Raw genomic sequence first — 56,583 nt, forward strand, 5'->3', positions numbered from 1 at the left:
TGTGGACCGGGAAGAAAACGCCACAGCAGGCGCTGGACTCTGCGGTAGAGCGCGGAAATCAGCTGCTGCGCCGCTTTGAGCAGTCGACCAAATCGTAATTCAAACTAATCCCCCTCACCCTAACCCTCTCCCCAAAGGGGAGAGGGGACGATTACACCCTCGCCCCTTTGGGGAGAGGGGACGATTACACCCTCGCCCCTTTGGGGAGAGGGGGCCGGGGTGAGGGGTGAATACCTACAGAGCAAACCTATGTCATCATCCCGTCCGGTGTTCCGTTCCCGCTGGCTGCCGTACCTGTTGGTCGCGCCTCAGCTGGTCATCACCGTTATCTTCTTTATCTGGCCTGCGGGCGAAGCGCTGTGGTACTCGGTACAAAGCGTCGATCCGTTCGGGCTCTCCAGCCAGTTTGTTGGCCTGGATAACTTTACCGCGCTGTTCCATGATAGCTACTACCTGGACGCCTTCTGGACGACGATGAAGTTCAGCGCGCTGGTCACCGTCAGCGGCCTTGTCGCATCGCTGTTTTTCGCCGCGCTGGTGGATTACGTGGTGCGCGGCAGCCGCCTGTATCAGACCCTGATGCTGCTGCCTTACGCCGTGGCACCCGCCGTCGCCGCCGTACTGTGGATCTTCCTGTTTAACCCCGGCCGTGGGTTGATTACCCATTTCCTGGCAGAGTTCGGCTACGACTGGAACCACGCTCAGAACAGCGGTCAGGCGATGTTCCTGGTGGTGTTCGCCTCGGTGTGGAAGCAGATCAGCTATAACTTCCTGTTCTTCTTTGCCGCGCTGCAGTCCATTCCGCGCTCGCTGGTGGAAGCCGCGGCAATTGACGGCGCAGGGCCGGTTCGTCGCTTCTTCAGGCTGTCGCTGCCGCTGATCGCCCCGGTGAGTTTCTTCCTGCTGGTGGTTAACCTCGTGTACGCCTTCTTCGACACCTTCCCGGTGATCGACGCGGCGACCGCAGGCGGTCCGGTGCAGGCGACGACCACGCTTATCTATAAGATCTACCGCGAAGGCTTCGCCGGGCTGGATCTCTCCGCTTCTGCCGCGCAGTCGGTGGTGCTGATGTTCCTCGTCATCATCCTCACGGTGGTGCAGTTCCGCTATGTTGAAAGTAAGGTGCGCTACCAATGATTGAGAACCGTCGCGGGCTGACGATTTTCAGCCATACCATGCTGATTTTAGGGATCATCGTCATCCTGTTTCCGCTGTACGTGGCCTTTGTCGCCGCCACGCTGGACACCAAAGCGGTGTTCGACACGCCGATGACGCTGATCCCAGGCACGCATCTTTTCGAGAATATGTGGACCATCTGGACCCAGGGCGTGGGCGCCAACAGCGCGCCGTTCTGGCTGATGATGCTCAACAGCTTCATCATGGCGTTCGGCATTACGGTCGGCAAAATTACGGTGTCGATGCTCTCGGCCTTCGCCATCGTCTGGTTCCGTTTTCCGCTGCGCAACCTGTTTTTCTGGATGATTTTTATCACCCTGATGCTGCCGGTAGAGGTGCGTATCTTCCCGACGGTGGAGGTGATCGCCAACCTGAAGATGCTCGACAGCTACGCGGGCTTGACCCTGCCGCTGATGGCCTCGGCGACCGCCACCTTCCTGTTCCGCCAGTTCTTTATGACCCTGCCGGACGAGCTGATTGAAGCGGCGCGCATCGACGGCGCGTCGCCGATGCGCTTCTTCCGCGACATCGTGCTGCCGCTGTCGAAAACCAACCTCGCGGCGCTGTTTGTGATCACCTTTATCTACGGCTGGAACCAGTACCTGTGGCCGCTGCTGATTATTCAGGACGTCAACCTCGGCACCGCCGTGGCGGGCATCAAAGGCATGATCGCCACCGGCGAAGGCACCACTCTCTGGAACCAGGTGATGGCGGCAATGCTGCTGACCCTTATCCCACCCGTAGTCATTGTTTTAGCCATGCAGCGCGCGTTTGTCCGCGGCCTGGTCGATAGCGAGAAATAAGATGGCAGGTTTAAAACTTCAGGCAGTAACCAAAAGCTGGGACGGCAAAACCCAGGTGATTCAGCCGCTGACGCTTGACGTGGCGGACGGGGAATTTATCGTGATGGTCGGCCCGTCCGGCTGCGGTAAATCAACGCTGCTGCGCATGGTGGCGGGGCTGGAGCGCGTGACCTCCGGGGATATCTGGATTGACCGTCAGCGCGTCACCGAGATGGAGCCGAAAGACCGCGGCATCGCGATGGTGTTCCAGAACTACGCCCTCTATCCGCACATGAGCGTGGAGGAGAACATGGCCTGGGGGCTGAAAATCCGCGGCATGGGCAAAGGCCATATCGACGAGCGCGTGAAGGAGGCCGCCCGCATTCTGGAACTCGACGGCCTGCTCAAGCGCCGCCCGCGCGAGCTCTCCGGCGGACAGCGCCAGCGCGTGGCGATGGGGCGCGCCATCGTGCGCGACCCGGAGGTATTCCTGTTCGACGAGCCGCTTTCTAACCTCGACGCCAAGCTGCGCGTGCAGATGCGTCTTGAGCTGCAGCAGCTGCACCGTCGTCTGAAAACCACCTCCCTGTACGTGACCCACGATCAGGTCGAAGCCATGACGCTCGCCCAGCGCGTGATGGTGATGAACAAAGGCATCGCCGAGCAGATTGGCACCCCGGTGGAGGTGTACGAGAAACCGGCCACCCGCTTTGTGGCGAGCTTTATCGGCAGCCCGGCGATGAACCTGCTGGAAGGGCGTATCAGCAGCGCGGGCTCGCACTTTGAGCTGGAAAGCGGGATGGCATTGCCGATCAACTGGTACTATCGTGGCTACGCCGGGCGTAAGATGACGCTCGGTATCCGCCCGGAACATATCGGTTTAACCTCTCAGGCGGAAGGCGGCGTGCCGCTGGTCATGGACACGCTGGAGATGTTGGGTGCAGATAACCTGGCGCACGGGCGCTGGGGCGAGCAAAAAATGGTGGTGCGTCTGGCGCATCAGGAGCGCCCTAAAGCCGGCAGCACGCTGTGGCTCCACCTGCCGGAAAATCATCTGCACCTGTTTGACGGTGAAACAGGACAACGAGTATGAGCAACTGGCCTTATCCCCACGTCGTCGCCCACCGGGGCGGCGGTAAGCTGGCGCCGGAAAACACGCTGGCGGCGATTGACGTTGGCGCGCGCTACGGTCACACGATGATCGAGTTCGACGCCAAGCTGTCGAAAGACGGCGAGATTTTCCTGCTGCATGACGATAACCTCGAGCGCACCAGCAACGGCTGGGGCGTCGCGGGCGAGCTGCCGTGGCGCGACCTGCTGAAGGTAGACGCCGGAAGCTGGTACAGCGGTGAATTCAAAGGCGAACCGCTGCCGCTGCTGGCGGAAGTGGCGGATCGCTGTCGCCAGCACGGCATGATGGCCAATATCGAAATTAAACCGACCACCGGTACCGGGCCGCTGACGGGTAAAGTGATTGCTCTGGCCGCGCGCGAGCTGTGGGAAGGGATGACCGCGCCGCTGCTGTCATCATTTGAAATTGACGCACTGGAAGCGGCACAGGCGGCCGTACCGGAGCTGCCTCGCGGGCTGCTGCTGGACGAGTGGCGCGAGGACTGGCGCGAGCTGACGACGCGCCTGGCGTGTGTCTCTATCCATCTTAATCACAGGCTGCTGGATGAGACGCGGGTGAAGATGCTGAAAGACGCGGGTCTACATATTCTGGTCTACACGGTTAACAAACCCCAGCGTGCAGCCGAACTGCTGCGCTGGGGCGTGGACAGCATCTGTACCGATGCAATCGACCTGATCGGCCCGGACTTTAGTTCTGCGGATTAAGCATACTGCCATTCGACTGCGGCGGCAGCATATGCTGCTGTCCGCTGCCTGACGACGTCATTCCCCCTAACATCCCGCCGTTTTTATTCGGCAGCGGCTGCTCGCGCACCTGCCCCTGCTGCACGCGCTGGGTGTTGGCGTTCATCTGATTTTGCAGGCTTTGCTGCTGCATCTGGGTCTGCGTTTTAAGCTGCTGGTTAAGCATCCCTTTCTGCTGCTGTTGCTGGCTCATCATCTCGGTCTGCATACGCTGCTGGCTCGGGATGACATAGCCCTGCTGGTTCGGGTTGTTCATGGTGTTGAGTGGCTGTGCGAGCGCGGCAAACGGGATCAGCGCCGTAAGAATCATCAAGCGTTTCATTGTCATTTCCTCCTCTTGAGGTCTCTCTTAAGTTTACCCTGATTTCACCATGACGATGATTTTTTAGGAGTTGTGAACCAGGCTTAAGCGGGGAATATGGATCCCTTCACCTGGAGAACAACAATCATGAAACCAACGTTTTTGCGCTGGGTCGCCATCGCCGCGCTGATGGCAGGCGGTACATTTAGCGTGGCGGCCAACCCGCCCGCGGCGCCTCCGGTCTCTTACGGCGTGGAGGAAGATGTTTTTCATCCCGTGCGGGCAACCCATGGCATGGTAGCGTCCGTGGATGCGCTGGCAACAAAAGTGGGCGTCGATATTCTCAGGCAGGGCGGTAACGCGGTGGATGCCGCGGTCGCCGTCGGCTATGCGCTGGCGGTAACGCATCCGCAGGCGGGGAACCTGGGTGGCGGCGGCTTTATGATGCTGCGCACCAAAGACGGCAAAACGACGGCCATCGACTTCCGCGAGATGGCGCCTGCTCAGGCGTCTCGCGATATGTTCCTCGACGATCAGGGCAACCCTGACAGCAAAAAATCCCTGACCTCGCATCTCGCGACCGGCACGCCGGGCACCGTCGCGGGCTTCTCGCTGGCGCTGGAAAAATACGGCACCCTGCCGCTGAACAAGGTAGTGCAGCCTGCCATCAAGCTGGCGCGGGACGGCTTTGTGGTAAACGATGCGCTGGCGGACGATCTCAAAACCTACGGCAGCGAAGTCATTCCGAATCATGAAAACAGCAAAGCGATCTTCTGGAAAGACGGCGAGCCGCTGAAGAAGGGCGATAAGCTGGTGCAGAAGAACCTCGCTAAAAGCCTGGAGCTGATTGCAGAGCACGGTCCGGACGCCTTCTACAAAGGGGCGATTGCCGACCAGATTGCACAAGAGATGCAGAAGAACGGCGGGCTCATCACCAAAGCGGATCTGGCGGACTACAAGGCGGTGGAGCGCGAGCCGATTAGCGGCACCTACCGCGGTTACGAGGTCTTCTCCATGCCGCCGCCGTCTTCCGGTGGGATCCACATCGTGCAGATCCTCAATATTCTCGAAAACTTCGATATGCACAAGTTCGGCTTCGGCAGTGCGGATGCCATGCAGGTGATGGCGGAAGCGGAAAAACGCGCCTACGCCGACCGCTCGGAATATCTCGGCGATCCGGACTTCGTGAAGGTGCCGTGGCAGGCGCTGACCAACAAAGCCTATGCCAAATCCATTGCCGATCAGATCGACATCAACAAGGCTAAGCCGTCGAGCGAGATCCGCCCCGGCAAGCTGGCGCCGTATGAAAGCAACCAGACCACTCACTTCTCGGTGGTGGATAAAGACGGTAACGCGGTGGCGGTGACCTATACGCTCAACACCACCTTCGGCACCGGGATTGTGGCGGGCAACAGCGGCATTCTGCTGAACAACGAGATGGATGACTTCTCTGCCAAACCGGGCGTGCCGAACGTCTACGGGCTGGTTGGCGGCGATGCGAATGCGGTAGGGCCGAAGAAACGTCCGCTGTCGTCCATGTCGCCCACCATCGTGGTGAAAGACGGGAAAACCTGGCTGGTAACCGGCAGCCCTGGCGGCAGCCGGATTATCACCACCGTGCTACAAATGGTGGTGAACAGCATCGACTTTGGGATGAACGTCGCCGAAGCGACCAACGCCCCGCGTTTCCACCATCAGTGGCTGCCGGACGAGCTGCGCGTCGAGAAGGGCTTTAGCCCGGACACCATCAAGCTGCTGGAGCAGCGCGGGCAGAAGGTGGCGGTGAAAGAGGCGATGGGCAGTACGCAGAGCATTATGGTGGGACCGGACGGGGCGCTGTTTGGCGCATCGGACCCGCGTTCGGTGGATGATTTGACGGCGGGGTATTAATTTTTCCCCTCACCCTAACCCTCTCCCCATAGGGGAGAGGGGATTGCACGGTGCGGTCTTTTCTCCCTCGCCCCTATGGGGAGAGGAGAAAGTGTCACTTCATTCTCGCCATATAATACGCATCCACATACTCGCCGTTGCGCAGGGCAAATTTCTTGCCGGTGCCTTCGATTTCGAAACCAAACTTCCGGTACAGCGCCTGAGCGGCAGGATTATCGGCAAACACCGTTAATTCAATCCGTTCAATACGCATCCAGTTATCGCAAAGGTTTATCATCTCGCGCATTAACGCACTGCCCACGCCGCGCCCCTGTGCATGCGCCGCAACGCTGATACCGAATGTGGCCACATGGCTGCGTCGCGGGCTGGCTTCCACCTGAAGCATCAGATCGCCAACAAGTTGTTCATCAATGCAGGCGACAAGGCGTTTTTGGCCGGGTTTTGCGATAAGACGTTCTTGCCAGTGTTCAAGGGAAGGATGAGGTAGCTGTAGCGTATCGTGATACACCCCCGGATGCATATAGTTCTGGCGTAAGGCTTCAGCATCTTTCGGTTCCGCGTGGCGTATCACTATCTCACTCATTCCTTGTTCCTCAGTCAGTTAAACGTCCCTTCCAACATCAATGACTTTAAAATTTGAGTCAACCGCTAATTTTTGCAAAAAGTATTGGACAAGTGCGAATGAGAATGATTATTATTGCTTTGCGTTCAGGGAGACCTCTACGGGAACCTGAAAGCACGACATTGCTCACATTGCTTCCAGTATTACTTTAGCCAGCTTTTAGCTGGCTTTTTTTTTGTTATGGTTAGACTCAGTAACCTTCCAAAAGGACTGAGCTATGACACTACATTGCGCATTTATTGGATTTGGTAAAAGTACGACCCGCTATCACCTGCCGTATGTTCTCACCCGTAAAGACAGCTGGCATGTGGCCCATATCTACCGCCGCCGCGCGAAGCCGGAAGAGCAATCCCCGCAGTATTCCCATATTCATTTCACCAGCGATCTCGATGAGGTACTGGGCGACCCGCAGGTTAAACTTGTTATCGTCTGCACCCATGCGGACAGCCATTTTGAGTATGCGAAACGCGCGCTCGAAGCGGGTAAAAACGTGCTGGTGGAAAAGCCGTTCACCCCGACTATCGCCGAAGCGAAAGAGCTGTTCGCGCTGGCGAAAAGCAAAGGTCTGACCGTTACGCCGTATCAGAACCGTCGCTTTGACAGCTGCTTCCTGACGGCGAAAAAAGCGATTGAAAGCGGCAAGCTGGGCGACATCGTGGAAATAGAAAGCCACTTCGATTACTACCGTCCGGTAGCGGAAACGCAACCCGGCCTGCCGCAGGACGGCTCGTTCTATGGTCTGGGCGTGCACACCATGGACCAGATCATCTCCCTGTTTGGCCGACCGGACCACGTGGCGTATGACATCCGCAGCCTGCGTAATAAAGCCAACCCGGACGATACTTTTGAAGCGCAGCTGTTCTACGGCGACCTGAAAGCCATTGTCAAAACCAGCCATCTGGTGAAGATCGACTACCCGAAATTTATTGTTCACGGCACCCGAGGCTCGTTCATTAAGTACGGTATTGACCAGCAGGAGACCAGCCTGAAGGCTAACATCATGCCGGGCGAACCGGGTTTTGCGGCGGATGATTCCGTGGGCGTCCTGGAGTACGTGAACGATGAGGGCGTAACGGTCAGGGAGGAGCTGAAACCGGAAACTGGCGACTATGGCCGCGTCTACGATGCGCTCTATGAAACCCTTACATCCGGCGCGCCGAATTACGTCAAGGAATCTGACGTTCTGACCAACCTCGAAATCCTTGAACGGGCCTTCGAACAGGCTTCTCCTGCCACGGTAACCCTCGCAAAATAAGCAAAAACGGCTCCTCTGAGCTTGTTCATAATTTTTGAACAGAGGAGTCAATTTTCACCCTCTATGATCCCAGGCGGTTTGCGTCCACACTTACTCCATCGAAACGAACTGAGGGTGAAAACAATGATCTACTTACGCAAAGCAAACGAACGTGGTCACGCGAATCATGGCTGGCTGGACTCATGGCATTCATTCTCGTTTGCCGACTACTACGACCCGAACTTCATGGGCTTCTCCGCACTGCGCGTGATTAACGACGACGTGATTGATGCAGGCCAGGGCTTCGGTACCCACCCGCACAAAGACATGGAAATCCTGACCTATGTGCTGGAAGGGGCGGTTGAGCACCAGGACAGCATGGGCAACAAAGAGCAGGTTCCGGCGGGCGAGTTCCAGATTATGAGCGCGGGTACCGGGGTGCGTCACTCCGAGTACAACCCGAGCAAAACGGAAAAACTGCACCTGTATCAAATCTGGATCATTCCAGAAGAGACCGGCATCACGCCGCGCTACGAGCAGCGCCGCTTCGACGCGAAACAGGGCAAACAGCTGGTGCTGTCCCCGGATGCGCGTGAAGGTTCCCTGAAAGTGCATCAGGATATGGAGCTGTACCGCTGGGCGCTGGCGAAAGACGAACAGTCTGTCCATCAGATTGCCGCTAACCGCCGCGTCTGGATCCAGGTGGTGAAAGGTGAAGTGTCCATCAACGGCACTAAAGCAACCACCGCCGATGGTCTGGCCATCTGGGATGAGCAGGCGCTCTCCGTGCATGCCGACAGCGAAAGCGAAATTCTGCTGTTTGACCTGCCGCCGGTGTAATAAAACATAAATAAATACCCATCCTTCCCTTTGACAGGGGAAGGATGGGCTTTGTCCGTGATAAACTGAGCAAATCTCTCACTTCAAGATTTCTCAGGACGATGAAAAAGAAACGCCCCGTACTTCAGGATGTCGCCGATCGCGTCGGTGTGACCAAAATGACGGTCAGCCGTTTTTTACGTAACCCGGAACAGGTTTCCGTGGCGTTACGTGGCAAGATTGCCGCTGCCCTTGATGAACTGGGTTATATCCCCAACCGCGCACCCGATATTCTCTCCAATGCGACCAGCCGTGCGGTGGGCGTCCTGCTTCCATCCCTGACCAACCAGGTTTTCGCCGAAGTACTGCGGGGAATTGAAAGCGTCACCGATGCTTTTGGCTACCAGACCATGCTCGCTCACTATGGGTACAAGCCGGAACTGGAAGAGGAACGTCTTGAGTCGATGCTTTCCTGGAACATTGACGGCCTGATTTTAACCGAACGTACCCACACTGCCCGCACGCTCAAAATGATCGAAGTGGCGGGTATCCCTGTGGTGGAGCTGATGGACAGCCAGTCGCCGTGTCTCGATATTGCCGTTGGGTTCGATAACTTCGAAGCGGCGCGCCAGATGACGGCGGCCATCATCGCCCGTGGGCATCGTCATATCGCCTATCTGGGTGCGCGTCTTGATGAACGTACTATCATCAAACAGAAGGGATACGAGCAGGCGATGCTCGACGCAAACTTAACCCCGTACAGCGTGATGGTGGAGCAGTCCTCTTCCTATACGTCGGGTATTGAGCTGATGCGTCAGGCGCGACGCGAGTATCCGCAACTGGACGGTATTTTCTGTACCAACGATGACCTGGCGGTTGGCGCGGCGTTTGAGTGTCAGCGTCTGGGGCTAAAGATCCCTGATGATATGGCGATCGCCGGTTTCCACGGCCACGACATTGGCCAGGTGATGGAGCCGCGTCTGGCGAGCGTCCTGACCCCGCGTGAACGTATGGGCCGTATTGGCGCAGAACGCCTGCTGGCGCGCATTCGTGGTGAGGCAGTTACCCCGAAAATGTTAGATTTAGGTTTCACCTTGTCACCGGGTGGATCTATTTGAACTGACAAATTTGAAGTAGCTCACACTTATTCACTTCGCGCACGTTTGGATATTGCTTCTCTTTTGCCCCGGCAGGACAATGTTACCGATAACTGTTACCCGTAACAATTGACTGAGGGACACCCTTTGAGCACGACTAATCACGATCACCACGTCTACGTCCTGATGGGCGTTTCCGGTAGCGGGAAATCAGCCGTAGCCAGCGAAGTGGCGCATCAACTCCAGGCTGCGTTCCTTGATGGCGACTTCCTCCATCCGCGCAGCAACATCATGAAAATGGCCTCCGGCGAGCCGCTGAACGACGACGACCGCAAACCGTGGTTGCAGGCGCTGAATGACGCCGCGTTCGCTATGCAGCGTACCAACAAAGTCTCCCTGATCGTCTGCTCTGCGCTGAAAAAAACCTACCGCGACCTGCTGCGCGACGGTAACCCGAACCTCTCTTTCATCTACCTGAAAGGGGATTTCGAGGTGATTGAAAGCCGTCTGAAGGCGCGTAAAGGTCACTTCTTCAAAACCCAGATGCTGGTGACGCAGTTCGAAGCGCTGCAGGAGCCGGGTGAAGACGAGAAAGACGTCTTAGTGGTTGATATCGATCAGCCACTGGAGGGTGTTGTTGCCAGCACCATCGAGGTCATTAATAAAAGGCAGTAAGTTTTGAGTACATTGACGCTAGTTTTGACAGCAGTGGGTTCCGTGTTGCTGCTGCTGTTTTTAGTGATGAAGGCGCGTATGCACGCTTTTGTTGCTTTGATGGTGGTTTCTATAGGTGCAGGTCTCTTTTCCGGTATGCCGCTCGACAAGATCGCCGCGACGATGGAAAAAGGGATGGGCGGTACGCTGGGCTTCCTGGCGATTGTGGTGGCCCTTGGCGCGATGTTTGGCAAGATTTTGCACGAGACGGGCGCGGTCGACCAGATTGCCGTCAAAATGCTGAAATCCTTCGGCCACAGCCGCGCGCACTACGCGATTGGCCTGGCGGGCCTGATTTGCGCGCTGCCGCTGTTCTTTGAAGTGGCCGTTGTGCTGCTGATAAGCGTCGCGTTCTCCATGGCGCGCCATACCGGCACAAACCTTGTGAAGCTGGTTATTCCACTGTTTGCGGGCGTGGCGGCGGCCGCGGCGTTTCTGCTGCCTGGGCCTGCGCCGATGCTGCTGGCGTCCCAGATGCACGCTGACTTTGGCTGGATGATCCTGATTGGCCTGTGCGCGGCAATCCCGGGGATGATTATTGCCGGTCCGCTGTGGGGCAACTTCATCAGCCGTTACGTTGAGCTGCATATCCCGGATGACATCACCGAGCCGCACCTGGGCGAGGGCAAAATGCCGTCCTTCGGCTTCAGCCTGTCGCTGATCCTGCTCCCGCTGGTGCTGGTGGGTCTGAAAACCATCGCCGCGCGCTTTGTGCCGGTGGGCTCCAGCGCCTATGAATGGTTTGAGTTCATCGGTCACCCGTTCACGGCGATCCTGGTGGCCTGTCTGGTGGCGATTTACGGCCTGGCGATGCGTCAGGGGATGCCAAAAGACCGGGTGATGGAGATCTGCGGTGCCGCGCTGCAGCCTGCGGGGATTATCCTGCTGGTGATCGGTGCCGGCGGCGTGTTCAAGCAGGTACTGGTGGATTCCGGCGTGGGCCCGGCTCTGGGCGAAGCGCTGACCGGGATGGGCCTGCCGATTGCGGTAACCTGCTTCGTGCTGGCGGCGGCGGTGCGTATCATCCAGGGTTCCGCAACCGTGGCGTGTTTAACCGCCGTGGGTTTGGTGATGCCAGTGATTGAACAGCTGAACTATTCCGGTGCGCAGATGGCCGCGCTGTCTATCTGTATTGCGGGCGGTTCGATTGTGGTCTCTCACGTTAACGACGCGGGCTTCTGGCTGTTCGGTAAATTTACCGGTGCCACCGAAGCGCAAACCCTGAAAACCTGGACGCTGATGGAGACCATCCTCGGTACGACGGGTGCGATTGTCGGGATGATTGCCTTTACGCTGCTCAGCTGAGGGCAGTGATTTAACAAGTCTAAAAATAAGGCCCGGTAGCGTCAGCGCTTACCGGGCCTTTTTATTATCCAGGGCGTCAGGCCGGGCCATAACCCGGCATTGCGTTACTCGCCCTGCGTGGCGCTCTCAATCGTCAAACGCACGTCCGAGGTAATCAGCTCTGCCAGCATCTGGTATACCTTCAGCGTCTCTTCCGGCTCGGCATCACCCGTATCGCTGATGAAGCCTTCATCGCGCAGCGTCAGGACCAGGGAACTGAAGACCGCTTTGTCGAAGAATTCAGGAGCGTTAATGCCGTGCAGAACGGACAGGCGCTGGGCCAGCGTCCGGCTCTCTTTCTCCAGCGTACCGCGGTTGATAGACGGGTTCGCACTCAGCAGCCAGAACGTAATGGCGTAGCGCTGCAGCGTTTCGCGCGCACCGGCCGCCAGCAGCTGCAGGGTGCGGGAGCGTGACGGGTTGATGTGCAGCTCGTCGTTCGTGACGGTGATCAGCCCCTGACGACGCAGCTCTTCCGTCAGTTTATCCAGCTCGCCCGCCAGCTCATCCTTGCTCCAGCGCAGGAACAGCTCCGCTTTCAGCATCGGATAGAGCGTCTCAACGTGACGCAAGAGTTCCTGACGCGAAATACGGCGATGCTGGGTGATGATAGCCGCCATGAGCGACGGCAGCATCAGCATATGGGTGATGTTGTTGCGGTAGTAGGTCATCAGCACTGCCTGCTCGCGCGGCAGAATGATGATGTCGCCGATCGTGTCCTTTTCGACTTCAAACTTGTTCATCTGCAGCGCGTGATCGATAAGCTCACTAGCGGTCGCAGAAGGCACGGTTGAATCAACGGAATACGGCACGTTGCGCATCATGTCCAGGTAGCAATCCAGCTGCTCCGTGAGCTGTTCACGGGTCAGCGAGCGCTGACGCGAAGCCAGAAGTGCCGTACAGCACAGGTTCATGGCGTTAGCCGCACCGGCGTTGTTAATGCGCACCATCAGCTCGGACGCGATGCCGTTGACCGTTGGCGTCAGCCAGGCCGGACGAATCGCTTCGATAGGATCGATGGATTCGCGCCACTCGGGAACGTGATGGTTCAGGTACGTCATCAACGGCATTGGTTCGCCAAAGTTCACGTAGCCCTGACCGAGATTGCGTAGCTTGCTCAGGCCGCGCAGCATCTGCGGCAGGCTCTCTTTCTCTTTGGTCGCACCGCGCAGCTCTTTGGCGTACGTGCCCACTTCCATCACGTGCTCGTAGCCAATGTAGATTGGCACCAGCGTGATGGGACGGGTTCCTCCGCGCAGCATCGCCTGAATGGTCATCGACAGCGTGCCGGTCTTAGGATCGAGAAGACGTCCGGTACGGGAACGACCGCCCTCCACGAAGTACTCCACGGAATAGCCGCGGCTGAACAGCTCGCCCAGATACTCGCGGAACACGGTGGAGTAGAGCTTGTTGCCCTTGAAGGTACGACGGATAAAGAATGCGCCCAGGCGACGGAAAATCGGACCTGCTGGCCAGAAATTCAGGTTGATACCGGCTGCAATGTGCGGTGGTACCAGCCCCTGATGATAGAGCACGTAGGAAAGAAGCAGGTAGTCCATATGGCTGCGGTGGCAGGGAACATAGACAATCTCATGGCCATCATGCGCCAGCTGACGTACACGCTCGGCGTTATGAACGTTGATGCCCTGGTAGAGACGGTTCCAGGTAAAGCCGAGAATACGATCGGACAGGCGAATCATCTCGTAAGAGAAGTTCGCTGCAATCTCTTCCATCAGCGCAATGGCGTTCTGCTGGGCTTTCTCATGCGATATTTTCTTGCTGCGCGCTTCGTCTTCAACGGCGCGGGCAATCGCTTTGGAGGCCAACAGCTTGTTGAACAGATCCTGACGCGCCGGGAGACGCGGCCCAACGGCAGCAAGGCGCTGACGGGCGAAGTGCATACGCGCCACGCGCGCCAGTTTTTGCGCGATGATCTTGTCGGTGCCGTGCTCGTCCGCCATTCGACGCAGCGAAACGGAAGGGGAGAAACGCACAAAGCTGTCGCGTCCCAGCCAGGAGACCGCGAAGAACTTCTGGATGCCGTTAAGCATGCGCAGCGGCGGGTTCTCTTCACCTTTTTCACGGCCCGGACGACGACCAAACATCACCGATACCGGCACCATCTGCACATCCAGATCGGGGTTGCTGCGGTGCAGGTCGAGATAGTCATGGAACAGCTTGATGGACTCTTCTTTTGGCGTGTAGTAGGTAAACACGCGCGGTCCACCGTGAATGAACACGTAGCGCGGCAGCAGCGTACCGTCAACTTCAAGCGGTTCAAGCGGGTCAGGTAAGTCATGCGCCAGACACTGGGCGCGAAGCGTCAGTAAGTCTGCCTTCGAGTTATAAGGCAAAACGTACATAATAGGACGTGACGTATCGAGCCCCAATTCCAGCGCGGGTTCTGCTGGGATAGACTTGCTTTTTACCAGGATGCTTAATGGTAAATTAAGTAATTTGTAGTAAATTCGTGGCCAGCCGGACATAAACGATGTAAAGCCTCTGGTTAATAATGCTATTGCGGCGCAAGGATAACAGAAAGCGCGCAAAATTTCTGTTGTTACCCGTCATACTTCAGGCTGTAGCGAAACGCGCTACAGTTCCTGTTACTGACGCTTTTTTTCATAAAAGGTTCTTTTAATGGCCAATAATACCACTGGGTTAACGCGTATCATCAAAGCCGCCGGCTATTCATGGAAAGGTTTCCGTGCCGCGTGGATCAACGAAGCCGCCTTTCGCCAGGAGGGCGTCGCCGCTATCATCGCGGTGATCGTCGCCTGTTTCCTTGATGTTGATGCTATTACCCGCGTACTTCTTATCGGTTCCGTGCTTCTGGTGATGATAGTGGAAATTCTTAATAGCGCTATTGAGGCCGTGGTTGATCGCATTGGTTCAGATTTCCATGAACTTTCTGGCCGCGCAAAAGACATGGGCTCTGCTGCCGTGTTGCTGGCGATTATCACTGCCGCTATCACCTGGGTCACGCTGCTTTGGTCACATTTCCGATGAGCCTCGAGGAATAATTAAGTCCCTGGTTTTTTGTGCAGTTTTTGGTTCCAAAATCGCCTTTGACTGTATATACTCACAGCATAACTGTATATACACCCAGGGGGCGGAATGAAAGCGTTAACGACCAGGCAGCAAGAGGTGTTTGATCTCATCCGGGATCATATCGGCCAGACGGGTATGCCACCCACGCGTGCGGAAATCGCGCAGCGTCTGGGCTTCCGTTCTCCGAATGCTGCCGAAGAACACCTGAAAGCGCTGGCGCGTAAGGGCGTGATTGAGATTGTCTCGGGCGCGTCACGTGGTATCCGCCTGCTGGTGGAAGAAGAGACGGGCATTCCGCTGGTGGGGCGTGTTGCTGCCGGTGAGCCTTTACTGGCACAGCAGCATATTGAAGGCCATTACCAGGTCGATCCAGCCATGTTCAAACCGAGCGCTGATTTCCTGCTGCGCGTCAGCGGTATGTCGATGAAAGACATCGGTATTCTTGACGGCGATCTGCTTGCGGTGCACAAAACGCAGGATGTGCGTAACGGCCAGGTGGTGGTCGCGCGCATTGACGACGAAGTGACCGTCAAGCGTCTGAAAAAACAGGGGAACACCGTTCAGCTACTGCCTGAAAACAACGAGTTCTCCCCGATTGTGGTCGATCTGCGCGAACACAACTTCTCTATCGAAGGACTGGCGGTTGGGGTCATTCGCAACGGCGAATGGCTGTAACCTCTTCCTGACAGGCTATGGCGCCGCTGTAGCCTGCTTCATTCTCCACACCCGGTATTTTTCATGTCACTGCTGAAGGCATCCGATAAGGCATTGTGGCGTCTTGCTCTGCCGATGATTTTCTCCAATATTACCGTACCCCTGCTGGGTCTGGTCGATACTGCCGTTATTGGCCATCTTGATTCGCCTGTTTATCTTGGCGGCGTGGCGATTGGTGCGACGGCAACCAGCTTCCTGTTTATGCTGCTGCTCTTTTTGCGCATGAGCACCACCGGCCTTACCGCACAGGCGTATGGCGCGAAAGATCCGCTGCGTCTGGCGCGCGCGCTGGTCCAGCCGCTGATCCTCGCGCTTGGCGCGGGTGCGTTAATCGTTTTATTGCGTGCGCCCCTGATCGACCTTGCGCTCCATGTTGTTGGCGGCAGCGAGGCGGTATTAGAGCAGGCGCGACGTTTCCTTGAAATCCGCTGGCTCAGCGCGCCCGCGTCACTGGCTAACCTGGTTCTGCTGGGGTGGCTATTGGGCGTGCAGTACGCCCGTGCACCCGTGATTTTGCTGGTGGTGGGTAACCTGCTCAATATCGTTTTGGATGTCTGGCTGGTCATGGGTCTGCATATGAACGTGCAGGGCGCGGCGCTGGCGACGGCGATTGCCGAGTACGGAACCTTTATTATTGGCCTGTGGATGGTCTGGCGCGTGCTGGCGATGCGCGGCATCTCCCTGGCGCTGCTCAAAAACGCATGGCGCGGCAATATCCGTAAGCTGCTGGCGCTTAACCGAGACATCATGCTGCGCTCGCTGCTGCTTCAGCTCTGCTTCGGAGCGCTGACGGTCTTCGGGGCTCGACTGGGGCCAGAAATCGTTGCGGTCAACGCGGTATTGATGACGCTACTGACCTTTACCGCCTACGCGCTGGACGGTTTTGCCTATGCGGTAGAAGCGCATTCCGGGCAGGCGTACGGTGCGCGCGAAAGCGGGCAGCTTCGGGACGTCTGGCGGGCAGCCTGCCGTCAGTCGGGACTGGTGGCGCTGGCGTTTGGCCTGGTTTACGCCTGCTTTGGTGAGCAGATCGTTGCATTGCTTACGTCTCTTCCTGCGCTGCGCGAGCTGGCGAGCCACTATCTCATCTGGCAAGTCGTCTTACCGGTGGTTGGCGTCTGGTGTTATCTGCTGGACGGCATGTTTATTGGTGCGACGCGCGGAGCGGAAATGCGCAACAGCATGGCTGTCGCGGCTGCAGGGTTTGGTCTGACGCTGCTGACGCTTCCCTGGCTGGGAAATCACGGTTTGTGGCTGGCCCTGGCCGTTTTCCTCTCGCTGCGAGGGTTGTCGCTGGCTTTTATCTGGCACCGCCACTGGCAAAACAATACCTGGTTCTCTTCACGTCACGATATATCGTGACGGTTAAAGATTCCGAATATGAAACCAACTGCCGAATCCTTAACTACAATAATTATCACGTCCAGCAGAAAAGAACGTAACGGACGTTACGACCCGACGCTTAACTAAGAGGACACGATGATGAATAAAGACGAAATCGGCGGCAACTGGAAGCAGTTCAAAGGTAAAGCGAAAGAAAAGTGGGGTAAGCTGACGGATGACGATATGACCGTCATTGAAGGTAAACGCGATCAGCTTGTCGGTAAAATTCAGGAACGTTACGGCTACGCGAAAGATCAGGCGGAAAACGAAGTCAAAGACTGGGAAACCCGTAACGACTACCGCTGGTAACGCTGAATAACCCACAGGGCGGCTCTTAGCCGCCTTTTCTTTTGCCGTTAACGCGGCTTTTTCTTCACAAGAATTGAGTGGTCGTGTTGGCACGCGTCCTGATGACGACAGGCTTCCACTTCCACGCAGGCAGAGCACAGCCCGTGCGCTTCAATCACGTTATGACGCAGTGCAAAACCCATTTTCGCCGCCAGCGTATGCATAATATCTTCCACGCCTTCCGCAGCCTCTTCTTTCACCACGCCGCAGCGGTCACAGATAAACATCGCCGATGTGTGGGTGGGCTGATCAAACAGATGGCACAGCACATAGCTGTTGGTGGATTCAACCTTATGCACGAACCCTTGTTCAAGCAGGAAATCCAGGGCGCGATACACCGTTGGCGGCTTTGCCTGCGGCTCGCTTTCGCGGAGCAGGTCCAGCAGATCGTAAGCGCTGATGGCACCCTGCTGCAGGCTCATCAGACGTAATACTTCAAGGCGCTGCGGAGTCAGGCGCACATTGCGTTGCGCGCACAGCTTTTCGGCCTGCGCTAACAGCTCTTTTGTGGACTTATCCATGTAGCACCCCGGATGTTATAGGACGGAAAACCCCCACTTTATCATGTTCTGGTAAAAACACCGAGATCCGCCAGTCTGTGCTATACCTGACCCATTACAAACCGGGAAATAAACAATGAAAAAACCTGACTGTATTCGGCACTGGCGCGACGTAGAAGGTGCGGATGATTCGACCTATCCAGATAGCGATGAGCTTTTTTCTATCGGCGCCCCGTTGGCTCGTAAGCTTGGACTCAGGCGCATTGGTATCCATCATGAGCGTTTGCCGCCAGGGCGCAGAACGTCCTATCCGCATGCGGAAAGCGATGAAGAAGAGTTCATTTATGTGCTCGAAGGTTATCCAGAAGCGTGGATAAATGGCTATTTATGGAAACTTGAACCTGGCGACAGCGTGGGATTTCCTGCCGGAACCGGTATCTGCCACACCTTTATCAACAACACGGAGGAAGAGGTGCGGTTGCTGGTCGTAGGCGAGGCCAACAAGAAGCACAATCGCATCTACTATCCCCTCAACCCGGTGTATGCCGCCACGCGGGAAGATCGCTGGGTAGACCATCCCCCACAGTTTTTTGGGCCGCATGATGGAAAACCTGGGAAAAAATAATTTCCTCTTCTATAAATATTGAGGGCCGTCACAAAATATAACAGGCCGTAAGGGAGTTTTACTTAGGGATAGAAATAGCGGGTCTTTTACTACTTATTCACAGCAATAGTTCGTTCCTGTTTGGGTGATAACAGACAGGGGTTATTTCATAACAGACTATAACGGGCATACTGTGAAAAAAAATTTTAAATTTTCGGTGGTTAGTATTGCTGTCTCCTTGTTTATGGCAAATCAGGCGGGAGCAGCCAATACCTGGACAGAATCACGGAGTGACGCCATGGGCGGGACGGGCGTTGCCTCCGGGAGCTATGGCAGTGGGGCGTTAATTAACCCGGCGCTGCTGGCAAAGGCAAAACCAGACGATGATGTGACGGTCATCTTGCCAGCCGTTGGGGTGCAGGTGACTGATGAAGACAATCTTCAGGACGAGATTGATACCATCAACGACAAAATTAATCACTACAAGGATGTGGTTGATGACCTCACGCCAAGGGAGATTATCACTAATCCGTTAGGTTCCATTAATCAATTCCAGGGCGCGGCCAAAGATCTCGCCGATGAGCTGGACTATCTCAAAGGCAAAACCGCACGCGCGACGGCAGGAGCAGGGCTTGCGGTGAGTATCCCTAACGATGTGCTTTCCGTGGCCTTTATGGCGAAAGGCTATGCTCATGGCCGGGTTAGCTCGTCTATCGATCAGCAAGATATTGATTATCTGCGCGGTATTCAAAGAAGCAAAGTGGTGGCTGCCGGTGTTGCCCTGGACGCTGCGCTGAACGGCACGGATCAGATCACTAAAAACCTCAACTCAACAGCGTCTGGCCGGGCGGCGATTGTGTCTGACTACGGCGTTGCCGTTGCCCGTCAGTTTGACCTCGGCGGCGTCCCGGTTTCCGTAGGCGTGACGCCAAAACTGCAAAAAACCTGGGTCTATAACTACACCACCTCAATCTACGATTACGACAGTAACAAGTGGAACGACAGCCGCTACCGCACAGACGATACGGGCTTTAACGTCGATGCCGGTATTGCGGCTGATTTCGGCGAGAACTGGACGGTCGGCGTGAGTGGCCAAAACCTGATGTCGCGCGATATCGACACCAAAGATATCCGTATCCGCAACGGGCGGACGGGAGAAGTGGTGAGCTATAAAGATACCTACCAGATCCGCCCGCTGGTGACCGCCGGAGCCGCCTGGCACAACGATCTGGTGACGCTGACCGCCGATGGCGATTTGACGGAAACCAAAGGCTTTAAGAGCGAAGATACGTCGCAGTATGTTGGCGTGGGTGCCGAGGTGACGCCGCTCAGCTGGCTGGCGGTGCGTGCGGGTTATCGCGCGGACGTGAAGGGTAACGACAGCAATGTCTTTACCGGCGGTGTCGGTTTCGCGCCGTTTAGCACCGTTCATGTTGACCTGATGGGCCTGTACGGTGAAGACGAAACCTGGGGCGCAGGGGCTCAGCTGAGCATGACGTTCTAAAGTCCACCGGAGGCGCTGCGCCTCCGGCTTTTCTTTGTGCTATAGTAGCGCCCCTTTTCCACCAGATGCTTAAAACTTCGCCATGTCGTCAGAATCACAGACCGCTTTCCCTGCACACCGTTTCTCCATTGCGCCGATGCTCGACTGGACGGACAGACACTGCCGCTATTTCCTGCGCCAGCTCTCCCGCCATACGCTGCTGTACACCGAAATGGTGACTACGGGCGCAATCATCCACGGGAAGGGCGATTACCTGGCCTATAGCGAAGAAGAGCATCCGGTTGCCCTGCAGTTGGGCGGCAGCGATCCGGCCGCGCTGGCGCAGTGCGCGAAGCTGGCGGAAGCGCGCGGCTACGACGAGATCAACCTGAACGTTGGCTGTCCGTCCGACCGCGTGCAAAACGGCATGTTCGGTGCCTGCCTGATGGGAAATGCCCAGCTGGTGGCGGACTGTATCAAGGCGATGCGCGATGTGGTCTCCATTCCGGTCACGGTCAAAACCCGTATCGGCATTGACGACCAGGACAGCTACGAATTCCTGTGCGACTTCATCAATACGGTCTCCGGAAAGGGTGAATGCGAGACGTTCATCATCCACGCGCGAAAAGCCTGGCTCTCCGGCCTCAGCCCAAAAGAGAACCGTGAGATCCCACCGCTGGACTATCCGCGCGTGTATCAGCTGAAGCGTGACTTCCCGCACCTGACCATGTCCATTAACGGCGGCATCAAGTCGCTGGAAGAGGCCAAAGCGCACCTTGAACATATGGATGGGGTGATGGTTGGGCGCGAGGCATATCAGAATCCGGGCATTCTGGCGACGGTTGATCGCGAAATCTTTGGCATCGAAGGCGCAGACACCGATCCGGTTGCCGTCGTGCGTGCGATGTATCCTTACATTGAGCGCGAGCTGAGCAACGGTACGTATCTCGGCCATATCACCCGCCATATGCTTGGGCTGTTCCAGGGCATTCCGGGCGCGCGTCAGTGGCGTCGCTACCTGAGCGAAAACGCACATAAAGCCGGCACCGATATTGAGGTGCTGGAACATGCGCTGCGCCTGGTGGCAGACAAGCGATAACTTTCGCTAAAAGTTCGTCAAATTCACCACGCCCTGCGAATTCTCGCGGGGCGTTTTGCTTTAATAACAACAGGTTAATGCTGGCATGATTCTTGTAATGTTTACTGCATTACTCGGGAACTCGTGGGAGAGCACCATGCTGGAACTACTTTTTGTGATTGGCTTTTTTGTCATGCTGTTAGCGACAGGCGTTTCGCTGCTCGGCATTCTGGCGGCTATCGTGGTAGCGACGGTGGTCATGTTTATTGGCGGACTGTTTGCCCTGACGATCAAACTGCTGCCGTGGCTACTGCTGGCCATTGCGGTCGTGTGGGTGATTCGGGCGATTAAAGCGCCAAAAGTGCCCAGTTATCAGCGCAATAACCGCTTCCGTTACTAAGGTATTGAGGGGTTCGTCACATACTTGTAACTTTTCCGGCGGTATGGCTTAGAACAGAATAGGATTTACTTATCGAATCTGTCACTATGACTGCCGATAACGAATTCATCGAGCTGTACCCTACATACAGCCGAACTAAAAAAAGAAAGGGCTTCCCACGGGAAGCCCAATTTCTTTTTGGGGCTCAGGGAATCAACAAACTCGACCCCTGCGTCGCCCGGCTCTCAAGCACCTCATGCGCGCGCTGCGCATCGGTTAGCGGGTATTTCTGCGCCTCTGCCACATCCACCTTAATGACGCCGCTGGCGATCAGCGAGAACAGCTCGTTGCTGGCTTCCTCAAGTTCTTCCCGGTTGGTGATGTATCCTTGCAGGGAAGGGCGAGTCACATACAGAGAACCTTTCTGGTTCAGGATGCCCAGGTTAACGCCGGTCACCGCGCCTGACGCATTCCCGAAGCTTACCATCAGACCACGACGCTGCAGGCAGTCCAGCGACGCTTCCCAGGTATCTTTCCCTACCGAGTCATACACCACGCGCACTTTTTTGCCGCTGGTGATCTCCTTCAGCCGCTCAACAATGCTCTCTTCACGGTAGTTAATCACCTGCCAGGCTCCCGCCTGCAGCGCGCGCTGCGCTTTTTGTGCATTTCCGACGGTGCCGATCAGCTTCGCGCCCAGTGCTTTTGCCCACTGACAGGCGATGAGCCCGACGCCACCCGCTGCGGCATGAAACAGGAACTGCTCGTCGGGTTTAATTTCATAGGTTTTGCGCAGCAGGTAGTAAACGGTTAAACCTTTCAGGAACGAGGCTGCCGCCTGCTCAAAGGAGATGGCGTTAGGCAGCAGGGCGGCTTTATCCGCCGGGACGTTGTGGACGGAGCTGTAAGCGCCCAGCGCAGACTGAGCATATACCACGCGGTCACCCTCTTTAATATGCTTAACCGCGCTGCCCACTTTGATGACGACACCGGCTGCCTCGGTGCCCAGTCCGCTCGGCATCGACGGAGGCGGGTAGAGCCCGCCGCGAATATAGGTGTCGATATAGTTTATGCCGATGGCTTTGTTTTCAACCTGCACTTCGTTTTCGCCAGGCGCGGTGGGGGTGAACTCCACCGCTTTCAGTACGTCTGGCCCACCGTGTTTCTGGAATTCAATGCGCGTTGCCATGCTCCCTCCGTAAGAAAAATATGGTAATCTTTCGACCCACTCTTTATCTCGGTAACTCCATTCACTATGGCAGGAAACAAACCCTTCAACAAACAGACTGAACCTCGCGAGCGTGATTTCCAGGTCGCAGGGTTAAAAGTCCCGCCGCACTCGATTGAAGCGGAACAGTCGGTGTTGGGCGGTTTAATGCTGGATAACGAACGCTGGGACGACGTCGCCGAGCGCGTCGTGGCGGAAGATTTCTACACCCGTCCGCACCGCCACATCTTTACCGAAATGGCGCGTCTGCAGGAGTCGGGCAGCCCGATCGACCTGATTACGCTCGCGGAATCGCTGGAGCGTCTTGGGCAGCTCGACAGCTGCGGCGGATTTGCCTATCTGGCGGAACTGTCAAAAAATACGCCTAGTGCAGCGAACATTAGCGCTTATGCCGATATCGTGCGTGAACGTGCCGTCGTCCGCGAGATGATATCGGTGGCGAACGAGATCGCCGAAGCCGGTTTTGATCCGCAGGGTCGCACCAGCGAAGACCTGCTCGACCTTGCTGAGTCCCGCGTCTTTAAAATCGCCGAAAGCCGCGCCAATAAAGACGAAGGCCCAAAAAACATCGCCGATGTCCTCGACGCCACCGTGGCCCGTATCGAACAGCTGTTCCAGCAGCCGCACGATGGCGTCACCGGCGTGAACACCGGCTATGACGATTTGAACAAGAAAACCGCCGGCCTGCAGCCGTCGGATTTGATTATCGTCGCCGCGCGTCCGTCGATGGGTAAAACCACTTTTGCGATGAACCTCGTCGAAAACGCGGCGATGTTGCAGGATAAACCGGTACTGATCTTCAGTCTTGAGATGCCCTCCGAGCAGATCATGATGCGTTCACTGGCATCGCTGTCGCGCGTGGATCAGACCCGCATCCGTACCGGTCAGCTCGACGATGAGGACTGGGCGCGCATCTCCGGCACCATGGGCATTCTGCTGGAAAAGCGTAACATCTATATCGATGACTCCTCCGGCCTGACGCCGACGGAAGTTCGCTCCCGCGCGCGCCGTATCGCCCGTGAACACGGCGGTATCGGCCTTATCATGATCGACTACCTTCAGCTGATGCGCGTCCCGTCGCTTTCAGACAACCGTACGCTGGAAATTGCCGAAATTTCCCGCTCGCTCAAGGCGTTAGCCAAAGAGCTGCACGTGCCGGTGGTAGCGCTGTCGCAGCTGAACCGCTCCCTGGAACAACGTGCCGACAAGCGCCCAGTCAACTCCGACCTGCGTGAATCCGGCTCCATCGAGCAGGATGCCGACTTAATCATGTTCATCTACCGTGATGAGGTTTATCACGAGAACAGCGACCTGAAAGGGATCGCCGAAATTATTATTGGTAAACAACGTAACGGCCCTATCGGGACGGTGCGTCTGACCTTTAACGGACAGTGGTCGCGTTTCGACAACTATGCCGGTCCTCAATATGATGATGAGTAATTTCTAAGGAATTCAAATGCAAGCGGCAACTGTTGTCATTAACCGCCGCGCTCTGCGACACAACCTGCAACGTCTGCGAGAACTGGCACCCGCCAGCAAGCTCGTTGCAGTCGTGAAAGCGAACGCTTACGGACACGGTCTTCTTGAGACCGCGCGAACGCTCCCCGATGCCGACGCCTTTGGCGTCGCCCGTCTTGAAGAAGCCCTTCGCCTGCGCGCGGGGGGGATTACCCAACCGATTCTGCTCCTCGAAGGCTTTTTCGAAGCCACAGATTTGCCGACCATTGCTGACCAGCATCTGCATACGGCAGTGCACAACGAAGAACAGCTGGCCGCACTTGAAACCGCCGAGCTGAGCGAGCCGGTGACCGTGTGGATGAAGCTCGACACGGGCATGCACCGTCTGGGCGTGCGTCCGGAGAGCGCCGAAGCGTTCTATCAGCGTTTATGCCGGTGCAAAAACGTGCGCCAGCCGGTGAATATCGTCAGCCATTTCGCCCGCGCCGATGAGCCCGAGTGCGGTGCGACCGAGCGGCAGCTGGATATCTTTAATACCTTCTGCGAAGGCAAGCCGGGGATGCGCTCGATTGCGGCATCCGGCGGTATTCTGCTGTGGCCGCAGTCGCATTTCGACTGGGCGCGACCGGGCATCATTCTCTACGGCGTGTCGCCGCTGGAGAACAAACCCTGGGGGCCGGACTTTGGCTTCCAGCCGGTCATGTCACTGGTCTCTAACCTGATTGCTGTGCGTGACCATAAAGCGGGTGAGCCGGTGGGCTACGGCGGTACCTGGACCAGCGAGCGTGATACCCGTCTTGGCGTGGTGGCGATGGGTTATGGTGACGGCTATCCCCGCGCAGCTCCAACGGGTACACCGGTTCTGGTCAACGGTCGTGAAGTGAAGATTGTCGGCCGCGTGGCGATGGATATGATTTGTGTCGATCTTGGGCCTGAAGCCCAGGATAAGCCTGGCGACGATGTCGTGATGTGGGGGGAAGGGCTGCCTGTTGAACGCATTGCTGAAATCACGAAAGTAAGTGCTTACGAACTTATCACGCGTCTGACCTCGCGGGTAGCGATGAAGTACATTGATTGAACCGCCAATGGAGTGAGGTTTTTATCCTCGCTCCAACTTTATTAACATCCTCTCGACCTTCTCCCACTTCCGGTTTATTGTTGAAATCCCTGCCTCATCGAATTCCGGAGAATCATCGCGTGTTTCAGAAAGTTGACGCCTATGCCGGCGACCCAATTCTCTCCTTAATGGAGCGTTTCAAAGAAGATCCTCGCAGCGACAAGGTGAACCTTAGCATCGGTTTGTATTATAACCACGAGGGTTTTATTCCTCAGCTGCAGGCCGTTGCCGAAGCCGAAGCGCGTCTGAACGCGGTTCCACACGGCGCGTCGCTCTATCTGCCGATGGAAGGGTTAAATACCTACCGCAGCACCATTGCGCCGCTGCTTTTTGGTGCCGATCACGCGGTGCTCGCGCAAAAACGCGTGGCGACCATCCAGACGCTGGGCGGCTCAGGTGCGCTGAAAGTGGGTGCAGACTTCCTGAAAAAATACTTCCCGGATTCAGGCGTGTGGGTCAGTGACCCGACGTGGGAAAACCACGTTGCGATCTTCGAGGGCGCAGGCTTCAAAGTGGCGACCTATCCATGGTTTGACAGCGAAACTAACGGCGTGCGCGTTGAAGCGCTGCTGGAAAAACTGAACACCCTGCCGGAGCGCAGCATTGTGCTGCTGCATCCGTGCTGCCATAACCCGACCGGTGCGGATCTCACCAATGCCCAGTGGGATGCGGTGATCGAGGTACTGAAGGCTCGCAACCTGATCCCGTTCCTCGATATTGCCTACCAGGGCTTTGGCGCGGGCATGGAAGAAGATGCCTATGCCATCCGCGCCGCTGCCAGCGCCGGGCTGCCTGTTCTGGTGAGTAACTCCTTCTCTAAAATCTTCTCCCTGTACGGTGAACGCGTTGGCGGTCTGTCCGTGGTGTGTGAAGACGCCGAAGCGGCAGGTCGCGTGCTCGGCCAGCTTAAGGCGACGGTGCGCCGCATTTACTCCAGCCCGCCGAACTTTGGTGCGCAGGTGGTGGCGACGGTTCTCGGTGACGAAAAGCTAAAAGCGTCCTGGCTTGCGGAAGTGGAAGCGATGCGCCAGCGCATTCAGACGATGCGTCAGGAGCTGGTTAACGTCCTGAAAGAGGCCGTGCCGGGACATAACTTCGACTATCTGCTCAAGCAGCGCGGGATGTTCAGCTATACCGGACTGAGTGCGGCCCAGGTCGATCGTCTGCGCGAAGAGTTCGGCGTCTACCTGATCGCTAGCGGCCGTATGTGCGTGGCGGGCCTGAATGCCAGCAACGTTCATCGCGTGGCGCAGGCGTTTGCTGCTGTAATGTAAGTACTCACCAACTCACCCTCTCCCCGTGGGAGAGGGTCGGGGTGAGGGCATCAGGCCGCACAAAAACGTTGCCCGGCCTTTTGTGATCGTCTTCTTTTTATTCCGCTTCATAAGCAAAAACTCCTTCCCTTCACCTCCCGCTGGGGTTATGGTCGGATAGTTTTTTGACCATCCGCTCAAATTAAAACGATAACAAACTGAATATTCAGGGGAAAATATGCGCAAGATCACACTGGCGCTCAGCGCCGCCTGCTTATTGTTCTCGCTTAATAGCGCCGTCGTCGCGCGAGCTTCTGCCCCGACGCCGCTTTACACCGGCACCACCGCCGCCATTCTTGCCGAGCAGGCACCCATTCACTGGGTTTCCGTGGCCCAAATCGAAAACAGCCTGATGGGCCGTGCGCCAATGGCCGTGGGTTTTGACATTGACGATACCGTGCTGTTCTCAAGCCCCGGCTTCTGGCGCGGTAAGAAAACGTATTCACCCGACAGCGAAGCGTATCTGAAGAACCCGGAATTCTGGGAAAAAATGAACAATGGCTGGGACGAATTCAGCATCCCGAAAGAGGTTGCCCGTGCGCTTATTGCCATGCACGTGAAGCGCGGTGACAGCATTTATTTTGTAACCGGCCGCAGTCAGACCAAAACGGAAACCGTCTCTAAAACGCTGCAGGATGATTTCCAGATCCCGGCGACCAGCATGAACCCGGTCATTTTTGCGGGTGACAAAGAGGGGCAAAACACCAAAACCCAGTGGCTGGAAAAGAAAAACATCAAAGTGTTTTATGGCGATTCGGATAACGACATTACCGCCGCACAGGAAGTGGGTGCCAGAGGGATCAGGGTGTTACGCGCTTCTAACTCAACCTATCGCCCGCTGCCGATGGCCGGAAAGTTTGGCGAAGAGGTGATCGTCAACTCGGAGTATTGAGCCCCTGGCAGCGAGTTTGACTCTTTTTTAATCAAATCTCGCTGCTGCGGGTTTTACCTTTCGTCTTCTTGCTGCACACTTAGAAAGATTCATCTTTCATCACGGAGCAGCCTATGTGGTACCAACAGACCCTGACCTTAAGCGCGAAGCCACGCGGATTTCACCTGGTGACGGATGAAGTCATCGGGCAACTCCGCGACCTGTCGCACGTCAGAACGGGTTTGCTGCATCTGCTGCTTCAGCACACGTCCGCCTCTCTGACGCTGAATGAAAATTGCGATCCCACCGTCCGGTCCGACATGGAGCACCATTTTCTGAAGAGCGTCCCGGACAACGCGCCTTATGAGCATGACTATGAGGGGGCGGACGATATGCCTTCGCATATTAAATCCTCTTTGCTGGGCGTATCGTTGATGCTGCCGGTCCACAACGGGCGGCTGCTGTTGGGAACGTGGCAGGGGATCTGGCTGGGTGAGCATCGTATTCACGGTGGTTCGCGTAAAATTATCGCCACGCTACAAGGGGAATAAAGATGACAATTTCGGAGATACTTCAGTACTGCATGAGCAAGCCCGGCGCGGAGCAGAGCGTCCACAGCGACTGGAAAGCCACGCAGATTAAGGTGGGTGATGTGCTGTTTGCGATGGTGAAAGAGGTAGAAGGCCGTCCGGCGGCATCGCTGAAAACCAGCCCTGAACTGGCGGATTTGCTACGTCAGCAGCATGATGACGTGAGGCCGAGCAAGCACCTCAATAAGGCGCACTGGAGCACCGTCTATCTGGATGGATCGATTCCAGGATCACAGATTTACTACCTGGTGGATGCGTCCTATCAGCAGGCGGTTGAGCTGCTGCCGGAAACCACCCGACAGCAACTCTCCGTGTGACAACTACAGCAACGGCTTAAGGAAGCGCGCGGTGTGCGAGGCTTCGCACTCTGCAACGGTCTCTGGCGTACCGGAGACAAGAATTTCACCGCCGCCGCTGCCGCCTTCCGGGCCGAGATCGACAATCCAGTCCGCGGTTTTAATCACGTCCAGGTTATGTTCGATGACCACGATGGTGTTGCCCTGATCGCGCAGCTGATGCAGAACCTCGAGCAGCTGCTGGATGTCAGCAAAGTGCAGGCCGGTGGTTGGCTCATCCAGAATGTAGAGCGTCTGACCGGTACCGCGTTTTGACAGCTCGCGCGCCAGCTTCACGCGCTGCGCTTCACCACCGGACAGCGTAGTGGCGGACTGTCCCAGACGAATGTAGGTCAGGCCGACGTCCATCAGCGTCTGCAGCTTACGCGCCAGCGCAGGGACGGCGTCGAAGAATTCGCGCGCCTCTTCGATGGTCATATCCAGCACTTCGTGGATGGTCTTGCCCTTGTACTTAATCTCCAGCGTTTCGCGGTTATAGCGTTTGCCTTTGCACTGGTCGCACGGCACGTAGATATCCGGCAGGAAGTGCATCTCAACCTTGATCACGCCATCGCCCTGGCACGCTTCGCAGCGGCCGCCGCGCACGTTAAAGCTGAAACGTCCTGGCGTATAGCCGCGGGAGCGTGCTTCAGGCACACCGGCAAACAGTTCACGTACGGGCGTGAAGACGCCGGTATAGGTCGCCGGGTTAGAGCGCGGGGTACGGCCAATCGGGCTCTGGTCGATATCGATAACCTTATCGAAATGCTCCAGCCCCTGGATGTCGCGGTACGGTGCAGGCTCGGCCAGCGTCGCGCCGTTCAGCGCCGTCTGCGCAATCGGGAACAGCGTATCGTTGATCAGCGTCGATTTACCGGAACCGGACACGCCGGTGATACAGGTAAACAGGCCAACCGGCAGCGTCAGGGTGACGTCTTTCAGGTTGTTGCCGCGCGCGCCGGTCAGCTTCAGCACTTTTTCCGGATCTGCCGCTACGCGCTGTTTTGGCACTTCAATCTTGCGCTTGCCGCTCATGTACTGACCGGTCAGCGACTCGGGTACCGCCATAATGTCCTTCAGCGTCCCTTCTGCAACGACCTGACCGCCGTGCACGCCTGCGCCCGGACCAATATCGATCACGTGGTCTGCGGCGCGGATGGCATCTTCGTCGTGCTCCACCACGATCACCGTGTTGCCGAGATTGCGCAGGTGGATCAGGGTGCCGAGCAGGCGCTCGTTGTCGCGCTGGTGCAGGCCGATGGACGGCTCGTCCAGTACGTACATCACGCCGACTAAGCCCGCGCCAATCTGGCTGGCCAGACGGATACGCTGAGCCTCACCGCCGGAGAGCGTTTCCGCCGAGCGGGAAAGCGTCAGGTAGTTCAGGCCGACGTTCACCAGGAACTTCAGGCGATCGCCGATCTCTTTCAGCACTTTTTCGGCGATTTTCGCACGCTGGCCGGAGAGCTTCAGGTTATTGAAGAAGTCCATCGCGTGGCCGATGCTCATGTCTGAGATGGTCGGCAGCGCCGTGTTTTCCACAAACACGTGGCGCGCTTCACGACGCAGGCGCGTGCCCTTGCAGGTGGCGCAGGAGCGGTTGCTGATGAACTTCGCCAGCTCTTCGCGCACCGCGCTGGATTCGGTCTCTTTGTAGCGTCGCTCCATATTGTGCAGCACCCCTTCGAACGGGTGACGACGCACGGAGGTATCGCCGCGATCGTTCATGTACTTGAACTCAATGTTCTCTTTGCCGGAACCGAACAGAATCACTTTGTGCACGTTCGGGCTCAGGCTGGCCCACGGCGCTTCGACGTCGAACTTGTAGTGCTCTGCCAGCGATTTCAGCATCTGGAAGTAGTAGAAGTTACGCTTGTCCCAGCCGCGAATGGCCCCGCCCGCCAGCGACAGCTCCGGGTTCTGGATCACGCGGTCCGGGTCGAAATATTGCTGGACGCCCAGGCCGTCACACGTCGGGCACGCGCCCGCCGGGTTGTTAAAGGAGAACAGGCGCGGTTCAAGCTCGCGCATGCTGTAACCGCAAATCGGGCAGGCAAAGTTGGCGGAGAAGAGCAGCTCTTCCGCTTTCGGGTCGTCCATGTCGGAGACCACGGCCGTGCCGCCAGAGAGTTCCAGCGCCGTTTCAAAGGATTCCGCCAGACGCGTGGCGAGATCGTCACGCACCTTGAAGCGGTCAATCACCACTTCGATGGTGTGCTTCTTCTGCAGCTCCAGCTTGGGCGGATCGGACAGGTCGCACACTTCACCGTCGATACGGGCGCGAATATAGCCCTGGCTTGCCAGGTTTTCCAGCGTCTTGGTGTGTTCGCCCTTACGCTCTTTGATGATTGGCGCCAGCAGCATCAGGCGTTTGCCTTCCGGCTGCGACAGCACGTTATCCACCATCTGGCTGACGGTCTGGGCCGCCAGCGGGACGTCGTGGTCCGGGCAGCGCGGCTCACCCACGCGGGCATACAGCAGACGCAGGTAGTCATGAATTTCGGTAATGGTACCGACCGTTGAACGCGGGTTATGCGAGGTGGACTTCTGCTCAATAGAGATAGCAGGGGACAACCCTTCAATATGGTCAACATCCGGTTTTTCCATCAGCGACAGGAACTGACGCGCGTACGCAGAGAGTGATTCAACGTAACGACGCTGTCCTTCGGCATACAGGGTGTCGAAAGCCAGTGAGGATTTGCCAGACCCCGAAAGCCCGGTCACGACAATGAGTTTGTCGCGAGGGATTATGAGGTTGATATTCTTGAGATTGTGGGTGCGGGCGCCCCGAACTTCGATCTTATCCATTCACCTTTCCCGGTTGGAACACGGATTGCCTGATTTGTTTGAAGGACAAACGGCTGTCAGAAACGGCTAATTATGACACAATTTAACCTGTTTGAATATACAGTATTGGAATGCATTTTCTGATTCGCTGTGTAACAATGTCGAGTTGCGGGAGAACTCTGGAACGTGCTACGCAACTATCAAAGTGCAGCATGGAAATGGTACACTCGCGCGTTTACACTATTAAGAAACGTATTCAGGAGACACGAACATGGCCAGCAGAGGCGTAAACAAGGTGATTCTCGTCGGTAATCTGGGCCAGGACCCGGAAGTACGCTACATGCCGAGTGGTGGCGCAGTTGCCAACATTACGCTGGCTACTTCCGAATCCTGGCGTGATAAAGCGACCGGTGAGATGAAAGAGCAGACCGAATGGCACCGCGTTGTGCTGTTTGGCAAACTGGCCGAAGTGGCCGGTGAGTATCTGCGTAAAGGTTCTCAGGTCTATATCGAAGGCCAACTGCGTACCCGCAAATGGACCGATCAGTCCGGTGCTGAGAAGTACACCACTGAAGTCGTGGTTAACGTCGGCGGTACCATGCAGATGCTGGGTGGCCGTCAGGGCGGCGGTGCAGCGGCAGGTGGCGGTCAGAGCCAGCAGCAGGGCGGTTGGGGTCAGCCTCAGCAGCCGCAGGGCGGCAACCAGTTCAGCGGTGGCGCGCAGTCTCGCCCGCAGCAGCAGTCTGCTCCGGCACCGTCTAACGAACCGCCAATGGATTTCGACGACGACATTCCGTTCTGATCAATGGATGAGAAAACAAAAAACCCAGACATCGTCTGGGTTTTTTTATTGATGAAGGGATCAGGTAATGACCATCGGCCAGTCTGGCGGTGTGTGGCTCATCGCCTCAACCATCACCACTTTAATATTTTCCCAGACGGCGGCGATATCCAGCAGAGTGATGCCAAGCAGACCCGTTGCAAACCAGCAGGCTGCACCCAGCCCCAGCAGGGTGCTGATGACAGCGAGACCCGCGTAGTCAGATTTACGAAACTGAATGTTCAGCGTGCTGGCCAAAAACATCAGTACCGCACTCAACAAAGGCCAGCGCAGGAGAACCATGCTGGTCGTAATGGTTGCCATAAAACCCATCCTCAACAAAACAGACGAACTGAATGAAACAGATTTTTTCGTTACACTATACTTGTGAACTATATCACATTTGCTGTTTTATTCGCCAGTCCCGGGGTGATGAAAAACGGGTGATTCATAGTTGCCGAGAATCAATGGGCGCCTGAGTGAAAATATATCTTTGCTGGCTAAGTTCTCCAGTTCCCGCACTCTTTATAATGAATTCATTAAGATAGCAAAACTGATGCAAAAGGATGCTCACTGTACAATGTTTACAGCAATAACCCTATGGCTTATGCTTGAGTGGACAATTAATTTTACTCGCAGCTAACCTTTCAGGTTTTTGAATTTAATTATTTTTTTTATTTCTTTGTACGTTTTTAATTACACACAACGTTGTTTTAATTCGCTACGCTGAGATTCAGCCTGTGCGTTGGTTTGTCGATTTTTCGAATCTGAAGAAAGTTGCGTCCGGTTTATCGCCTGATAATCAGCGAAAAAAATGAAAGAAAACCGACGTGAGATTGTTAATGACAGCATGCAAGCGTTGCATGCGCTGGCTAAGCTGATGCCTCAGCTTCATGCTCAATGTTCTCTGACCGACATGCTGACGACCATCAGTCGCGCGCTGGGCGCAAGTCTCGCCTGGGTAAGCGTTAATGGTGATGACGGGCTACAGCGCGTGGTATGCGCCGGGGAGATGACCTGCCATCCCTTCGAAGTGGCCGATTTCCTGGCGGACACCCTGCTCCAGCGGCATCATCGTTCATGGCGGGTGGTCTACTGGAAAGAGAATATTGGCCGTGCGTTATTTCCTCCTCAGCACCCGGGCTATGCGCAGTTGCATAGCGGTGTCCTGTGCAAACTTTCAACCCATAACTGGCACTGCAGCGGCTATTTCTTTTTAGCGTTTGATGAACGGCTCTCTTCTCTGCCAATTCTGAAAAATATCGTCGTAGTGCTGGTCGAAAAATTAAAAGACTATTTCGCGGAAATTATTGCCCGGGAGAAAACTGCCCAGGAAATGCAGCGTGTCGTGACGCAATATAAGACGCTCTTTGAACGCGCCCCGGTTTTAATGAACTCTTTCGACAAATTTAACCGCTGCGTGCTGTGGAATGCCGAATGTGAAAAAGTATTCGGCTGGACGATGGCGGAGATCGCGGAACATGCCGATCCGCTTTCGCTGTTTTATCCTGACCCTGAAGAGCGGCGGCGGGTAAGAGAGTCGGTGAATGTCTCGCCGCTGAAGGATATGTATGAGTGGCATCCGCTACGCAAAGACGGGACCCCGCTGACGGTGCTGTGGTCCAACATTCTGTTGCCGGACAACTCTATCCTCAATATTGGGCTGGATATCACCGAGCGGAAAAAAGCCGAGCAGCAGCTGCAGGTAAAAGCCACTACTGACGATCTCACCGGCTGCTTTAACCGTTCGGCGATTTTGCAGCAGCTTGAGCTTGCGCTGGCGGCCAGTGCCCGGCATGAGGTTAACAGCCATTTTTGCGTCCTGATGTTTGACCTGGATTTCTTCAAACAGATCAACGATGAGTGGGGGCACCCGGTGGGTGATGCGGCGCTCCTTCACTTTTGTAACGCGATCCGTGAGTTATCACCTTCAGATTCGGCATTAGGGCGCGTGGGAGGAGAAGAGTTTTTGCTCTTGCTGGCGCAAACAAACGGCAATGGCGCTGCGCAGTTATCCGCCAGGTTGCGCACCTTTCTGCAAACCAACCCGCTGGCCGTGGGGGAGAGAAAACTGTCGCTGTCATTTAGTGCCGGGGTTGTGGAAGTAAGCGGGGGACAGCGGGATACTTCAGTCTTGCTGAGGCGTGCCGATAAAGCATTATATGAGGCCAAGCATTCGGGGCGAGGAAAAACGGTGGTGGCAGCTGATTATTTATAAATCAACGAACAAAATACGCCCGAACAAATAGCATGAAATGCCATGTCGAGGTTATGATTTTTCGAGCTGTTACAAGTTTGGCTTAATCAACAATCGTCTGTTGTGTTATCTTCCCACCGCCCTTGCGGGCTGGATAATTATTTTCCTTAATTGAAACGGAACGAATACTTACAGTTTAGCTTACGGGAAAATATTATCGTCATAACGAAATTTAAGATTTTTAATACGAAAAGTCAGTTGCTAACTTCGCATGATTCATGCAACGTAATCACCTGTTTAACAAAGCATCCGGCCTTCATTACTACAGGCGTACAACATGCAGGGATATAGGGCGGGAAATGAATCGTAGCGCGCGGCGCAAAATGCTCAGGGTGGTAGGGATCATCATGGTAGTTATGCTGCCTGTGATGCTTGCGCTATGGTTTGCCCAGCTACGCGCCGTATCTGAAACAAGCGCCCAGCTACGGACATTTGCTGAACTGGCTTTAGACAAAACAGAACTGGTTATTCAACAGGTTGATCTGGCCCGGGACGAGGCTGAAAAATATCAGGGTGAGCTTTGCACGCCGGGACATCGTCAATATATGCTGAACGTTGTTCGTGGCCGGCTGTTTGTCGCCGATTTAATTTACGCTCAAGGTCAGAATTTTCTTTGTTCGACCGTTTTTACACCGGATCATCCCTACGCTATTCCTGTCGCTAATTACACGCGTAAACCTGACGTCGCTATCTATTATTATCGCGATACCCCATTTTATACTGGTTATAAAATGACATATATGCAGCGCGGAAATTATGTGGTGGTCGTCAATCCACTTTCATACAGCGAAGTCATGTCCGCGGATCATTCTCTCTCATGGGGAGTGTACGACACGGTAACCAATGCTTTCTTTTCCGTCAGCCAGAAAGCCAATGTTTCTTTATTAAATTCGATGATTCGGGATAAGGAATCGGTATTTCAAAAAGATAACCGCTTTTATACGATCGTAAGTTCCCCCAAAAGACCGATTGCGGCCATTGTATCGACATCGAATAAACGCTTTTATGAAACGCTTTATCACCAGGCGACGTTGACGCTGCCGCTGGGCATGATCTGCAGCATTATTATTTTGCTGGTATGGTCCCGTACACATCGTGAGCTCAATTCGCCGGGGCGCTTACTGCACCGGGCACTGACCAAACGACAGCTTTGCGTGCACTATCAGCCGATTATTGATATCAAGAACAACCGGTGCGTGGGCGCGGAGGCGTTATTACGCTGGCCTGGTTTTAACGGGCAGGTGATGAGTCCGGCGGAGTTTATTCCGCTGGCGGAAAATGAGGGGATGAGCGAGCGGATCACAGACTATGTCGTTGAAGAGGTGTTCAGCGATCTGGGTCATTTCCTGGCCGAGCATCCCCATCTCTATATTTCGATTAACCTGTCGGCCACGGATTTCCACTCCTCGCGGCTGATCGCCATGATTTCCGAGAAGGCTCGCCACTACGCCGTCCGTGCGCAGCAAATCAAAATAGAAGTGACGGAACGCGGTTTTATCGATGTGCCAAAAACCACGCCGGTGATACAGGCTTTCCGTCAGGCGGGTTATGAAGTCGCGATTGATGATTTTGGTACCGGTTACTCGAACCTGCACAACCTCTACTCGCTGAACGTGGATATCCTGAAAATCGATAAATCGTTTATCGATACCTTAACGACCAACAGTACCAGCCACCTGATCGCCGAGCATATTATCGAGATGGCGCAAAGCCTGCGGCTGAAAACCATTGCGGAAGGGGTAGAGACGGCAGAGCAGGTAAGCTGGCTGTTGAAGCGCGGCGTCCAGTTTTGTCAGGGATGGCACTTCGCGAAAGCGATGCCGCCCCAGGAATTTATGACCTGGCAGCAGCAACCTTTGCACTGATATTCATTAATTCAACTGGTGGCGATAGTCGCTCGGCGTGCGGTCAAACTCGCGGCGAAACACGCGGGAAAAGGTTTGTTGCGACACATAGCCAAGATCCATCGCGATATCAAAAATCGGCCGCTGCGTTGAGCGTAGCGCCTGCGCCGCCAGCAGCAGTCTGCGCTGGCGAATGTACTCACCCAGGGTCTGATGCATGACCGTGCGGAACATTCTCTGTAAATACCATTTCGAATAGCCCGACTTCTTAGCGACCACATCGATGTTCAACGGTTGGTCGATATGGTCATCAATCCATTCAATAAGCGTCTGAATAATCTGCTGATGCGACATAAGGTTGCCCCTCTGTAGATACAACTATCTCGGTTAATTCGTCGTTTTCTCTGCGGGGGAGTATAATTCCTCAAGTTAACTTGAGGTAAAGAGGTTTTATGGAAAAGAGATTGCCGCGAATTAAAGCGCTTTTAACCCCCGGCGAAGTGGCAAAGCGAAGCGGCGTTGCCGTGTCGGCGCTCCACTTCTATGAAAGCAAAGGGTTAATCAAGAGTATCCGTAACGGAGGAAACCAGCGCCGCTATACCCGCGATGTGCTCCGCTACGTAGCGATTATCAAAATTGCGCAACGAATCGGAATTCCCCTGGCCACGATCGGCGAGGCCTTTGGGGTGCTGCCGGAAGGGCACACGCTGAGCCCGAAAGAGTGGAAAGAGCTGTCATCCCAGTGGCGCGAAGAGCTGGACAGGCGTATCCATACGCTGGTCGCGCTGCGTGACGAACTGGATGGCTGCATTGGCTGCGGCTGCCTGTCGCGGAGCGATTGTCCGTTGCGTAACCCCGGGGACAAGCTGGGCGAGCAGGGGACGGGGGCACGGTTGCTGGAAGAGGACTGAGATTGCGCGGCAAAAAGCATATAAAGAACTAAAGCGCCACATAAGGGCGCTTTAGTTTTTCCCGGTCTTTGTCTTTCACTCTATCCCGCTGGTTCACGGGAGGGTTTCCCCCGACGTCAGCACCCCTCGTGTCGAGCTGGTTGGGGAGGTTCCGGATTGTGCTGACACTTTAATTCTATGCAAGGCCCGTTTTTTCGCCAGCGACGCTGACCGGTTTTTAGCCGAATTTTTTTCGCGGTGTTGTTCAATTTTCTATAGTTAAAAAGTATGAATAACAGGAGAAAGCCATGCTCACGGTACACCACCTAAACCAGTCGCGCTCGCACCGCGTAATCTGGGCGCTGGAAGAACTCGGTCTGCCTTATGAGATCGTTCACTATCAGCGCGAAAAGAACATGCTGGCACCTGAGGCGCTCAAAAAGGTGCATCCGTTGGGCAAATCACCGGTTATCGCAGATAACGGACTGATCCTCGCAGAGTCAGGCGCCATTCTGGAGTATCTGCAGGAGACGTACGATGCCGAGTCGCGGCTTAAGCCTTTAGATCCGGCGCATAAGGTGCAGTACCGCTTCTGGCTGCACTACGCGGAAGGATCGCTGATGCCGCTGCTGTTAATGAAGCTGGTCTTCAACAGCCTCGGTAAGCCGCCGGTGCCGTTTGGTATCAGAACTTTGGGCAAAGCGCTGGGGCAGGGGGTGCAGAAAGCGTACCTCAACCGTCAGCTGGAAACCCATGCGCGCTTTATTGAGTCGCACCTTGCCAAAAACAGCTGGTTTGCCGGGGATGCGCTCAGCATGGCCGATATTCAGATGAGCTTCCCGATCTTTGCCCTGCTGGCGCGCGGCGGTATCGCTAATCTGCCGCATATTCAGGCCTGGAAGACAAAAGTTGAGAGCAGCCCTGGCTGGCAAAGAACCCTGGAGCAAGGGGGGCCGTTATCTATCCCGGGCGAGGACTGAAATGTAAACAAATTGCGCATAGACGATAACGTTTGCGCATCCTCTGTTTATTTCTTCAGCATCATAAGTGAATTTTAGCGAAAAACGATAAAGTTCAGTTGAAAAGGGCGGGGATTACGCTAGATAATCGTTTGCCTTAATTTGACCACCCGTTTGTAAGCGCGGAGCTAAACGTTTGCTTTTTTTGTGACGCCCTTTCGTCGCAAACGCAACACAAGGATTTGACGTTTAGCTGGCAGCGGCGTCTCCACCTCGCTTACGGACTTCCTAAAAAACTCTCAGGGGATGTTTTCTATGTCTACGCCATCTGCGCGTACTGGCGGTTCACTTGACGCCATGTTTAAAATTTCGGCTCGCGGCAGCACCGTGCGCCAGGAGATCGTTGCTGGTTTGACAACGTTTCTGGCGATGGTTTACTCCGTCATCGTTGTGCCGGGCATGCTGGGCAAAGCGGGCTTCCCGCCAGCGGCTGTCTTTGTGGCAACCTGCCTTGTGGCCGGCGTAGGCTCCATCGTGATGGGCCTGTGGGCGAACCTGCCGCTGGCGATTGGTTGCGCCATCTCTCTGACCGCGTTTACCGCGTTCAGCCTGGTGCTGGGTCAGCACATCAGCGTACCGGTTGCGCTGGGTGCCGTGTTCCTGATGGGTGTCCTATTTACCGTGATTTCAGCGACCGGCATCCGTAGCTGGATTTTGCGCAACCTGCCGCAGGGCGTGGCGCACGGTACCGGTATCGGCATCGGCCTGTTCCTGCTGCTGATCGCCGCCAACGGCGTCGGTCTGGTCATCAAGAACCCGCTGGACGGTCTGCCGGTGGCGCTGGGCCACTTTGCCAGCTTCCCGGTGATTATGTCGCTGATCGGCCTGGCGGTGATTATCGGTCTGGAAAAACTGAAAGTGCCGGGCGGCATTCTGCTGACCATTATCGGCGTTTCCATTGTCGGCCTGATTTTCGATCCGAACGTCCATTTCTCCGGCATTTTCGCCATGCCGTCGCTGAGCGATGACAAAGGCAACTCCCTGATTGGCAGCCTGGATATCGTCGGTGCGCTGAACCCGGTGATCCTGCCAAGCGTGCTGGCGCTGGTGATGACCGCGGTGTTTGACGCGACCGGTACCATCCGCGCGGTGGCCGGTCAGGCGAACCTGCTGGATAAAGACGGTCAGATTATTGATGGCGGCAAAGCGCTGACCACTGACTCCCTGAGCAGCGTCTTCTCTGGCCTGGTGGGTGCGGCGCCTGCGGCGGTGTACATCGAATCCGCAGCGGGTACGGCGGCAGGCGGTAAAACCGGCCTGACGGCGATCACCGTCGGCGTGCTGTTCATGCTGATCCTGTTCCTCTCTCCGCTCTCCTATCTGGTTCCGGCGTATGCGACCGCGCCAGCGCTGATGTACGTTGGCCTGCTGATGCTGAGCAACGTGGCGAAAATCGACTTTGCAGATTTCGTGGACGCCATGTCTGGCCTGATTACCGCGGTCTTCATCGTGCTGACCTGTAACATCGTGACCGGCATTATGATCGGCTTCGCGTCGCTGGTGATTGGTCGTCTGGTCTCCGGTGAGTGGCGCAAGCTGAATATCGGCACCGTGATTATCGCCGTTGCGCTGGTGGCGTTCTACGCGGGCGGCTGGGCAATCTAAGTTGTCCTTTGATGCGAAAACGGGTGGCTCAGGCCGCCCGTTTTTATTTTCAGGACTCATCCTGTTGCCTTTTGCGTTACTCTGGGGAAGATAGAATAAAAGGCACGACGCCTTCCGGAGTACATAAGCAACACAGCAAACAGGGAACGCATGGAAATCTTCTTCACAATACTCATCATGACCCTTGTGGTCTCGCTATCCGGGGTGGTTACACGCGTACTGCCCTTTCAGGTCCCCCTGCCATTAATGCAAATTGCCATCGGCGCGCTGCTGGCGTGGCCGACGTTTGGCCTGCACGTGGAATTTGACCCCGAACTGTTCCTCGTGCTGTTTATCCCGCCACTGCTGTTTGCCGATGGCTGGAAAACGCCCACGCGCGAATTCCTTGAGCACGGGCGCGAGATCTTCGGCCTGGCGCTGGCGCTGGTGGTGGTCACCGTCGTCGGGATTGGTTTTCTGATCTACTGGGCGGTACCGGGCATTCCGTTAATACCGGCTTTTGCGCTGGCCGCCGTGCTGTCGCCAACCGATGCCGTGGCGCTGTCCGGCATTGTGGGTGAAGGCCGTATTCCGAAGAAAATCATGGGGATTTTACAGGGGGAGGCGCTGATGAACGACGCCTCCGGCCTGGTTGCCCTGAAGTTTGCCGTGGCCGTTGCGATGGGCACGATGGTCTTTACCGTCGGCGGCGCAACGCTGGAATTCTTCAAGGTAGCGATTGGCGGTATTCTCGCGGGCTTCGTGGTGAGCTGGCTGTACGGCCGCTCATTGCGCTTCCTCAGCCGCTGGGGCGGCGATGAACCCGCTACGCAGATCGTACTGCTGTTCCTGCTGCCGTTTGCCTCTTATCTGATTGCCGAACATATCGGCGTATCGGGCATTCTGGCGGCAGTGGCGGCAGGGATGACCATTACCCGCTCCGGCGTGATGCGCCGCGCGCCGCTGGCCATGCGTCTGCGTGCCAACAGCACCTGGGCCATGCTGGAGTTTGTCTTTAACGGCATGGTATTCCTGCTGTTGGGCCTGCAGCTGCCGGGCATTATGGAATCCTCGCTGGTGGCGGCCGAAGCCGACCCGAACGTTGAGGTCTGGATGCTGTTTACCGACATCGTGCTGATCTACCTGGCGCTGATGCTGGTACGTTTCGGCTGGCTGTGGACGATGAAAAACTTCAGCGTCCGCTTCCTGAAGAAAAAGCCGATGGAGTTTGGCTCGTGGACAACGCGTGAACTGCTGATTGCCTCTTTTGCGGGCGTACGCGGGGCGATCACCCTTGCCGGTGTCCTCTCCATTCCGCTGCTGCTGCCGACGGGCGACGTCTTCCCGGCGCGCTACGAGCTGGTCTTCCTGGCGGCGGGCGTCATTCTGTTCTCACTGTTTGTCGGCGTGATTATGCTGCCGATTTTACTCCAGCATATTGATGCCGGTGATTCGACCCAGCAGCATAAAGAGGAGCGTATTGCGCGGGCGGCTACCGCCGAAGTGGCGATTGTTGCTATCCAGAAAATGGAAGAACGCCTGGCCGCGGATGCGGAAGAGAACATCGATAACCAGCTGCTGACGGAAGTGAGTTCCCGCGTGATTGGTAACCTGCGCCGTCGCGCGGACGGGCGTAACGACGTGGAAAGCTCGCTGCAGGAGGAGAACCTTGAGCGTCGGTTCCGTCTGGCGGCGCTGCGCTCCGAGCGTGCCGAGCTGTATCACCTGCGCGCCACGCGCCAGATCAGCAACGAGACGCTGCAAAAGCTGCTGCACGATCTGGACCTGCTGGAAGCGCTGTTGATAGAGAATCAGTAGCGCTGTTTTGCCGGGTGGCGGCTTCGCCTTACCCGGCATACGGTTCGAACGTAGGCCCGGTAAGCGCAGCGCCACCGGGCACTATTCAGACCGCACCCAAAAACCCTCACAACACTGCAGCCACGCCTGCGCGCTCTGCGACAAATAGACCCCTTCACGCCAGATCATCCCCAGCTGCCAGTGCAGGTCGCTCTCCAGCGGGATCCAGCGCAGCGTGTTTTTATCCAGACGCTCGCAAATCGGCTGCGGCAGAATGGCAATCCCCACGCCGGCCTGCACCATCGCCGCCAGGAAATCCCACTGCCCGCTGCGTACCGCAATGCGTGGCTTCACGTTATGCTGGTTAAACAGCGTCATCAGCTGGCGGCTGAGGGCGAAGTCTTCGTTGTAGATCAGCAGAGGGTGCTCGCCGAGCAGTTCAGGCTTCACCGACTCCCTCTTCAGCCAGTCGCCGGAGCGGGGCACCAGTACGCACAGCGGGTGGCTAAAGAGCGGAAGCGTCGCCAGGCCGCTCTCTTCCTCAACGGGGAGGGCGGTCATTGCTACGTCGAGCTCGCCGTTGGTGACGGCCTGCTGGACGGTTAACCCACCAAACTCCGAAATCTTCAGCTCTACGCCGGGATAACGCTGGCGAAACAGGCTGATCGGCCCGGCCATCATCATGCCGACCATCGGGGGAATGCCGAGGCGAAGCACCCCTTTGGTCAAATGGTTTATATCGTCCAGCTCCGCTTCCAGCTGGCGGAACTCCGCCAGAATCGCCAGCCCGCGTTCGAACACCACGCGTCCGGTGTCGGTCAGCAGCAGCTTGCGCCCGTCGCGGATCAGCAGGGTACAGTTCAGTTCATCTTCGAGGTTTTTCAGCATCTTGCTGATAGTGGGTTGGGTGACAAACAACTTCTCCGCTGCGCGGGTAAAACTTTGCTGACGAACCACTTCGACAAAATAGCGCAGCGTTCTTATGTCCATGATTATTCCTCGAAACTATACCTTTGATGATTTTAATTCATTTCAGTCCACACCGTGCGCTCACTATACTGGCGCCTCGTCTCATTTTTGAGGAAAACCCCCATGGCCGTGGCGTTAAGCCGTGTTACGCCTGCCGTTGTACAACGACTCCAGGTCCCGGTTCAGGTACTGCTCTACGCGGGACTGTTTGTTTTTGCCGAATATCTTGTCGGTTGGCTCCACCTGCCGCTGCCTGCCAACCTGGTGGGGATGCTGCTGATGCTGACGCTTATTCTGTGTCGCGTGATCCCCCTTAACTGGGTGCGCGCCGGGGCGCGCTGGCTGCTTGCGGAGATGCTGCTGTTCTTTGTCCCCGCCGTGGTGGCGGTGGTGAACTATGCGCAGCTGCTGATGGTGGACGGCTGGCGAATCTTTGCGGTGATCGCGCTGAGTACGTTGATGGTGCTGGGGGCGACCGCCTGGGTGGTGGATAAAGTCTACCGCTTTGAAATCAGCAGGCACAAACATGACTAACTTTCAGATCAGCGTCTTGTGCTTGATTGCGACGCTCGGGATCTACTTTGCCAACAAGCGACTGTATCGTCGTTTTCACGCCCTGCCGCTGATGCCGCTGGTCTTCACGCCGATCCTGCTGGTGCTGATGCTGGTCTTTGGCCACATTTCCTGGCAGAACTACATTGGCGAATCCCACTGGCTGCTGTGGCTGCTCGGCCCGGCGACCATCGCCTTTGCCGTGCCCGTTTACGACAACCTGGCGATTATCAAACGCCACTGGATGTCGCTCAGCGCAGGGGTGATCACCGCCACGGTGGTCGCGGTCTGTAGCTCCGTCTGGCTGGCGAGACTGTTTACGCTGCCCGATGAAATTCAGCGCAGCCTGGCCGTGCGCTCGGTGACCACGCCGTTTGCGCTGGCGGCGGCAAAACCGCTCGGCGGGCAGCCGGACCTGGTGGCGCTGTTTGTGGTGGTGACGGGCGTCTTTGGGATGGCGGTGGGCGATATGCTCTTTCTGCGGCTTTCCATTCGCGAAGGCATGGCGAAAGGGGCAGGGTTCGGCGCGGCGTCGCACGGCGCGGGCACGGCACGTTCGTATGAGCTGGGCCAGCAGGAGGGCGTTGTCGCGAGCCTGGTGATGATGCTGTCGGGCGTGGTGATGGTGCTGGTTGCACCGCTGGTGGCGTGGGTGATGTTTTAAGCTCCCCGGCCAGAATGGCCGGGGAGAAAGGCTTAGTGCGCGCGGCCCTGCTCGACGCCGAGACCGGTTTGTGAACGAATAAACTGGGCGCGGAATTTTTCGCGCTCCAGATTACCCTCCGGCGAATTGTCGGTGGCCGAGAAGAACCAGATGCCGATAAACGCCACGGCAATGGAGAACAGTGCCGGGTATTCATACGGGAAGATGGCGCTTGCGTGACCGAGGATCTGCACCCAGATCGTCGGGCCCAGAATCATCAGGATCACCGCCGTCAGCAGCCCCAGCCAGCCGCCAATCATCGCGCCACGGGTGGTCAGTTTCGACCAGTACATGGAGAGCAGGATGATCGGGAAGTTACAGCTTGCCGCAATGGAGAAGGCCAGCCCCACCATAAAGGCGATGTTTTGCTTCTCGAACAGAATGCCTAACAGAATCGCCACCACGCCCAGCACCAGCACGGTGATTTTGGAGACCTTCAGCTCATCGCGCTCGCTCGCGCCTTTGCGGAAGACGTTGGCGTAGAGGTCATGCGAGACCGCCGACGCCCCGGCCAGCGTCAGACCCGCAACCACCGCAAGAATGGTGGCGAAAGCCACGGCAGAGATAAAGCCGAGGAACAGGTTACCGCCCACCGCGTCCGCCAGGTGCACCGCCGCCATGTTGTTACCGCCAATCAGCGCGCCTGCGGCATCTTTAAATGCCGGGTTCGCCCCCACCAGCATGATCGCGCCAAAGCCGATGATAAAGGTCAGAATATAGAAGTAACCCATGAAGCCGGTGGCGTAGAAGACGCTCTTGCGCGCTTCACGCGCGTCGCTCACGGTGAAGAAGCGCATCAGAATATGCGGCAGACCCGCGGTACCGAACATCAGTCCGAGACCCAGTGAAAGCGCCGATATCGGGTCTTTCACCAGCCCGCCCGGGCTCATGATTGCTTCCCCTTTCGGGTGGACCGCCATGGCTTCGGTAAACAGGTTATTGAAGCTGAACCCGACGTGCTTCATCACCATAAAGGCCATAAAGCTGGCGCCGAACAGCAGCAGCACGGCTTTGATGATCTGCACCCAGGTCGTCGCCAGCATGCCGCCGAACAGCACGTACATCACCATCAGTACGCCAACCAGCACCACCGCGATATGGTAGTTCAGGCCGAACAGCAGTTGGATCAATTTACCCGCGCCCACCATCTGCGCAATCAGGTACAGCGCCACTACCACCAGCGAGCCGCAGGCGGAGAGGGTGCGAATCGGCCCCTGTTTCAGGCGATACGAGGCCACGTCGGCGAAGGTATAGCGGCCCAGGTTGCGCAGGCGCTCGGCAATCAGGAACAGGATGATCGGCCAGCCGACGAGGAAGCCGAGAGAGTAAATCAGGCCGTCATAGCCGGAGGTGTAGACCAGCGCAGAGATGCCAAGGAAGGAGGCGGCGGACATAAAGTCACCCGCAATCGCCAGCCCGTTCTGGAAGCCGGTAATGTTGCCGCCTGCGGTGTAGTAATCGTTACGGGAGCGCACGCGTTTCGACGCCCAGTAAGTGATATACAGCGTCAGCACAACGAAAATCAGGAACATCACAATCGCCTGCCAGTTGGTCGGCTGGCGCTGTACCTCGCCGGTAATGGCATCCGCCGCGTGGGCGGCAAAGGGAAGTGTGGCGGCGAGCGCCGTCAGAACTCGCTTCATGATGCTTTTACCTCTTGCAGTACCGCTTTATTAAGACGATCGAATTCACCGTTCGCGCGCCAGACGTAGACGCCGGTCAGCAAGAATGAAATCACAATCACGCCAATGCCAATCGGAATGCCGCGCGTCACGCTGGTCCCCTCGTGCAACGGGGTGCCCAGCCAGTGTGGGGCAAAGGCGATCAGCAAAATAAAGCCGACATAGATAATCAGCATGATGATGGAAAGGATGAAGGCAAACCGTTGCCGCTTATCGACGAGCTCCCTGTAGTGCGCACTATTCTCTATCTGCTGACAAATATCGTTATTCATCACAGAGTTCTCCAGAGGTAAGGTTGGTTTGTTTTATCCCCTCTCCCCTATGGGGAGAGGGTGAGGGTAGGAAGGTGCGGTCTGATGCCCTCACCCCGGCCCTCTCCCACGGGGAGAGGGAGAAAAGATTACGAGGGCATTGCGATGGCCTGCTTCTCTTCGAGCAGTTTTTCCACCACGCCAGGATCCGCGAGCGTTGAGGTATCACCGAGGTTGCTGGTGTCCCCTGCCGCGATTTTGCGCAAGATACGACGCATAATTTTGCCGGAGCGGGTTTTCGGCAGCGAATCGGTCCAGTGCAGCACGTCCGGCGTTGCCAGCGGGCCAATCTCTTTACGCACCCAGTTGCGCACCTCAGCGTAGAGCTCTGGCGACGGCTCTTCCCCGTGGTTCAGGGTGACATAGGCGTAAATCGCCTGGCCTTTGATGTTGTGCGGAATACCGACAACGGCGGCTTCGGCAATCTTCGGATGCGACACCAGCGCCGATTCAATCTCTGCGGTGCCCAGACGGTGGCCGGAGACGTTAAGCACGTCGTCCACGCGCCCGGTTATCCAGTAATAGCCATCTTCGTCACGACGCGCGCCGTCGCCGCTGAAGTACATGTTTTTAAAGGTCGAGAAGTAAGTCTGCTCGAAGCGATCGTGATCGCCGAACAGGGTACGCGCCTGACCCGGCCAGGAGTCTGTGATCACCAGGTTGCCTTCGGTGGCGCCTTCCAGCGGGTTGCCTTCATTATCCACCAGCGCAGGCTGCACGCCGAAGAACGGACGGGTCGCGGAACCGGCCTTCAGCTGCGTGGCACCCGGCATCGGGGTGATCATAAAGCCGCCGGTTTCGGTCTGCCACCAGGTGTCCATCACCGGGCATTTCTCGTTGCCGATTTTCTTCCAGTACCACTCCCAGGCTTCCGGATTAATGGGCTCGCCCACGGAACCGAGGATGCGCAATGAAGAGCGGTCGGTGCCTTCGATGGCTTTGTCGCCTTCCGCCATTAATGCGCGGATCGCCGTTGGCGCGGTGTAGAGAATATTGACCTGGTGCTTATCGACCACCTGGCACATACGCGCCGGGGTCGGCCAGTTGGGTACGCCCTCAAACATCAGCGTTGTTGCGCCACAGGCCAGCGGGCCGTACAGCAGGTAGCTGTGTCCGGTGACCCAGCCCACGTCGGCGGTACACCAGTAGATGTCGCCCGGATGGTAGTCGAAGACGTATTTGAAGGTGGTGGCCGCATAGACCAGATAGCCGCCGGTGGTGTGCAGTACGCCTTTTGGCTTACCGGTGGAGCCGGAGGTATAAAGAATGAACAGCGGATCTTCTGCGTTCATCTCTTCCGGCTGATGCTGGTCGCTCGCTTTTTCAATCAGGTCGCTCCACCACAGGTCGCGACCTTCGTTCCAGTCGATCTTGCCGCCGGTACGCTTAAGGACGATGACGTTGCTGACCGTTTTGACGTTCGGGTTTTTCAACGCTTCGTCGACGTTTTTCTTCAGAGGGATACCGCGTCCGGCGCGCACGCCTTCATCGGCGGTGATCACCAGTTTTGAACTTGAATCGACAATACGACCCGCAACCGCCTCTGGCGAGAACCCGCCAAAAATCACTGAGTGAATCGCACCGATGCGCGCGCAGGCCAGCATGGCCACCGCCGCTTCCGGCACCATCGGCATATAGATAGCGACCACGTCGCCTTTTTGAATGCCTTTTTCCAGCAGAACGTTGGCGAAGCGGCATACGTCACGGTGCAGTTCTTTATAGGTAATATGTTTGCTCTGCGAGGCATCATCGCCTTCCCAGATAATCGCCGTCTCATTCCCGCGCTCGGCAAGGTGACGATCAAGGCAGTTCGCCGCCAGGTTCAGGGTGCCATCTTCATACCATTTAATGGAGACATTGCCGGGCGCAAAGGAGGTGTTCTTCACCTTCTGATAAGGTTTGATCCAGTCAAGGATATGGCCCTGCTCACCCCAGAAGGTGTCCGGGGCGGTGATAGATTGCTGATATTTCTCGTGGTACTGCTCCGGGGTGATCAGGCAACGGTCCGCAATATTTGCGGGAATGTCATGTTTGTGGATTTGGCTCATGGCTTTTTTTCTCCTTGTAAGATGTTAATAATATGTCGCAAAAACGTTAATTGTAGGGGCTTTACAAGCTTTGTTTAGTATTTGGGCTACAGATCACGCATTGTTTGAAGAGTATGAAAAATGAGCGAATGAAACTTTGAAGGAAAATAATTTATGCTGACGATTATTCACATTTATGTTTAAAAAAGCGTTTTTATAACAAAAGGTTATTTATAAGAAGTAGAACAAACTCCCGTCATCGTCGCTTTTGTGAGTGAAACGCGTCGTTCTTTAAGGCTTGCGCAACAGGTCGCGCAAATGATACTCATACGCCGCGTTAAAAAATCCCATAAACCAACGCAACACAATTCATACCCTTTCAGTATGTCTCCATATTCATGCAGTTTGCGTGAATAAGGCGCTCATTGAGGAAGTCAGTTTCTATGAAAAACGTTAAAGTCAGCCTTGCCTGGCAGATCTTAATCGCCCTTGTGCTGGGCATCTTGCTGGGCAGTTACCTTCACTATCACAGCGACAGCCGCGAATGGCTGATTGCGAACCTGCTCTCTCCGGCAGGGGATATCTTTATTCATCTGATCAAGATGATTGTGGTACCGATTGTGATCTCGACGCTGGTGGTCGGTATTGCGGGCGTCGGCGATGCGAAGCAGTTAGGTCGTATTGGTGCGAAAACCATTATCTATTTCGAAGTGATCACTACGGTGGCGATCATTCTCGGTATCACCCTGGCGAACGTGTTCCAGCCGGGTTCCGGGATTGATATGTCGCAGCTGGCTACGGTGGATATTTCGAAATACCAAAGTACGACCGCTGACGTGCAGAGCCACGCGCACGGCCTGATGGGCACTATCCTGTCGCTGGTGCCGACCAACATCGTGGCGTCGATGGCGAAGGGCGAGATGCTGCCGATTATCTTCTTCTCGGTGCTGTTTGGTCTGGGGCTCTCTTCTCTGCCGGCGACGCACCGTGAGCCGCTGGTCACCGTGTTCCGCTCTATCTCCGAAACCATGTTTAAAGTGACCCACATGGTGATGCGCTACGCGCCGGTAGGGGTGTTTGCGCTTATCGCCGTCACCGTGGCGAACTTCGGTTTTGCCTCCCTGTGGCCGCTGGCGAAGCTGGTGATCCTGGTGCACTTCGCCATCCTGTTCTTCGCGCTGGTGGTGCTGGGGATCGTGGCACGTCTGTGCGGGCTGAGCATCTGGATCCTGATTCGTATCCTGAAAGATGAGCTGATTCTGGCCTACTCCACGGCAAGCTCTGAGAGCGTGCTGCCGCGTATTATTGAGAAGATGGAAGCCTACGGCGCGCCAGCGTCGATCACCAGCTTCGTGGTGCCGACCGGTTACTCCTTTAACCTGGATGGTTCGACGCTGTACCAGAGTATCGCCGCTATCTTTATTGCGCAGCTGTACGGCATTGACCTGTCGCTGTGGCAGGAGATCGTACTGGTTCTGACGCTGATGGTGACGTCCAAAGGTATTGCTGGCGTTCCGGGCGTTTCGTTCGTGGTGCTGCTGGCAACGCTGGGCAGCGTTGGTATTCCGCTCGAAGGTCTGGCATTTATCGCCGGTGTGGACCGTATCCTCGACATGGCGCGTACGGCGCTGAACGTGGTGGGCAATGCCCTGGCGGTGCTGGTTATCGCCAAGTGGGAGCACAAATTCGACCGCAAAAAAGCGCTGGCATATGAACGCGAAGTGCTGGGTCGTTTTGATAAGACGGCTGACCAGTAACATCCTAAGCCCGGTGGCGCTGCGCTTACCGGGCCTACGGGTTTTGTAGGCCGGGTAAGGCGAAGGCGCCACCCGGCACTTTACTCCCCGCTTAACGCATCAAACTCTTCGCATCCCGTATCAAACCCTTCAGTGCAGCTCAGGTTCAACCAGTACAGTGCTTTCTGCTTATTTGGCGTGATAAAGCCTTTCTCGCCCTGCCTGAACAACATCCCCGCCCAGTACTCGGCGTAGCCGGTACGCGAAAGGGCTGAACTTCGCTTGAACCACGAGGCGGCCTGCACGTCATCCTGCGCTACCTCGACGCCGTTGGCATAAATCAGCCCCAGCAACAGCTGCGCATCGACCGCAGAGTCGCTGTCGATATCTTCGGTTGCCGTTTGCAGCAGTTTAATGGCCTGGGGATAGTCAGTTTTACCGGCCTGAGTGTTGACCAGCACGCGTGCCAGCATGATCGCGCCGCGTTTGCTGCCAGCAATGTTTGCCTGTTGGGCCAGGGCTTTGGCCTGTGCGTAATCGCCCTGCGTAAAAAGGATTTGCGACAACAGAGCCATGGCGTCGACATCGCCGCCTTTTGCGGCTTTCTCTGCCCACAGCGCGGCCTGCTTGCTGTCGCCGGAGCTGAAGTACGTATCAGCAAGATAATACTGGGCACGCGCATCACCGGCTTCCGCCTGCTTCTGATACTGGCTGCCTATCTCATCCGCGCGGGCGAAGGACGTTAAAAACACTAACAACAGAAAAATGGATTTCATGGATTCTTATCATCTGGGTACACGCCGCGCAGTATAATCGCGGGCGCAAAAGAAAAAAATGGGTGCATTAAGACCTCAGCATCCTACAAGCCGGGCGGAACCGTTGTTCCGCCCATAGAGGTTAGCCTGCGACGCAGGCTAATTTCGCCGCCACCTCCTGATGTTAACTCTTTATTGTGAGCTCGCAGAGCTTCCCGCGAGTAATAAAGGTAAATATCACTATCGTCAGGCAGATAATAAAGACGATGCCTAACGCAGTTTTTAATGGCGTCATGCCTTTTACTCCTTGTCAAAAAAAGAATAAGAGGCTACTCTCAACCTGTTGGGAGTTGAGGGAGTAGCCTCGGGTAAATGAAAATTTCCCGGGGCTTTCTACTTTCTGTCCCTCAACAATGCTCAAGACAGAAAGTCTTAAGCACCCGCCGCACATCTTATCCCTCTGAATTAAAATGCAAAGATGTAATTCTTTTTCGCGAAAATTACATTATTTCTGCGAGCCGCTTTCCAGAATAATAATTGATATTATTGATAAGCCAACCGGAAATAAAAAGGGAGTGAATATTTCACTCCCTTTATTCATCGATGAATTAACGGCTTCAACCCATTGCGCTTTCGCGCAGCCGGGCTTTCAGCTTGTTATATTCGTCGATCACATACTGTTCCGCGGCGTGCTGATCTGCAATCGGCTCAACGTTGACGGCGCAGTATTTATACTCCGGCGTTTTGGTTATCGGGCTTAAGTTCTCCGTTACCAGCTCGTTACAGGCACCAATCCACCACTGATAGGTCATATAGACCGCCCCTTTGTTTGGACGGTCGCTGACCTGCGCTCGGGTGATGATCCGCCCTTTGCGCGAGTTCACCCACACCAGTGCTTCATCCTCAATGCCGAGGCGCTTCGCGTCGGCAGTATTGATTTGCGCGTAGCCCGGTTCGTCCGCCAGCGCCGCCAGCGCGGCGCAGTTGCCGGTCATCGAACGACAGGAGTAGTGGCCCACCTCACGTACGGTGGAGAGCACCATTGGATACTCATCGGTGAGTTTATCAATGGGCGCGACCCAGTCGCAGGTGAAGAATTGCGCCAGCCCGTTCGGGGTGTCGAATTTCTCCTTAAAGAGATAGGACGTGCCTTGATCGGCCTCCGACTCATCGCGGCACGGCCACTGGATATACCCCAGCTCACCCATTTTTTCATAGGTTGCCCCGTAGAAGTCCGGACACAGACTGCGCAACTCGTCCCAGATCTCCTGAGTGTTGTTGTAGTGCATCGGGTAGCCCATGCGGGTGGCGATTTCGCTGATGATCTGCCAGTCGGTTTTCAGGTCCCACTTCGGCTCGACCGCCTTAAAGAAGCGCTGGAAGCCGCGGTCTGCCGCCGTGTAGACGCCTTCATGCTCGCCCCAGGAGGTCGACGGTAAAATCACATCCGCCGCCGCCGCGGTTTTGGTCATGAAGATATCCTGGACAATCACCAGCTCCAGATCCTCAAACCCTTTGCGCACCGCCGAGAGCTCGGCGTCGGTCTGGAGAGGATCTTCACCCATGATGTAGGCCGCACGCACTTCGCCATGCGCCGCGCGGTGCGGCAGCTCGCTGATGCGGTACCCGGTGTGTTCCGGCAGGCTTTCCACGCCCCAGGCCTTCGCGAATTTGGCGCGGTTCTCCGGGAATTTCACGTATTGATAGCCAGGATAAGTATCCGGCAGCGCGCCCATATCGCAGGCGCCCTGGACGTTATTCTGACCGCGCACCGGGTTCACACCAACGTGGGCTTTACCCAGATTACCGGTCAGCATCGCGAGGCTGGTCAGAGAGCGCACGGTCTCCACACCCTGGTAGAACTGGGTCACGCCCATACCCCAGAGGATGGCGGCGGTTTTCGCCCCGGCATACATTCGTGCCGCCTGGCGGATCGCCTGCGCGCTGACGCCGGTGATCGCTTCCACCGACTCCGGCGTATAGCCTTCGACTATTTTCTTGTACTCTTCAAAGCCTTCCGTACGGGTCGCGACAAACGCCTGGTCGTACAGGTTCTCCTCAATGATGACGTGCCCCATTGCGTTCAGCAGCGCGATGTTCGAGCCGTTTTTCAACGCGATGTGCATATCCGCAATGCGCGCTGTTTCAATTTTGCGCGGATCGCAGACGATGATTTTCGCCCCATTCTGCTTAGCGCGAATAACGTGGTTCGCGACGATAGGGTGAGAATCCGCCGGGTTATAACCAAAGATGAAGACGAGATCGGTATTATCTATCTCGTTGATGGCATTGCTCATTGCGCCGTTACCGACCGACTGGTGCAGACCTGCAACCGATGGGCCGTGTCAGACGCGAGCGCAGCAGTCGACGTTATTGGTTCCAATAACGGCGCGCGCGAATTTTTGCATCACATAGTTGGTTTCATTTCCCGTCCCGCGGGAAGAGCCGGTGGTCTGAATCGCATCCGGGCCATACTTGGCCTTGATGGCGCTCAGGCGCGTGGCGACGTAATCCAGCGCCTCGTTCCAGGAGACGGCTTCCAGCTTGCCGCCGCGCTCGCGGCGGATCATAGGGTTTTTCAGGCGCGGGGTGAGGATTTGGGTATCGTTTATAAAATCCCAGCCGTAGTAACCTTTCAGGCATAGCGTGCCCTGGTTGGTTTTCCCCTGTGCGGCCTCTGCCCGGACGATTTTGCCGTTATCGATCACCAGGTGGATCTTGCAACCTGAGGCACAATAAGGGCAAACCGTGACGACTTTTTTCATCAGTCAGCTCCAGTTAATCGAATCATTCGCACCCACTATGCAGCTTCTATGCCATGTTTTTCGTATGGGTATACCCTGACTTTACGGCCCCTTCGCGGTGAAAACCCTGACAAAAAACAGCCAATCGTCAAAATTGACGTGTCGACAAGGCAGCGGATGTGACATGGGTTGAATTTCCGTCACTGAAAAAACCATTTGACTGGAGCCGACGGCAGAATGGTTCAGACTTAACATAATCCCCTGACGGAAGCATACGATGAAACCGGCGATTCTGGTGGTTGATGACGATACGGCAGTCTGCGAACTGCTTCAGGACGTGCTGAGCGAGCACGTCTTCAGCGTGCTTGTCTGCCATAACGGCCAGGATGCACTGCGGCAGGTGCAGCAGGAGCCGAATATCGCGCTTGTGCTGCTGGACATGATGCTGCCGGATATCAACGGTCTGCAGGTTCTGCTGCAGCTGCAAAAGCAGCGACCGGCGCTACCGGTCGTGATGTTAACCGGGCTGGGGAGTGAGTCAGACGTGGTGGTGGGGCTGGAGATGGGGGCCGACGATTATATTGGCAAACCGTTCAACCCGCGCGTGGTGGTCGCCCGTGTTAAGGCGGTATTGCGCCGTACCGGCGTGCTTGCTGCGGAATCCCCCGCAGCGCCCGTCGCGGGCATTGCGTTTAACGGATGGACGCTCGATACCACCCGATGTGAGCTGAGCGATCCCCAGCGTAATCCCGTCCCGTTAACCCAGGGCGAGTACGGCCTGCTGCTGGCGCTCACGCAAAATGCCCGTCGGGTGCTGAGCCGTGACCGGCTTCTTGAGCTGACTCACAGCGAAAGCGCCGACGTGTTCGACCGCACGATCGACGTGTTGATCATGCGCCTGCGACGGAAAATCGAGGCTAACCCCCATCAGCCTGCACTCATTAAAACCATCCGTGGGTTGGGCTATGTGTTTGCTACCGACGTTTCCCATAGCGAGAAAGCGGCCTAAGTATTCTCTTTGATAAACAGCTGCAGCTCGGCCAGCGTTTTCGCGCCGTCAATCGCGTTGGCGGCCAGCAGGCTTGCCCGCGCGCAGGCGTGCGCCAGATAAATGCTCTCCGTGAGCGGCAGCGATTCATGGCAACCGTATAAAAATCCGGCGCAAAAAGCATCGCCCGCGCCAACGCTGCCGATAATCTCTTTCTGCTCAAGTAACCATGATGGGATCCAGCGACCTTGCTCACCCGGCGCTTCACCCCATGCGCCTTCGGGGCAGTGGATAACCACCCGCTGGCGAACGCCTGCCGCCAGCAGCTGTGCGGCGGCTTCAGAAATATGGGCTATATTCAGCGCATCGCTGCCGTCTCGCATCTCCAGCCCGCTAAACTCCCCGGCTTCCAGCTCGTTAATCACCAGATAATCCAGATGGCGCAGGGCAGGGAGCACCAGCGGCTGGTAGCGCGGGTCGCCCTTGCGGGACACCAGATCGAGCGAGGTTTCATACCCCTGGTCGTGCATCTGCGCCAGCAGCCGCGCGCTGCGGGTGCCAAATTCGTCATCGGGCATATCCAGGCTGTCGAGCAGCAGCAGGTAGCCGAGATGGAAGATCTTCATCGATCCGTCTAAGCGATCGAAGGCGGCAAGATCCAGCAGGCGGTTGGCGCCCGGCGAGTGGAAAAAGGTGCGTTGTCCGCTGGGATCGGTCATCACCTGCGACATGGAGGTCGGTGCGAAGGTGGTGCGCTGTACGCGCTGGCGATTGACATGGTACTGGTCGAGCATCGCCAGAATGTAATCCCCGTCGCCGTCTTCGCCAATCAGCCCCACCGCCTGCAGCGGCAGGCCAACGTGCATTTTCGCCAGCGTCAGCAGGACGTTGAGCGGCGCGCCGCCGGTTGAGCGTTCGCTGTGGGTGATTTCCGCCAGCCAGCCGCGCTCCGGCCACTGCACGATCTGGTGGACGTGGTCCACCAGCATATTGCCTGCGGCGATGATGCCCTTACGTTCCATTATGCCTGCCCCGCGCTGCCGAAGATGCGCATCTGTTCGGCGACCGTATCGGTTATCGCCTCTTCTATCCCCAGCAGCAGCTCGGCAAATTCATCATACAGCGGCTGGCGCTTCGCCATGCGCTGCTCAACGGCAGCGAGCGCGGCCTGCGACATGCCGGTATAGAAATTGATTTTATGAATGCCCAGCTCAATCGCGCGACGGAAGTCGGCATCGCTAATCCCGGAGCCGCCGTGTAAAACCAGCGGCAGCCCCGTCTGCTGGCGAATGGCGTCCAGACGGGGGAAATCGAGTTTCGGCTCGCCCTTGTATTTGCCGTGCGCGTTGCCGATAGCAACCGCCAGCGCGTCAATGCCGGTTGAATCGACAAATTCGCGCGCCAGCTGCGGGTCGGTAAAGAAAGCTTCATCCGCATGCCCGTACAGCGCGCCGCCTTCATCGCCCCCGACCGCGCCCAGCTCCGCCTCCACCGAGACGCCGACCGCGTGGCACATCTTCACCACTTCCCGCGTCTGGCGAATGTTTTCCTCGTAGCTCAGCGTAGAGCCGTCGAACATCACCGAGCTGAACCCTAAGCGCAGGGCGCGCACCACGGCGTCAAAATGCAGGCCGTGATCGAGGTTGAGCACCACGGGAATAGCGTGGCGAGCGGCTTCGAACTTAACCGCTTCGACAAGCGAATCCAGCGACACGTACTTAAAGTGCACTTCGGCGATGTTGATGATAAACGGCGAGCGCTCCTGCTTTGCGGCGGCGAACAGCGCGCGCAGGAAGTGGGAGTCGAGCACGTTAAACGCGCCCAGCGCGTAGCGGTGTTGTCTGGCGTGCGCAAGACCGTCGGCAAGAGAAATCAATGGCATCATTCACCCCTTATATCCGAAACAGGTTGTACTCGTTGCACAGCACCAGCAGCGCCGGTTCGTCTTCTTCGATGTTGTTATAGCGGGCAACGGGTTGCAAAAAGTGGTTGTCGTGCTCGTCGTCATTGACCGAGGACACTTCCCCGACCAGCACGTCGCCGAAGCCGCGTTCGCCCCAGAAGCTGTGATAAAGACCGGGCGTCAGGCAGATGCTTTCCCCTGGCGTGAGGCGCAGCTGGCTGCCGGGGGCGTGGGTCTGACGGCAGCCGTCGACGGTGACCGTCACGTCGGTGTTTTCCGTCTCTTCATGTGCACCGGCATTCCACAATTCTACAATCAGGTTCCCGCCACCCCGGTTGATGATGTCTTCTCGCTTACGCCAGTGAAAATGCATCGGCGTCACCTGGCCGTCGCGCACGTGCATGATTTTTTCGGCATAGCCTTTTTCATACGGCACCCCGTTGGGCGAGCCGTTGCGCAGGGTGAACAGCGTCAGGCCCTGTGCGGCAAAGTTATTGCCGCCGAACGCCGTCACGTCCCAGCCGAGCTTGAGGTCGAACACTTCCCGCCACGCGGCCTGGTCAAGCTGCTGCCATTTTGTTGGCGGAAAGCTGGCAAACGGCGGGAGATGAACGTCGTGCATGGAAAAGAACTGCCGCGTGTGGCCGAGAATTTCATTGATGTCGGAGCGTTTCATGGTACTCCTTGAATTTTATGCCACCCCCTCACCCCGACCCTCTCCCTCAAGGGAGAGGGGGAATAAGTTCCCTCTCCCGGTGGGAGAGGGTTAGGGTGAGGGCATCAGGCCGCAGCGAGGTTATTTAACCGTCCACCCCTTATACGTGCCGACGTTCTTTTTATCGATCATCGTCACCGGGATCAGCACGGGCGCTTTCGGCGCAGGTTTGCCCTGGAGAATGTCATAGCCGA

Annotated in this window: 54 protein-coding genes and 1 pseudogene (2 of these 55 running past the window's edge); 36 read left to right on the top strand and 19 right to left on the bottom strand. The window is 56.4% G+C overall.

Annotated elements, in window-relative coordinates:
* The 5 genes from ugpB to ugpQ form a co-directional block, all read left to right on the top strand.
* On the top strand, positions 1-98 hold the 3' portion of the coding sequence (gene ugpB, locus ACDO57_RS21205) for a sn-glycerol-3-phosphate ABC transporter substrate-binding protein UgpB (protein WP_023310025.1). It extends 1,219 nt beyond the left edge of the window; the window shows 98 of its 1,317 coding nt (coding positions 1,220-1,317); the start codon falls outside the window, past its left edge; its stop codon occupies positions 96-98.
* Between the two features lie 151 nt (positions 99-249).
* Positions 250-1,137 (top strand): sn-glycerol-3-phosphate ABC transporter permease UgpA, encoded by an 888-nt coding sequence (gene ugpA, locus ACDO57_RS21210; protein ID WP_267215735.1) that lies wholly within the window; start codon positions 250-252, stop codon positions 1,135-1,137.
* The gene (gene ugpE / locus ACDO57_RS21215) at positions 1,134-1,979 is read left to right on the top strand and encodes a sn-glycerol-3-phosphate ABC transporter permease UgpE (RefSeq protein WP_061716146.1); all 846 of its coding nucleotides are present in this window, start codon (positions 1,134-1,136) and stop codon (positions 1,977-1,979) included. Before ugpA ends, ugpE begins: the two co-directional genes overlap by 4 nt.
* A 1-nt stretch (position 1,980) precedes the next feature.
* On the top strand, positions 1,981-3,051 hold the full coding sequence (locus ACDO57_RS21220; protein ID WP_061716145.1) for a sn-glycerol-3-phosphate import ATP-binding protein UgpC: 1,071 nt from the start codon (positions 1,981-1,983) through the stop codon (positions 3,049-3,051).
* Entirely contained in the window at positions 3,048-3,794 is a 747-nt protein-coding gene (gene ugpQ / locus ACDO57_RS21225) for a glycerophosphodiester phosphodiesterase (RefSeq protein WP_061716144.1), read from the top strand. The genes ACDO57_RS21220 and ugpQ overlap by 4 nt, the downstream gene beginning before the upstream one ends.
* Here the strand turns inward: ugpQ and ACDO57_RS21230 are convergent.
* Complete coding sequence (locus ACDO57_RS21230; protein WP_061716143.1) at positions 3,778-4,155, bottom strand: DUF2756 family protein; 378 nt, start codon at positions 4,153-4,155, stop codon at positions 3,778-3,780. The genes ugpQ and ACDO57_RS21230 overlap by 17 nt on opposite strands.
* A gap of 126 nt (positions 4,156-4,281) precedes the next feature.
* Between ACDO57_RS21230 and ggt the strand changes: the two genes are divergently transcribed.
* Positions 4,282-6,024 (top strand): gamma-glutamyltransferase, encoded by a 1,743-nt coding sequence (gene ggt / locus ACDO57_RS21235; RefSeq protein WP_061716142.1) that lies wholly within the window; start codon positions 4,282-4,284, stop codon positions 6,022-6,024.
* A 94-nt stretch (positions 6,025-6,118) separates the two neighbouring features.
* Here the strand turns inward: ggt and yhhY are convergent, their stop codons facing one another.
* The gene (gene yhhY, locus ACDO57_RS21240) at positions 6,119-6,607 is read right to left on the bottom strand and encodes an N-acetyltransferase (protein ID WP_157188480.1); all 489 of its coding nucleotides are present in this window, start codon (positions 6,605-6,607) and stop codon (positions 6,119-6,121) included.
* A gap of 256 nt (positions 6,608-6,863) precedes the next feature.
* Between yhhY and ACDO57_RS21245 the strand changes: the two genes are divergently transcribed.
* The 5 genes from ACDO57_RS21245 (at position 6,864) to gntU (ending at position 11,815) form a co-directional block, all read left to right on the top strand.
* Positions 6,864-7,901, top strand: coding sequence for an oxidoreductase (locus ACDO57_RS21245; protein ID WP_370884564.1), 1,038 nt, complete (start codon positions 6,864-6,866; stop codon positions 7,899-7,901).
* Between the two features lie 123 nt (positions 7,902-8,024).
* Positions 8,025-8,720 (top strand): pirin family protein, encoded by a 696-nt coding sequence (locus ACDO57_RS21250; protein ID WP_000639796.1) that lies wholly within the window; start codon positions 8,025-8,027, stop codon positions 8,718-8,720.
* A 101-nt stretch (positions 8,721-8,821) separates the two neighbouring features.
* Entirely contained in the window at positions 8,822-9,817 is a 996-nt protein-coding gene (gntR, locus tag ACDO57_RS21255) for a gluconate operon transcriptional repressor GntR (protein WP_024906706.1), read from the top strand.
* A gap of 126 nt (positions 9,818-9,943) precedes the next feature.
* Positions 9,944-10,471, top strand: coding sequence for a gluconokinase (gntK, locus tag ACDO57_RS21260; RefSeq protein ID WP_024906707.1), 528 nt, complete (start codon positions 9,944-9,946; stop codon positions 10,469-10,471).
* Positions 10,472-10,474: 3 nt separating this feature from the next.
* Entirely contained in the window at positions 10,475-11,815 is a 1,341-nt protein-coding gene (gene gntU / locus ACDO57_RS21265) for a gluconate transporter (protein ID WP_010436459.1), read from the top strand.
* Positions 11,816-11,919: 104 nt separating this feature from the next.
* On the opposite strand, the gene plsB is transcribed toward gntU, so the two are convergent.
* Positions 11,920-14,340 (bottom strand): glycerol-3-phosphate 1-O-acyltransferase PlsB, encoded by a 2,421-nt coding sequence (gene plsB / locus ACDO57_RS21270; RefSeq protein ID WP_024906708.1) that lies wholly within the window; start codon positions 14,338-14,340, stop codon positions 11,920-11,922.
* A gap of 154 nt (positions 14,341-14,494) precedes the next feature.
* Here plsB and ACDO57_RS21275 point away from each other — a divergent pair, with 154 nt between their 5' ends.
* The 4 genes from ACDO57_RS21275 (at position 14,495) to ACDO57_RS21290 (ending at position 17,311) form a co-directional block, all read left to right on the top strand.
* Positions 14,495-14,863 carry a diacylglycerol kinase gene (locus tag ACDO57_RS21275; RefSeq protein ID WP_370884565.1) on the top strand — a complete coding sequence of 123 codons (369 nt, stop codon included), beginning with the start codon at positions 14,495-14,497 and terminating at the stop codon, positions 14,861-14,863.
* A gap of 108 nt (positions 14,864-14,971) precedes the next feature.
* Entirely contained in the window at positions 14,972-15,580 is a 609-nt protein-coding gene (gene lexA / locus ACDO57_RS21280) for a transcriptional repressor LexA (RefSeq protein WP_024906710.1), read from the top strand.
* Positions 15,581-15,643: 63 nt separating this feature from the next.
* Positions 15,644-16,981, top strand: coding sequence for an MATE family efflux transporter DinF (gene dinF, locus ACDO57_RS21285; RefSeq protein WP_370884566.1), 1,338 nt, complete (start codon positions 15,644-15,646; stop codon positions 16,979-16,981).
* A gap of 120 nt (positions 16,982-17,101) precedes the next feature.
* Positions 17,102-17,311, top strand: coding sequence for a CsbD family protein (locus ACDO57_RS21290; protein ID WP_024906712.1), 210 nt, complete (start codon positions 17,102-17,104; stop codon positions 17,309-17,311).
* A 47-nt stretch (positions 17,312-17,358) separates the two neighbouring features.
* Here ACDO57_RS21290 and zur read toward each other — a convergent pair whose 3' ends face one another.
* Positions 17,359-17,871 carry a zinc uptake transcriptional repressor Zur gene (gene zur / locus ACDO57_RS21295; protein ID WP_008503369.1) on the bottom strand — a complete coding sequence of 171 codons (513 nt, stop codon included), beginning with the start codon at positions 17,869-17,871 and terminating at the stop codon, positions 17,359-17,361.
* A 115-nt stretch (positions 17,872-17,986) separates the two neighbouring features.
* Here zur and ACDO57_RS21300 point away from each other — a divergent pair, with 115 nt between their 5' ends.
* The 4 genes from ACDO57_RS21300 to pspG all read left to right on the top strand — a co-directional run bounded on the left by ACDO57_RS21300 (position 17,987) and on the right by pspG (position 21,415).
* Positions 17,987-18,475 (top strand): cupin domain-containing protein, encoded by a 489-nt coding sequence (locus ACDO57_RS21300; RefSeq protein WP_024906713.1) that lies wholly within the window; start codon positions 17,987-17,989, stop codon positions 18,473-18,475.
* A 172-nt stretch (positions 18,476-18,647) separates the two neighbouring features.
* A complete protein-coding gene (locus tag ACDO57_RS21305; protein WP_024906714.1) occupies positions 18,648-19,958 on the top strand; it encodes a conjugal transfer protein TraF in 1,311 nt (436 codons plus the stop codon).
* An 82-nt stretch (positions 19,959-20,040) separates the two neighbouring features.
* Entirely contained in the window at positions 20,041-21,036 is a 996-nt protein-coding gene (gene dusA, locus ACDO57_RS21310) for a tRNA dihydrouridine(20/20a) synthase DusA (RefSeq protein WP_370884567.1), read from the top strand.
* A 136-nt stretch (positions 21,037-21,172) separates the two neighbouring features.
* Positions 21,173-21,415, top strand: a complete 243-nt coding sequence (gene pspG / locus ACDO57_RS21315; RefSeq protein WP_023310044.1) for an envelope stress response protein PspG — start codon at positions 21,173-21,175, stop codon at positions 21,413-21,415.
* A 184-nt stretch (positions 21,416-21,599) separates the two neighbouring features.
* On the opposite strand, the gene ACDO57_RS21320 is transcribed toward pspG, so the two are convergent.
* Positions 21,600-22,583: a quinone oxidoreductase gene (locus ACDO57_RS21320; RefSeq protein WP_090420764.1), complete on the bottom strand. Its 984-nt coding sequence runs from the start codon at positions 22,581-22,583 to the stop codon at positions 21,600-21,602.
* Between the two features lie 66 nt (positions 22,584-22,649).
* On the opposite strand from ACDO57_RS21320, the gene dnaB reads away from it, so the two are divergent.
* The 6 genes from dnaB to ACDO57_RS21350 all read left to right on the top strand — a co-directional run bounded on the left by dnaB (position 22,650) and on the right by ACDO57_RS21350 (position 28,288).
* A complete protein-coding gene (gene dnaB / locus ACDO57_RS21325) occupies positions 22,650-24,062 on the top strand; it encodes a replicative DNA helicase (RefSeq protein ID WP_023310046.1) in 1,413 nt (470 codons plus the stop codon).
* A 16-nt stretch (positions 24,063-24,078) separates the two neighbouring features.
* Positions 24,079-25,158 (top strand): alanine racemase, encoded by a 1,080-nt coding sequence (alr, locus tag ACDO57_RS21330; RefSeq protein WP_061716136.1) that lies wholly within the window; start codon positions 24,079-24,081, stop codon positions 25,156-25,158.
* Positions 25,159-25,277: 119 nt separating this feature from the next.
* Positions 25,278-26,471, top strand: coding sequence for an aromatic amino acid transaminase (gene tyrB, locus ACDO57_RS21335; protein ID WP_024906719.1), 1,194 nt, complete (start codon positions 25,278-25,280; stop codon positions 26,469-26,471).
* 217 nt (positions 26,472-26,688) lie between these two features.
* On the top strand, positions 26,689-27,402 hold the full coding sequence (gene aphA / locus ACDO57_RS21340) for an acid phosphatase AphA (protein ID WP_370884568.1): 714 nt from the start codon (positions 26,689-26,691) through the stop codon (positions 27,400-27,402).
* Between the two features lie 113 nt (positions 27,403-27,515).
* The gene (locus ACDO57_RS21345; RefSeq protein ID WP_157188483.1) at positions 27,516-27,932 is read left to right on the top strand and encodes a secondary thiamine-phosphate synthase enzyme YjbQ; all 417 of its coding nucleotides are present in this window, start codon (positions 27,516-27,518) and stop codon (positions 27,930-27,932) included.
* Between the two features lie 2 nt (positions 27,933-27,934).
* Positions 27,935-28,288 carry an MmcQ/YjbR family DNA-binding protein gene (locus tag ACDO57_RS21350; RefSeq protein WP_023310053.1) on the top strand — a complete coding sequence of 118 codons (354 nt, stop codon included), beginning with the start codon at positions 27,935-27,937 and terminating at the stop codon, positions 28,286-28,288.
* A 3-nt stretch (positions 28,289-28,291) separates the two neighbouring features.
* Here ACDO57_RS21350 and uvrA read toward each other — a convergent pair whose 3' ends face one another.
* Positions 28,292-31,114: an excinuclease ABC subunit UvrA gene (uvrA, locus tag ACDO57_RS21355; protein WP_370884569.1), complete on the bottom strand. Its 2,823-nt coding sequence runs from the start codon at positions 31,112-31,114 to the stop codon at positions 28,292-28,294.
* 250 nt (positions 31,115-31,364) lie between these two features.
* Between uvrA and ssb1 the strand changes: the two genes are divergently transcribed.
* Positions 31,365-31,895, top strand: a complete 531-nt coding sequence (gene ssb1, locus ACDO57_RS21360) for a single-stranded DNA-binding protein SSB1 (RefSeq protein WP_024906723.1) — start codon at positions 31,365-31,367, stop codon at positions 31,893-31,895.
* A gap of 60 nt (positions 31,896-31,955) precedes the next feature.
* On the opposite strand, the gene ACDO57_RS21365 is transcribed toward ssb1, so the two are convergent.
* On the bottom strand, positions 31,956-32,237 hold the full coding sequence (locus ACDO57_RS21365) for a YjcB family protein (protein WP_008503385.1): 282 nt from the start codon (positions 32,235-32,237) through the stop codon (positions 31,956-31,958).
* A gap of 490 nt (positions 32,238-32,727) precedes the next feature.
* On the opposite strand from ACDO57_RS21365, the gene ACDO57_RS21370 reads away from it, so the two are divergent.
* Together ACDO57_RS21370 and ACDO57_RS21375 are read left to right on the top strand one after the other, a co-directional pair.
* Positions 32,728-34,131, top strand: a complete 1,404-nt coding sequence (locus ACDO57_RS21370) for a sensor domain-containing diguanylate cyclase (RefSeq protein WP_024906724.1) — start codon at positions 32,728-32,730, stop codon at positions 34,129-34,131.
* Between the two features lie 338 nt (positions 34,132-34,469).
* Positions 34,470-36,035, top strand: coding sequence for an EAL domain-containing protein (locus tag ACDO57_RS21375; RefSeq protein WP_024906725.1), 1,566 nt, complete (start codon positions 34,470-34,472; stop codon positions 36,033-36,035).
* Between the two features lie 6 nt (positions 36,036-36,041).
* On the opposite strand, the gene soxS is transcribed toward ACDO57_RS21375, so the two are convergent.
* Positions 36,042-36,368 (bottom strand): superoxide response transcriptional regulator SoxS, encoded by a 327-nt coding sequence (gene soxS, locus ACDO57_RS21380; RefSeq protein WP_008503387.1) that lies wholly within the window; start codon positions 36,366-36,368, stop codon positions 36,042-36,044.
* A 98-nt stretch (positions 36,369-36,466) separates the two neighbouring features.
* Here soxS and soxR point away from each other — a divergent pair, with 98 nt between their 5' ends.
* The 4 genes from soxR to ACDO57_RS21400 all read left to right on the top strand — a co-directional run bounded on the left by soxR (position 36,467) and on the right by ACDO57_RS21400 (position 41,325).
* Positions 36,467-36,925, top strand: a complete 459-nt coding sequence (soxR, locus tag ACDO57_RS21385; RefSeq protein WP_008503388.1) for a redox-sensitive transcriptional activator SoxR — start codon at positions 36,467-36,469, stop codon at positions 36,923-36,925.
* Between the two features lie 287 nt (positions 36,926-37,212).
* A complete protein-coding gene (locus ACDO57_RS21390) occupies positions 37,213-37,884 on the top strand; it encodes a glutathione S-transferase family protein (protein WP_370884570.1) in 672 nt (223 codons plus the stop codon).
* A 294-nt stretch (positions 37,885-38,178) separates the two neighbouring features.
* Positions 38,179-39,528, top strand: a complete 1,350-nt coding sequence (ghxP, locus tag ACDO57_RS21395; RefSeq protein WP_032650612.1) for a guanine/hypoxanthine transporter GhxP — start codon at positions 38,179-38,181, stop codon at positions 39,526-39,528.
* A 150-nt stretch (positions 39,529-39,678) separates the two neighbouring features.
* On the top strand, positions 39,679-41,325 hold the full coding sequence (locus ACDO57_RS21400) for a Na+/H+ antiporter (RefSeq protein WP_024906728.1): 1,647 nt from the start codon (positions 39,679-39,681) through the stop codon (positions 41,323-41,325).
* Positions 41,326-41,406: 81 nt separating this feature from the next.
* Here the strand turns inward: ACDO57_RS21400 and ACDO57_RS21405 are convergent, their stop codons facing one another.
* Positions 41,407-42,294: a LysR family transcriptional regulator gene (locus ACDO57_RS21405; protein ID WP_024906729.1), complete on the bottom strand. Its 888-nt coding sequence runs from the start codon at positions 42,292-42,294 to the stop codon at positions 41,407-41,409.
* Between the two features lie 102 nt (positions 42,295-42,396).
* Between ACDO57_RS21405 and ACDO57_RS21410 the strand changes: the two genes are divergently transcribed.
* Both ACDO57_RS21410 and ACDO57_RS21415 read left to right on the top strand, forming a co-directional pair.
* Positions 42,397-42,807: a CidA/LrgA family protein gene (locus ACDO57_RS21410; protein ID WP_021242769.1), complete on the top strand. Its 411-nt coding sequence runs from the start codon at positions 42,397-42,399 to the stop codon at positions 42,805-42,807.
* Complete coding sequence (locus ACDO57_RS21415; RefSeq protein WP_024906731.1) at positions 42,800-43,489, top strand: LrgB family protein; 690 nt, start codon at positions 42,800-42,802, stop codon at positions 43,487-43,489. The genes ACDO57_RS21410 and ACDO57_RS21415 overlap by 8 nt, the downstream gene beginning before the upstream one ends.
* A 32-nt stretch (positions 43,490-43,521) precedes the next feature.
* On the opposite strand, the gene actP is transcribed toward ACDO57_RS21415, so the two are convergent.
* From actP to acs, 3 genes are all read right to left on the bottom strand, one after another.
* The gene (gene actP, locus ACDO57_RS21420; protein ID WP_024906732.1) at positions 43,522-45,171 is read right to left on the bottom strand and encodes a cation/acetate symporter ActP; all 1,650 of its coding nucleotides are present in this window, start codon (positions 45,169-45,171) and stop codon (positions 43,522-43,524) included.
* Entirely contained in the window at positions 45,168-45,482 is a 315-nt protein-coding gene (locus ACDO57_RS21425) for a DUF485 domain-containing protein (protein ID WP_024906733.1), read from the bottom strand. Before ACDO57_RS21425 ends, actP begins: the two co-directional genes overlap by 4 nt.
* 128 nt (positions 45,483-45,610) lie before the next feature.
* A complete protein-coding gene (gene acs / locus ACDO57_RS21430; protein ID WP_032650613.1) occupies positions 45,611-47,569 on the bottom strand; it encodes an acetate--CoA ligase in 1,959 nt (652 codons plus the stop codon).
* 422 nt (positions 47,570-47,991) lie between these two features.
* Here acs and gltP point away from each other — a divergent pair, with 422 nt between their 5' ends.
* Positions 47,992-49,305: a glutamate/aspartate:proton symporter GltP gene (gltP, locus tag ACDO57_RS21435; protein WP_024906735.1), complete on the top strand. Its 1,314-nt coding sequence runs from the start codon at positions 47,992-47,994 to the stop codon at positions 49,303-49,305.
* Positions 49,306-49,385: 80 nt separating this feature from the next.
* Here the strand turns inward: gltP and ACDO57_RS21440 are convergent, their stop codons facing one another.
* The 3 genes and pseudogenes from ACDO57_RS21440 to fdhF all read right to left on the bottom strand — a co-directional run bounded on the left by ACDO57_RS21440 (position 49,386) and on the right by fdhF (position 52,804).
* Entirely contained in the window at positions 49,386-50,060 is a 675-nt protein-coding gene (locus ACDO57_RS21440) for a tetratricopeptide repeat protein (protein WP_090420745.1), read from the bottom strand.
* A 166-nt stretch (positions 50,061-50,226) separates the two neighbouring features.
* A pseudogene (locus ACDO57_RS21445) lies at positions 50,227-50,334 on the bottom strand (Hok/Gef family protein); the annotation flags it as partial.
* Between the two features lie 322 nt (positions 50,335-50,656).
* Entirely contained in the window at positions 50,657-52,804 is a 2,148-nt protein-coding gene (fdhF, locus tag ACDO57_RS21450) for a formate dehydrogenase subunit alpha (RefSeq protein ID WP_370884571.1), read from the bottom strand.
* Positions 52,805-53,060: 256 nt separating this feature from the next.
* Here fdhF and ACDO57_RS21455 point away from each other — a divergent pair, with 256 nt between their 5' ends.
* Entirely contained in the window at positions 53,061-53,792 is a 732-nt protein-coding gene (locus tag ACDO57_RS21455; protein ID WP_148769107.1) for a response regulator, read from the top strand.
* Here the strand turns inward: ACDO57_RS21455 and ACDO57_RS21460 are convergent.
* The 4 genes from ACDO57_RS21460 to ACDO57_RS21475 form a co-directional block, all read right to left on the bottom strand.
* Positions 53,789-54,793, bottom strand: coding sequence for a carbohydrate kinase family protein (locus ACDO57_RS21460; protein WP_370884572.1), 1,005 nt, complete (start codon positions 54,791-54,793; stop codon positions 53,789-53,791). The two genes, ACDO57_RS21455 and ACDO57_RS21460, sit on opposite strands and share 4 nt — an antisense overlap.
* The gene (locus tag ACDO57_RS21465) at positions 54,793-55,653 is read right to left on the bottom strand and encodes a ketose 1,6-bisphosphate aldolase (RefSeq protein WP_048990310.1); all 861 of its coding nucleotides are present in this window, start codon (positions 55,651-55,653) and stop codon (positions 54,793-54,795) included. The genes ACDO57_RS21460 and ACDO57_RS21465 overlap by 1 nt, the downstream gene beginning before the upstream one ends.
* Before the next feature lie 10 nt (positions 55,654-55,663).
* Positions 55,664-56,350: a D-lyxose/D-mannose family sugar isomerase gene (locus ACDO57_RS21470; protein ID WP_148769105.1), complete on the bottom strand. Its 687-nt coding sequence runs from the start codon at positions 56,348-56,350 to the stop codon at positions 55,664-55,666.
* Between the two features lie 120 nt (positions 56,351-56,470).
* Positions 56,471-56,583 carry the end of an ABC transporter substrate-binding protein gene (locus tag ACDO57_RS21475; protein ID WP_021242935.1) on the bottom strand. The gene runs 829 nt beyond the window's last position, so the window shows 113 of its 942 coding nt (coding positions 830-942); the start codon falls outside the window, past its right edge — the gene reads right to left on this strand; the stop codon is at positions 56,471-56,473.

The sequence above is a fragment of the Enterobacter cloacae complex sp. 2015409 genome (genome assembly GCF_041365315.1).
Classification (GTDB): Bacteria; Pseudomonadota; Gammaproteobacteria; order Enterobacterales; family Enterobacteriaceae; genus Enterobacter; species Enterobacter pseudoroggenkampii.

Excerpts from the sequence above, each read along its gene's own strand:
- ugpA (WP_267215735.1), top strand. The coding sequence starts at position 250 with ATGTCATCATCCCGTCCGGTGTTCCGTTCCCGCTGGCTGCCGTACCTG.
- ugpE (WP_061716146.1), top strand. The coding sequence starts at position 1,134 with ATGATTGAGAACCGTCGCGGGCTGACGATTTTCAGCCATACCATGCTG.
- ACDO57_RS21220 (WP_061716145.1), top strand. The coding sequence starts at position 1,981 with ATGGCAGGTTTAAAACTTCAGGCAGTAACCAAAAGCTGGGACGGCAAA.
- ugpQ (WP_061716144.1), top strand. The coding sequence starts at position 3,048 with ATGAGCAACTGGCCTTATCCCCACGTCGTCGCCCACCGGGGCGGCGGT.
- ACDO57_RS21230 (WP_061716143.1), bottom strand. The coding sequence starts at position 4,155 with ATGAAACGCTTGATGATTCTTACGGCGCTGATCCCGTTTGCCGCGCTC.
- ggt (WP_061716142.1), top strand. The coding sequence starts at position 4,282 with ATGAAACCAACGTTTTTGCGCTGGGTCGCCATCGCCGCGCTGATGGCA.
- yhhY (WP_157188480.1), bottom strand. The coding sequence starts at position 6,607 with ATGAGTGAGATAGTGATACGCCACGCGGAACCGAAAGATGCTGAAGCC.
- ACDO57_RS21245 (WP_370884564.1), top strand. The coding sequence starts at position 6,864 with ATGACACTACATTGCGCATTTATTGGATTTGGTAAAAGTACGACCCGC.
- ACDO57_RS21250 (WP_000639796.1), top strand. The coding sequence starts at position 8,025 with ATGATCTACTTACGCAAAGCAAACGAACGTGGTCACGCGAATCATGGC.
- gntR (WP_024906706.1), top strand. The coding sequence starts at position 8,822 with ATGAAAAAGAAACGCCCCGTACTTCAGGATGTCGCCGATCGCGTCGGT.
- plsB (WP_024906708.1), bottom strand. The coding sequence starts at position 14,340 with ATGTCCGGCTGGCCACGAATTTACTACAAATTACTTAATTTACCATTA.
- ACDO57_RS21275 (WP_370884565.1), top strand. The coding sequence starts at position 14,495 with ATGGCCAATAATACCACTGGGTTAACGCGTATCATCAAAGCCGCCGGC.
- lexA (WP_024906710.1), top strand. The coding sequence starts at position 14,972 with ATGAAAGCGTTAACGACCAGGCAGCAAGAGGTGTTTGATCTCATCCGG.
- dinF (WP_370884566.1), top strand. The coding sequence starts at position 15,644 with ATGTCACTGCTGAAGGCATCCGATAAGGCATTGTGGCGTCTTGCTCTG.
- ACDO57_RS21290 (WP_024906712.1), top strand. The coding sequence starts at position 17,102 with ATGAATAAAGACGAAATCGGCGGCAACTGGAAGCAGTTCAAAGGTAAA.
- zur (WP_008503369.1), bottom strand. The coding sequence starts at position 17,871 with ATGGATAAGTCCACAAAAGAGCTGTTAGCGCAGGCCGAAAAGCTGTGC.
- ACDO57_RS21300 (WP_024906713.1), top strand. The coding sequence starts at position 17,987 with ATGAAAAAACCTGACTGTATTCGGCACTGGCGCGACGTAGAAGGTGCG.
- dusA (WP_370884567.1), top strand. The coding sequence starts at position 20,041 with ATGTCGTCAGAATCACAGACCGCTTTCCCTGCACACCGTTTCTCCATT.
- pspG (WP_023310044.1), top strand. The coding sequence starts at position 21,173 with ATGCTGGAACTACTTTTTGTGATTGGCTTTTTTGTCATGCTGTTAGCG.
- ACDO57_RS21320 (WP_090420764.1), bottom strand. The coding sequence starts at position 22,583 with ATGGCAACGCGCATTGAATTCCAGAAACACGGTGGGCCAGACGTACTG.
- dnaB (WP_023310046.1), top strand. The coding sequence starts at position 22,650 with ATGGCAGGAAACAAACCCTTCAACAAACAGACTGAACCTCGCGAGCGT.
- alr (WP_061716136.1), top strand. The coding sequence starts at position 24,079 with ATGCAAGCGGCAACTGTTGTCATTAACCGCCGCGCTCTGCGACACAAC.
- aphA (WP_370884568.1), top strand. The coding sequence starts at position 26,689 with ATGCGCAAGATCACACTGGCGCTCAGCGCCGCCTGCTTATTGTTCTCG.
- ACDO57_RS21345 (WP_157188483.1), top strand. The coding sequence starts at position 27,516 with ATGTGGTACCAACAGACCCTGACCTTAAGCGCGAAGCCACGCGGATTT.
- ACDO57_RS21350 (WP_023310053.1), top strand. The coding sequence starts at position 27,935 with ATGACAATTTCGGAGATACTTCAGTACTGCATGAGCAAGCCCGGCGCG.
- uvrA (WP_370884569.1), bottom strand. The coding sequence starts at position 31,114 with ATGGATAAGATCGAAGTTCGGGGCGCCCGCACCCACAATCTCAAGAAT.
- ssb1 (WP_024906723.1), top strand. The coding sequence starts at position 31,365 with ATGGCCAGCAGAGGCGTAAACAAGGTGATTCTCGTCGGTAATCTGGGC.
- ACDO57_RS21365 (WP_008503385.1), bottom strand. The coding sequence starts at position 32,237 with ATGGCAACCATTACGACCAGCATGGTTCTCCTGCGCTGGCCTTTGTTG.
- ACDO57_RS21370 (WP_024906724.1), top strand. The coding sequence starts at position 32,728 with ATGAAAGAAAACCGACGTGAGATTGTTAATGACAGCATGCAAGCGTTG.
- ACDO57_RS21375 (WP_024906725.1), top strand. The coding sequence starts at position 34,470 with ATGAATCGTAGCGCGCGGCGCAAAATGCTCAGGGTGGTAGGGATCATC.
- soxS (WP_008503387.1), bottom strand. The coding sequence starts at position 36,368 with ATGTCGCATCAGCAGATTATTCAGACGCTTATTGAATGGATTGATGAC.
- soxR (WP_008503388.1), top strand. The coding sequence starts at position 36,467 with ATGGAAAAGAGATTGCCGCGAATTAAAGCGCTTTTAACCCCCGGCGAA.
- ACDO57_RS21390 (WP_370884570.1), top strand. The coding sequence starts at position 37,213 with ATGCTCACGGTACACCACCTAAACCAGTCGCGCTCGCACCGCGTAATC.
- ghxP (WP_032650612.1), top strand. The coding sequence starts at position 38,179 with ATGTCTACGCCATCTGCGCGTACTGGCGGTTCACTTGACGCCATGTTT.
- ACDO57_RS21400 (WP_024906728.1), top strand. The coding sequence starts at position 39,679 with ATGGAAATCTTCTTCACAATACTCATCATGACCCTTGTGGTCTCGCTA.
- ACDO57_RS21405 (WP_024906729.1), bottom strand. The coding sequence starts at position 42,294 with ATGGACATAAGAACGCTGCGCTATTTTGTCGAAGTGGTTCGTCAGCAA.
- ACDO57_RS21410 (WP_021242769.1), top strand. The coding sequence starts at position 42,397 with ATGGCCGTGGCGTTAAGCCGTGTTACGCCTGCCGTTGTACAACGACTC.
- ACDO57_RS21415 (WP_024906731.1), top strand. The coding sequence starts at position 42,800 with ATGACTAACTTTCAGATCAGCGTCTTGTGCTTGATTGCGACGCTCGGG.
- actP (WP_024906732.1), bottom strand. The coding sequence starts at position 45,171 with ATGAAGCGAGTTCTGACGGCGCTCGCCGCCACACTTCCCTTTGCCGCC.
- ACDO57_RS21425 (WP_024906733.1), bottom strand. The coding sequence starts at position 45,482 with ATGAATAACGATATTTGTCAGCAGATAGAGAATAGTGCGCACTACAGG.
- acs (WP_032650613.1), bottom strand. The coding sequence starts at position 47,569 with ATGAGCCAAATCCACAAACATGACATTCCCGCAAATATTGCGGACCGT.
- gltP (WP_024906735.1), top strand. The coding sequence starts at position 47,992 with ATGAAAAACGTTAAAGTCAGCCTTGCCTGGCAGATCTTAATCGCCCTT.
- ACDO57_RS21440 (WP_090420745.1), bottom strand. The coding sequence starts at position 50,060 with ATGAAATCCATTTTTCTGTTGTTAGTGTTTTTAACGTCCTTCGCCCGC.
- ACDO57_RS21455 (WP_148769107.1), top strand. The coding sequence starts at position 53,061 with ATGAAACCGGCGATTCTGGTGGTTGATGACGATACGGCAGTCTGCGAA.
- ACDO57_RS21460 (WP_370884572.1), bottom strand. The coding sequence starts at position 54,793 with ATGGAACGTAAGGGCATCATCGCCGCAGGCAATATGCTGGTGGACCAC.
- ACDO57_RS21465 (WP_048990310.1), bottom strand. The coding sequence starts at position 55,653 with ATGCCATTGATTTCTCTTGCCGACGGTCTTGCGCACGCCAGACAACAC.
- ACDO57_RS21470 (WP_148769105.1), bottom strand. The coding sequence starts at position 56,350 with ATGAAACGCTCCGACATCAATGAAATTCTCGGCCACACGCGGCAGTTC.